At 32.4% G+C, this 57,671-nt stretch carries 40 protein-coding genes and 1 pseudogene (1 of these 41 running past the window's edge); 25 read left to right on the top strand and 16 right to left on the bottom strand.

Features of this window, described 5'->3' with window-relative positions; all coding sequences use genetic code 11:
* Positions 1–493: 493 nt before the first annotated feature.
* Positions 494–2,443, bottom strand: a complete 1,950-nt coding sequence (locus tag LS73_RS04805; protein ID WP_052089545.1) for a polyribonucleotide nucleotidyltransferase — start codon at positions 2,441–2,443, stop codon at positions 494–496.
* Positions 2,444–2,554: 111 nt separating this feature from the next.
* On the opposite strand from LS73_RS04805, the gene LS73_RS04810 reads away from it, so the two are divergent.
* Both LS73_RS04810 and bamA read left to right on the top strand, forming a co-directional pair.
* Positions 2,555–5,101, top strand: coding sequence for a heavy metal translocating P-type ATPase (locus LS73_RS04810; protein WP_034557581.1), 2,547 nt, complete (start codon positions 2,555–2,557; stop codon positions 5,099–5,101).
* Positions 5,102–5,336: 235 nt separating this feature from the next.
* Positions 5,337–7,859, top strand: coding sequence for an outer membrane protein assembly factor BamA (gene bamA / locus LS73_RS04815; protein WP_407918751.1), 2,523 nt, complete (start codon positions 5,337–5,339; stop codon positions 7,857–7,859).
* Positions 7,860–7,919: 60 nt separating this feature from the next.
* Here bamA and LS73_RS04820 read toward each other — a convergent pair whose 3' ends face one another.
* Together LS73_RS04820 and LS73_RS04825 are read right to left on the bottom strand one after the other, a co-directional pair.
* On the bottom strand, positions 7,920–8,486 hold the full coding sequence (locus LS73_RS04820) for a hypothetical protein (protein ID WP_034557584.1): 567 nt from the start codon (positions 8,484–8,486) through the stop codon (positions 7,920–7,922).
* Between the two features lie 23 nt (positions 8,487–8,509).
* Complete coding sequence (locus LS73_RS04825; RefSeq protein WP_034557586.1) at positions 8,510–9,040, bottom strand: hypothetical protein; 531 nt, start codon at positions 9,038–9,040, stop codon at positions 8,510–8,512.
* Positions 9,041–9,138: 98 nt separating this feature from the next.
* Between LS73_RS04825 and LS73_RS04830 the strand changes: the two genes are divergently transcribed.
* Both LS73_RS04830 and LS73_RS04835 read left to right on the top strand, forming a co-directional pair.
* The gene (locus LS73_RS04830; RefSeq protein WP_034557588.1) at positions 9,139–10,071 is read left to right on the top strand and encodes an aspartate carbamoyltransferase catalytic subunit; all 933 of its coding nucleotides are present in this window, start codon (positions 9,139–9,141) and stop codon (positions 10,069–10,071) included.
* A 53-nt stretch (positions 10,072–10,124) separates the two neighbouring features.
* Entirely contained in the window at positions 10,125–10,787 is a 663-nt protein-coding gene (locus tag LS73_RS04835) for an ABC transporter ATP-binding protein (protein ID WP_034557590.1), read from the top strand.
* A gap of 297 nt (positions 10,788–11,084) precedes the next feature.
* Here the strand turns inward: LS73_RS04835 and acs are convergent, their stop codons facing one another.
* Positions 11,085–13,076 (bottom strand): acetate--CoA ligase, encoded by a 1,992-nt coding sequence (gene acs / locus LS73_RS04840; RefSeq protein WP_034557592.1) that lies wholly within the window; start codon positions 13,074–13,076, stop codon positions 11,085–11,087.
* A gap of 454 nt (positions 13,077–13,530) precedes the next feature.
* Complete coding sequence (locus tag LS73_RS04845; protein WP_034557594.1) at positions 13,531–14,166, bottom strand: LysE/ArgO family amino acid transporter; 636 nt, start codon at positions 14,164–14,166, stop codon at positions 13,531–13,533.
* Positions 14,167–14,434: 268 nt separating this feature from the next.
* Between LS73_RS04845 and LS73_RS04850 the strand changes: the two genes are divergently transcribed.
* The 5 genes from LS73_RS04850 (at position 14,435) to LS73_RS04870 (ending at position 25,608) form a co-directional block, all read left to right on the top strand.
* Positions 14,435–19,966 (top strand): alpha-2-macroglobulin family protein, encoded by a 5,532-nt coding sequence (locus LS73_RS04850; protein WP_104692215.1) that lies wholly within the window; start codon positions 14,435–14,437, stop codon positions 19,964–19,966.
* A 325-nt stretch (positions 19,967–20,291) separates the two neighbouring features.
* Positions 20,292–21,548 (top strand): 4-aminobutyrate--2-oxoglutarate transaminase, encoded by a 1,257-nt coding sequence (gene gabT, locus LS73_RS04855; RefSeq protein ID WP_034557597.1) that lies wholly within the window; start codon positions 20,292–20,294, stop codon positions 21,546–21,548.
* Positions 21,545–22,987 (top strand): NAD-dependent succinate-semialdehyde dehydrogenase, encoded by a 1,443-nt coding sequence (locus LS73_RS04860; RefSeq protein WP_034557598.1) that lies wholly within the window; start codon positions 21,545–21,547, stop codon positions 22,985–22,987. Before gabT ends, LS73_RS04860 begins: the two co-directional genes overlap by 4 nt.
* A 23-nt stretch (positions 22,988–23,010) precedes the next feature.
* Positions 23,011–24,351: a purine-cytosine permease family protein gene (locus LS73_RS04865; RefSeq protein ID WP_199768434.1), complete on the top strand. Its 1,341-nt coding sequence runs from the start codon at positions 23,011–23,013 to the stop codon at positions 24,349–24,351.
* 3 nt (positions 24,352–24,354) lie between these two features.
* Positions 24,355–25,608 (top strand): aromatic amino acid transport family protein, encoded by a 1,254-nt coding sequence (locus tag LS73_RS04870; protein ID WP_034557599.1) that lies wholly within the window; start codon positions 24,355–24,357, stop codon positions 25,606–25,608.
* Between the two features lie 169 nt (positions 25,609–25,777).
* Here LS73_RS04870 and LS73_RS10425 read toward each other — a convergent pair.
* Positions 25,778–26,689: pseudogene (locus LS73_RS10425) on the bottom strand (divergent polysaccharide deacetylase family protein).
* A 352-nt stretch (positions 26,690–27,041) separates the two neighbouring features.
* Here LS73_RS10425 and LS73_RS04885 point away from each other — a divergent pair.
* The 3 genes from LS73_RS04885 (at position 27,042) to LS73_RS04895 (ending at position 30,651) form a co-directional block, all read left to right on the top strand.
* Positions 27,042–28,064: a flagellar basal body P-ring protein FlgI gene (locus LS73_RS04885; protein ID WP_407918752.1), complete on the top strand. Its 1,023-nt coding sequence runs from the start codon at positions 27,042–27,044 to the stop codon at positions 28,062–28,064.
* Between the two features lie 270 nt (positions 28,065–28,334).
* Positions 28,335–29,504 carry a glutathionylspermidine synthase family protein gene (locus tag LS73_RS04890; RefSeq protein WP_034557600.1) on the top strand — a complete coding sequence of 390 codons (1,170 nt, stop codon included), beginning with the start codon at positions 28,335–28,337 and terminating at the stop codon, positions 29,502–29,504.
* Between the two features lie 55 nt (positions 29,505–29,559).
* Positions 29,560–30,651: a class 1 fructose-bisphosphatase gene (locus LS73_RS04895; protein WP_081955534.1), complete on the top strand. Its 1,092-nt coding sequence runs from the start codon at positions 29,560–29,562 to the stop codon at positions 30,649–30,651.
* Between the two features lie 567 nt (positions 30,652–31,218).
* Here LS73_RS04895 and cysE read toward each other — a convergent pair.
* Positions 31,219–32,064 carry a serine O-acetyltransferase gene (gene cysE / locus LS73_RS04900; RefSeq protein WP_407918740.1) on the bottom strand — a complete coding sequence of 282 codons (846 nt, stop codon included), beginning with the start codon at positions 32,062–32,064 and terminating at the stop codon, positions 31,219–31,221.
* Positions 32,065–32,203: 139 nt separating this feature from the next.
* Here cysE and LS73_RS04905 point away from each other — a divergent pair, with 139 nt between their 5' ends.
* The 3 genes from LS73_RS04905 (at position 32,204) to rpe (ending at position 34,641) form a co-directional block, all read left to right on the top strand.
* On the top strand, positions 32,204–32,947 hold the full coding sequence (locus LS73_RS04905) for a disulfide isomerase (protein ID WP_233708808.1): 744 nt from the start codon (positions 32,204–32,206) through the stop codon (positions 32,945–32,947).
* Positions 32,947–33,720: a glutamine amidotransferase-related protein gene (locus LS73_RS04910; RefSeq protein WP_052089444.1), complete on the top strand. Its 774-nt coding sequence runs from the start codon at positions 32,947–32,949 to the stop codon at positions 33,718–33,720. Before LS73_RS04905 ends, LS73_RS04910 begins: the two co-directional genes overlap by 1 nt.
* A gap of 279 nt (positions 33,721–33,999) precedes the next feature.
* Positions 34,000–34,641 carry a ribulose-phosphate 3-epimerase gene (gene rpe / locus LS73_RS04915; protein WP_034557357.1) on the top strand — a complete coding sequence of 214 codons (642 nt, stop codon included), beginning with the start codon at positions 34,000–34,002 and terminating at the stop codon, positions 34,639–34,641.
* A gap of 201 nt (positions 34,642–34,842) precedes the next feature.
* On the opposite strand, the gene LS73_RS04920 is transcribed toward rpe, so the two are convergent.
* The 5 genes from LS73_RS04920 to LS73_RS04940 all read right to left on the bottom strand — a co-directional run bounded on the left by LS73_RS04920 (position 34,843) and on the right by LS73_RS04940 (position 39,472).
* Positions 34,843–35,499, bottom strand: coding sequence for an SEL1-like repeat protein (locus LS73_RS04920; protein WP_052089443.1), 657 nt, complete (start codon positions 35,497–35,499; stop codon positions 34,843–34,845).
* A 193-nt stretch (positions 35,500–35,692) separates the two neighbouring features.
* Positions 35,693–36,703 carry a Holliday junction branch migration DNA helicase RuvB gene (gene ruvB, locus LS73_RS04925; RefSeq protein ID WP_034556764.1) on the bottom strand — a complete coding sequence of 337 codons (1,011 nt, stop codon included), beginning with the start codon at positions 36,701–36,703 and terminating at the stop codon, positions 35,693–35,695.
* A 165-nt stretch (positions 36,704–36,868) separates the two neighbouring features.
* Positions 36,869–37,858 carry a UDP-3-O-(3-hydroxymyristoyl)glucosamine N-acyltransferase gene (lpxD, locus tag LS73_RS04930; RefSeq protein WP_034556763.1) on the bottom strand — a complete coding sequence of 330 codons (990 nt, stop codon included), beginning with the start codon at positions 37,856–37,858 and terminating at the stop codon, positions 36,869–36,871.
* 57 nt (positions 37,859–37,915) lie between these two features.
* On the bottom strand, positions 37,916–38,743 hold the full coding sequence (locus LS73_RS04935) for a DUF5718 family protein (RefSeq protein ID WP_034556761.1): 828 nt from the start codon (positions 38,741–38,743) through the stop codon (positions 37,916–37,918).
* Positions 38,744–38,890: 147 nt separating this feature from the next.
* The gene (locus LS73_RS04940; RefSeq protein WP_104692246.1) at positions 38,891–39,472 is read right to left on the bottom strand and encodes a hypothetical protein; all 582 of its coding nucleotides are present in this window, start codon (positions 39,470–39,472) and stop codon (positions 38,891–38,893) included.
* Between the two features lies 1 nt (position 39,473).
* Here LS73_RS04940 and LS73_RS10430 point away from each other — a divergent pair, with 1 nt between their 5' ends.
* Entirely contained in the window at positions 39,474–39,596 is a 123-nt protein-coding gene (locus tag LS73_RS10430) for a hypothetical protein (protein ID WP_267891684.1), read from the top strand.
* 150 nt (positions 39,597–39,746) lie between these two features.
* On the opposite strand, the gene LS73_RS04945 is transcribed toward LS73_RS10430, so the two are convergent.
* Positions 39,747–40,475: an OmpA family protein gene (locus tag LS73_RS04945; RefSeq protein WP_034556758.1), complete on the bottom strand. Its 729-nt coding sequence runs from the start codon at positions 40,473–40,475 to the stop codon at positions 39,747–39,749.
* Positions 40,476–40,502: 27 nt separating this feature from the next.
* Positions 40,503–44,006, bottom strand: a complete 3,504-nt coding sequence (locus LS73_RS04950) for a hypothetical protein (RefSeq protein ID WP_138069991.1) — start codon at positions 44,004–44,006, stop codon at positions 40,503–40,505.
* A 194-nt stretch (positions 44,007–44,200) separates the two neighbouring features.
* Between LS73_RS04950 and pyrD the strand changes: the two genes are divergently transcribed.
* Complete coding sequence (gene pyrD, locus LS73_RS04955) at positions 44,201–45,277, top strand: dihydroorotate dehydrogenase (quinone) (protein ID WP_034556756.1); 1,077 nt, start codon at positions 44,201–44,203, stop codon at positions 45,275–45,277.
* A 69-nt stretch (positions 45,278–45,346) separates the two neighbouring features.
* A complete protein-coding gene (locus LS73_RS04960; RefSeq protein ID WP_034556755.1) occupies positions 45,347–46,615 on the top strand; it encodes a M16 family metallopeptidase in 1,269 nt (422 codons plus the stop codon).
* A gap of 89 nt (positions 46,616–46,704) precedes the next feature.
* Here the strand turns inward: LS73_RS04960 and LS73_RS04965 are convergent, their stop codons facing one another.
* A complete protein-coding gene (locus tag LS73_RS04965) occupies positions 46,705–48,924 on the bottom strand; it encodes a hypothetical protein (protein ID WP_034556752.1) in 2,220 nt (739 codons plus the stop codon).
* Between the two features lie 226 nt (positions 48,925–49,150).
* Here LS73_RS04965 and nhaA point away from each other — a divergent pair, with 226 nt between their 5' ends.
* The 7 genes from nhaA (at position 49,151) to flgL (ending at position 57,615) form a co-directional block, all read left to right on the top strand.
* Positions 49,151–50,464 (top strand): sodium/proton antiporter NhaA, encoded by a 1,314-nt coding sequence (gene nhaA, locus LS73_RS04970; protein WP_034556751.1) that lies wholly within the window; start codon positions 49,151–49,153, stop codon positions 50,462–50,464.
* A gap of 72 nt (positions 50,465–50,536) precedes the next feature.
* The gene (yajC, locus tag LS73_RS04975) at positions 50,537–50,833 is read left to right on the top strand and encodes a preprotein translocase subunit YajC (protein WP_034556750.1); all 297 of its coding nucleotides are present in this window, start codon (positions 50,537–50,539) and stop codon (positions 50,831–50,833) included.
* An 85-nt stretch (positions 50,834–50,918) separates the two neighbouring features.
* Positions 50,919–52,562, top strand: coding sequence for a protein translocase subunit SecD (gene secD / locus LS73_RS04980; RefSeq protein ID WP_034556749.1), 1,644 nt, complete (start codon positions 50,919–50,921; stop codon positions 52,560–52,562).
* Positions 52,563–52,573: 11 nt separating this feature from the next.
* A complete protein-coding gene (gene secF / locus LS73_RS04985; protein ID WP_034556746.1) occupies positions 52,574–53,590 on the top strand; it encodes a protein translocase subunit SecF in 1,017 nt (338 codons plus the stop codon).
* 226 nt (positions 53,591–53,816) lie between these two features.
* A complete protein-coding gene (locus LS73_RS04990; protein ID WP_034556745.1) occupies positions 53,817–54,497 on the top strand; it encodes a F0F1 ATP synthase subunit A in 681 nt (226 codons plus the stop codon).
* 30 nt (positions 54,498–54,527) lie between these two features.
* Positions 54,528–54,872 carry a hypothetical protein gene (locus LS73_RS04995; RefSeq protein WP_052089441.1) on the top strand — a complete coding sequence of 115 codons (345 nt, stop codon included), beginning with the start codon at positions 54,528–54,530 and terminating at the stop codon, positions 54,870–54,872.
* A gap of 190 nt (positions 54,873–55,062) precedes the next feature.
* Positions 55,063–57,615, top strand: a complete 2,553-nt coding sequence (gene flgL / locus LS73_RS05000) for a flagellar hook-associated protein FlgL (protein ID WP_034556744.1) — start codon at positions 55,063–55,065, stop codon at positions 57,613–57,615.
* 55 nt (positions 57,616–57,670) lie between these two features.
* Here flgL and priA read toward each other — a convergent pair whose 3' ends face one another.
* On the bottom strand, position 57,671 holds a 1-nt sliver of the coding sequence (gene priA / locus LS73_RS05005) for a replication restart helicase PriA (RefSeq protein WP_034556743.1). The gene runs 1,940 nt beyond the window's last position; just 1 of its 1,941 coding nucleotides falls inside the window; its start codon lies beyond the right edge, outside the window; only part of the stop codon is in view: it crosses the right edge, with 1 base visible at position 57,671.

Consider the following 57,671-nt stretch of genomic DNA (forward strand, 5'->3'; position numbering starts at 1 on the left):
CCTAAAGCTAGATGAAGAATCTCTATTAATGAGAGCTTTGTCTAAAGACAAAGCAATCAGTAAATAAGACTAGTTTCTTTGCTCTTTAAGACATGATAAGGGGAGATTGTCATTCTAAGAATGACAACTCCTAAGAATCTCATAATAAATATTACAAAAGAGATATTTCGGCTTTTGCTACGCAAAAACCTCAATATGACAAATTTGATTCTAAAGATAGAGATGTTTCGCCTAAAGTCCTAACATAACAAAAAAATCAAAGCTAAATAATATCAAGCTATATTTGAAATAATACTACTATAACACCTAAAATATTATAGTTTCCATATTACAAGAAAAAAGGTTTAGAATGACAAAAAGGGAATACTTAGAAATCTTTCCATATAAGCATAAAGATAACCCCAAACATGACGTAATGTAATTCAGATTCTAAAGCCTTCGCATTTTTAAATTGTCAATAGTAATATTACTGTTATCTTTTGTTTCATAATATCTACATATCTTGTTTATGAATATCCTTGCGTTCCTTTTTCTTTAGAATCTCATTAATATATTCCTTTGCTTCATTTAGTGATCTTTGAGATTGTCCATATAGTATAACTATGCCTTTTTCTTTATTAAAATCAATGTTTATCTTAAACTTAGCAATAATATCTCTAATAGTTCTACCACCTTGACCAATTATATCTGGTATACGTATTGGATTGATTGTAAAATCTAGTCTTTGGGGCAGTAAATCATAATTTGGAATTATGTTAACTGCACTCATAGATTCTAGTATTTCATATAATCCATCTTGCGCTTGTTGTAATGCCATAGATAAAATTTCTTGTGTAATACAAATATTTTTAATATCAAGTTGAATCGCGCTAAAACCTTTTTTGTTCCCAGCTACTTTTAGATCCATATCTCCATAATGATCTTCTAATCCCACAATGTCGCTAAGAATAACATAGTTAATATCATCATGCACAATTCCCATAGCAATCCCTGCTACCATATTATTCATCGCTACATTTGCTCCTAGCATAGCTAAAGTTGCACCGCAAACACTAGCCATAGAGCTAGAACCATTTGATTGTAAAATTTCTGAAACAATACGAATAGTTGATGTGTTGTTTTTTATATTTGATTCTATTGCTTTTAGTGCTAAGTTTCCATGACCTATTTCTCGTCTGCTACTAGCACCAATATGTGATGCTTCTCCAACACAAAAAGGAGGAAAATTATAATGAAATAAAATCCTTGCTTTCTTCTGTGTTATGAATATATCAGTAGCCTTTGCTTCATTTTGATGCCCTAGCGTGCAAGTAACTAGGGCTTGCGTTTGCCCTCTAGTAAAGCAAGCACTACCATGGGCTAAAGGAAGCGGATTAGATTCTATTGAGATGGGTCGAATTTGCGTTGGAGCCCTGCCATCGATTCTAATGTTTTCTTTTATAATCATATTGCGCATAATGTCTTTTTTTATGGCATCTATGCAAGATTCTATTTTGTTGTATGATTCCTCGTCATCAGGCAGGTCGTAATACCTTACAATGTCGCTAGCAAGTTTACTAAGTGCTGTTTTTCTTTCGCTTTTGGAATCTGCAATTAAATGCTGTTTTATTTGAGTACCAAAATCATTTGAAATCTTTTGTTTCAAATTAGAATTGCACTCATAAGTCAAAATATGTTTTGTATTACAAAATGGCTCTAGCAACTGGGCATAAAGTTTAGATATTTTTGCAATGTATTTTCTTGCTAATAGTGTGGATTCTAGTAATAATTCCTTAGAAATCTCATTGCTATACTCTTGTAGGTTGTCATTATCTATTGTTTCTAGGTTTTCTTGTTTTTCATAGGTTTTTAATGCTTGCATTTCTATCATAGTGATTTTAGCTATATCATCATTGTCATAAACACCACTTACAAATAAATCAAGACTAGAATTTTGCAAGCTTGTAAAATCATTGCATATAGATATGAGATCTTCATGCTTAACTATGCGTACACCGTTTGGGACATATTCATAACAAATAGGTATGCTAGAGCAAAAAAGGCTAATGCTAGCAAGGTTTAGTGCGTCCTTATATACGTCGCTTTTGCCATCATAGCTTAATACCAAAAGATTAATTTGCACAGGATATAAAAAATATTTGGGGAATAATGGGCGCAAACTCCTATCAATTAATCGGGATACTAGAATTTCAGATTCACTAGGTTTACCTTCTTTCTTAATATAGCCTTGAGGAATCTTTCCTATTGCATACATCTTTTCGATATATTGCACATTAAGGGGCACGAAATTTTCGTTAATTGGGTTATTATAATCTACGCATATTGTGCAAAGAATGACAGTTCCCCCAATCTTTTGCATAATGCCAATATCACTTGATTGTGCATATTTATCAAATGTATATGTTTCTTTTTGTCCTCCATTTTGTATCTCTAATGTCCTCATTATTATCCTTAAATTCTTCACAAAATAAAGGGCGCATTATACAATCTTTGATTAGGCTTTATTGTATTTTTAGATATTTTATATTAGAATAAATCATTTTGGTATATCAAAATGCAGACTAATTCTACTACATCATGTTGTTATCATTGCAAGCAAGAATATCCGATAAATTCACTAAAATTATCAATAATTGATAATGAAGAATATCTATTTTGTTGTAGTGGTTGCGAGCTAGCCTTTAGCCTTTTGAAAGAAAATAATTTAGAATCTTTTTATCAAAAGCTAGGAAATAACTCATTGCAAACAAAATTCATGCAAGGTAAACATCAAAATATAGACTACAATGCTTCAAATTTTCAAGCACATTATGTAAAGCAAAGGGGCAAATATAGCGAAGTAAATTTGATTATTGATGGCATTGTATGCGCAGCATGTGTGTGGCTAAATGAGAAGATTTTACAAAGAACAAATGGTATACATGAAGTATCAATCAACTATACTAACTATAAAGCAAAAATACTTTTTAATCCAAATGAGATTAGTCTTCAAGACATTATAAATATAATCCAGAGAATTGGCTATAAGCCTATTGTATATGATTCGACAAAAAAGGAAAGTTTGCTATCCATAGATTCTACTATGTATATCAAGATAATTATTGCGATATTTTGCACAATGAACATTATGTGGGTGAATGTAGGGCAATATAGTGGATATTTTTTAGGGATCGATTCTATATCAGTTAGCATTATGAATCTTGCTAGCTTTATCCTTGCTACTCCAACGTTATTTTATTGTGCGAGTGGTTTCTATGGGAGGGCATATAAGGGGCTAAAAAATGGTGTTATAGGCATGGATATGCTAGTTGTTACAGGCACAAGCCTTGTGTATTTCTACTCTATATTTGCATGGTTAACGCAAAGCGGACATACATATTTTGAATCTGTTTGTATGATTATATTGTTTGTATTGGGTGCTAAGTTTTTAGAATTACTTAGCCGCAAAAAAGTTTCTGATGATCTTGATAAGCTAAGCAATATATTGCCAATAGAAGCAAGGCTAGATAATGGTGAGATTATCCCTGTGCATAGCGTTAAAAAACATGATAGATTGCTAGTTTTGCCCGGTGAAATGCTTTGTTGTGATGGAATCTTAATAAGCGATAATGCAATATGTGATTATAGAAATATCACAGGGGAAAGCCAAGAGGTTTATAAGAAACAAGATCAATCGTTAATGGCTGGTTGCATAGCACTTCATAAGCCGCTAATCTATGAGGCGCAAAAGGAATTTTCAGATTCTAGTATAAGTAAGCTAGCAAGGCTTTTAGAAGAAAGTGAGTTTAGCACGCCAAAGATTGCTACGACTGCCTTTAAGATTGCTGGATATTTTAGTAGAGTTGTTTTAAGTATTGCCTTGCTTGGATTTTTATATTATTTATTTGTTGATGAAAGTGGATTTGAGCAAGCATTGCTAATTGCTATATCTGTTATAGTCATTGCATGCCCTTGTGCATTAGCTTTGGCTACTCCTATTGCTAGCATGGTAGGTCTAAATGTAGGCTTCAAAAATCATTGTATATTCACAAAGGCAAGATTTTTAGAATCTCTAGGGCAATCAGATATGGTTGTTTTTGATAAAACTGGAACGCTTACAGAAGGCAAGATGGAAGTTGTGCTTGTGGATAAATTTAATTCATTAGATTCCATGGCAACTGATTCTAGTTTTTTAGATGATTTAGAGCTAAGTTTGATTCCTGGCAGGGGCTTGCATGCTATTTTTGGAGATATGGAGATACTTGCTGGAAGTGAGCAATTGTTATTAGAATCCAAGGTTATAGATAACCAACATATAAACAATGATAAATCTTATGGCATAGATATTAATGCAATAAATATTATACATGATGTAAATATTCCAAGATATGACCAAAATATAGTTAGAAATGTTATGAAGCAAAATCCACATCCAATAGCAAATGCTGTATTGGAGTTCTTAGATTTAAGCTTAGAAAGTAAAAAGTTAAATATAAATAATCAAAAAGACATGAAATTAAGAGAGAATTCTACAAGATTTTACATTGCCTATAAATCCAGGGAATCTAAACTATATAAGTTGGCATATATATTCTATTTGCAAGATTCAATAAAAGGTGATGCAGATAAACTAATCCAAATATTAAACTCGCTGAATAAAAAAAGCATTATTCTAAGTGGGGATAGGCATAGTTCAGTCTCATATATTGCGTCAAAGCTAAATATAGAATCATTTTATGCAAATCAGACACCTCATGAAAAAGCACAAATTATAAAAGACCTAATAGAGCAAGGCAAAAAGGTTGTAATGGTTGGTGATGGTTTAAATGATTCTTTGGCATTGAAATATGCTCAAGTTGGCATTGTTATGGGAAGTGGTAGTGAGATTGCTATTGCTAATAGTGATGTTATTATACTTGATTCCAAACTTAGCACGCTTACAAAGGCTTTTGTAATATCGCAAAAAACATTGCTACGCATTAAACAGAATCTAATTATAAGCCTTATATATAACGTTATTGCTATTCCTTTTGCTTTATGTGGTTATGTTATTCCTCTTTTTGCGGCTATTTTTATGAGTGTTAGCTCTATTACTGTTGTATTGAATTCATTGCGACAATAATTCAATTTGTGAAATATTGCTTTTATTTGATTATAATAACTTCGACTTTAAATATTAATCTCCCCTTCAAAAACTCTGGAGTGCTATGAACCTTCGTATAAATTCAAGGATCTTTTTCTTTTTTCCTATTATTATCTTTTTATTAAACGTCTTTTTTCTTTACTTTGCAAATTCCGCTACTAAAAAATCCGATGAGCCAACAATCACCTCAATAAAGATAGATAATCTAACCTATATGTCAGAATCTCTAGCCAAAGATTTGCTAGGTATAAAAGAGGGTAGCAAACTAGATAGAGCAAAAATTGATAAAGCCATATTGGACTTATACAAGCAAGGGTATTTTAGTGATATTTATGCAAGCATAGATGATGCAGGAGTACTTACATTTGTAGTAGAGGAGAAGCCGACTATTGCTAGCGTTGAGATTAAGGGATATGGCACACAAAGTGAGAAGGATACAATATATGGACAAATAGGTATAAAAAAGGGAGATACATATGATGAGCTAAAGCTGGGTAAAGCTATTGATGTTATAAAGCAAATACTTGAATACAAAGGCTATTATGGAAGTGTGATAGAGCCAGAAGTAAAAGAGCTAGCTAATGGCAAAGCCTTAGCTGTTATCTTAAATGTAAATAGGGGAAACTCAATAATCATAGAGAAGAGCTATTATGAGGGCGCAACCAAGTTAAAAAAACGCAAAATAGAATCTCTAAGTGCAAATAAGCAAAAAGATTTTATGGGTTGGATGTGGGGACTGAATAGTGGCAAGCTAATGTTAAATGAGCTTGAATTAGACCCTTTTAGAATCCAAGATTCATATATGAGAAATGGATTTTTAGATGCTGATATATCAAATCCCCTGCTTTCAGTCAATATGTCTAATCATAAGGCTCAACTCTACTACAATGTAAAAGAAGGTGAGCAATATATATTGAAAGATATAGAATTTGTGATTGATGATGAACATAGGGAGTTAATAAGCGATAAAGAGTTGATGAAGAATCTTACCGCAAAGATTGGTGAAACAATCAATATACAAAATCTACGCGATGATGCACAAATAATAAAACTAAAAATAGCTGATTTGGGTTATGCTTATGTGTCTGTGAATCCAGATTTAAAGAAAGATCCTGAAAATAGGGAAGTAGTTATTGTGTATTATGTGAGTTTCGGCAAAAAGGTATATATTAATGATGTAATCATATCGGGTAATACTCGCACAGGAGATAGGATTATTAGACGCGAGATATTAATTGCTCCTGGCGATGTGTATTCTTTGGGCAATATTCAAAGTAGTGAGATAGCTTTAAAGCGTATCGGATATTTCGAGAATGTAAGAATTGATGAGAAACGAATTGGCGATGATTCTATGGATTTAATCGTTAATGTTACAGAGGGTCGTACAGGTGAGCTTACATTTGGTGTTGGTTATGGTAGCTTCTATGGTTTAATGATAAATGGAAGCGTAAATGAACGGAATCTTTTTGGGAGCGGATTTGGTGCTAGCTTGTATGCTAATGTGAGTTTTGGAGGTGATTTTTCTTTCTATCGTCAAAACAATAGTTTTTTTACTGCTACTCAACAAGCTTTTAATATTAGTCTTACAAATCCTAGAATATTAGATTCTAAATGGAGCTTGTCCCTAAATGTGTATTATAGTCGATATCTTAATTATGTGTATACGCAACAAACAGTTGGCGGAGGGTTTACTGTTGGTAGATTGCTAACTCCTACCTTGAGCCTTAATATTGGTTATGATATTAATAAAACAGATACATTTGGATTCTTCAATCTCTACACAGGCGAAGCGCAACCACAGTATCAAAAATATTATGACACAGGCAATATTGACTTTACAGTGGCTAATCCAAACTTTCAATCAAATGCTGCTGGAGCAAATGCTACTGGAGTCTGTGATGCTACCTCAAATCCCGCTGCTTGTGCTAATGATACCATGAATGGACTAATAAAGCTACGTACACAAGGGTTATGGGATAGGAGCTATTCAGGCTGGAGCAATGCTCCAATTAAAAGCTCAATTACGCCCGGTTTATCTTTTGACAATACAGATGATTACTATTTTCCTAAGAATGGTAACTCTACTAGCGTCTCTCTAAATATTGCTGGAATTGGCGGAGATGTTTATTATACTAAATTGTATGCTAGGACAGGATTTTATTTTGATTTGAGTAAGCTTACTAAACTTGATTTTATCGCACGTTATAAGGCTCAAATTGGATATTTATTGAGATATAACAGCAATCATTTTCTACCCCTAAATGATACTTTTTATATGGGTGGTATAGGAACTATTCGAGGATATTCTAGCTACTCTATAACACCGCTTGATGCAGATAACTTAAGAGTTGGTGGTGATGGAATATTTACCAATTCATTTGAATTAAGTTATGGTTTAATACCTAGTGCTAAGATGAGAGTATCATTGTATGTAGATTATGGAATCCTTACATATCGTGGGGCAAATGGTTCGGCAAATTTTAAACAATATGGAACTTTTTCTGGACAAACTAGTTTTATACAAAGAGGTGCTGCTGGAATTTCTATTGAATGGGTGTCTCCAATGGGGCCAATTGTTTTGGTATTCCCTATGCTATGGTATGGACCAACAGATCCAGAAGGAATAGGTAGCAGTAGGATATTTTCCTACGGCACAGCTAATAATATACGTGCTAACGGAGGATTCTTAACAAATTATCCAAGCTATTTTGAATTTACTATGGGAACAAGATTTTAGTTAGTCGTTTGAAGTCTTAGAATTTTACATATTTAGATTATAGATTTTATTTTTTATTCTTTATAGTATAAAGTAACCCCAAACCTTTTCTAACAGTAACATAGATATCACTACACTTACTCCGCTTAAAACTCCGTTTAAAATACCACCTAAAACAAATCCTAGAGTCCTATCTTTATCAAATGCATAGAGTCTACGAATTAGGCTTGGCTTGTAGTAGTCATATATGCTTATAAATACAACGCTAAGACATGATTTAGATATGAAATCTTGCCAATCTGCAAATATTACTAAGCAAATGCAAAATAGCCCCGCTATAAATTGATCTAGGATTCCGCTAGGAGTTTGAAAATTATCACCTCCTATTTCTTTCCCTACTCTTTGCGTTTCTTGCTCTTGAATATTTATATCTTTCGTAATTTTTAACTTCTTTTCACTCATCTTTTTTAGTGTTTTATAGACAAATGTAGCAAATAGAAGTGATAGCAGAAATGCACTTTCCCTATTATATAGTATGATAGGATAGGTGATTAGTAAGCCTATAGCACTAGCTATAATCTTTCTTAGCCATAGTTGTGGTATTATTACTAGGATAAAAAGGTTTTCAAATGTCATATTTTTTTTCATATAGATCTCTTATTAAATTAAAATCAAAGCTCTGAATTCATTACCTTGTAGGAGAAATCATAGCTAGCTGTTCCGAAATTGGTTATTGATAATTCGACTAAAATACGTCTTTGTAAGAGAAGAGGTGCTTTTTTAAAAGCTATTAAGTAACCCTCACTATAATCATTCTCTAACACTAAAATGTCATCTAGCTCCTCTTTGGATATTTTACGTATCCACATTGGTTTTTTGTTGAACAAGCTTATTTTGAGTGAATCGGGCACTATAACCTCGTCTGATTCATTAAATATTTCTAGGAAAAAATATTCTCTATTATTGTAGGATATGGAATCTAGTTCATTTAGGTAAGTAAGTCTTGTAGCAATTTCTAGACTATTATCATTTGACATAAATAATGCTATACGACTGCTTTGTGATAATGTTTGTGCTGATACTTTTATATGTTTCATTTTATAAAAGTATGATGAACAACCAGATAGCAATATTGTAGCGATTATCAGAGTGTAAAAAATGTTAAAAAGCTTAGATAGAATGCTATTATAGATGCCTTGCATAGCCTAACTTTTAATAGGAATAACAAATTGAATTTTAGCAAATTTGATACAATATAGTGCTTGTTAATACTGCTCCATATATTGTAACAAGGATAAATATGCGCATTAGACATTTGATAAGAACAACAGATTTGCAATTAAATGAAATCGAAGGGATTTTTAGGCATACAGATTCTTTTAGTATAGACACTCAACCAAAAAAAATACTAGAAAATAAACGTTTTATTACAATATTTTTTGAGAACTCTACACGCACACTAAGCAGTTTTGAAATTGCTATTAAAAACTTAGGAGGAGAGGTAATAAGGTTAGATGTATCAAAAAGCTCTACTTCAAAGGGGGAGAGCATAGCAGATACAGCAGCTACACTAAATGCTATGCAACCGCATGGCATAATTACTAGACATAATAGTGCTGGAGCTTCCAACTTTTTGGCAAGATTTACTTCATGTCCTATTATCAATGGGGGAGATGGTGCACATGCACATCCTACACAAGCTCTATTAGATCTTTACACCATTAGAAGATGTTTTTGGCATAAGCAAAATAGCAATAATGATTTGAGCTATATAGATGATACATTGAAGATTCTGAAAAACAAGCGAATTGCAATTGTAGGCGATATAAAGAACTCTCGCGTAGCAAATAGTAATATTGAGCTATTATCGCGTTTTGGAGTTGATATAACGCTTGTAGCTCCACCTCATTTTCTTTATAAAACTAGATTTAAAACTTCCTACAATCTACATGATATAATCGATAATATTGATATTCTCATGTCCTTGAGAACCCAGACTGAAAGACATAACAACCAAATCTATGGTAGCTTAAAGGATTATGCAAACCGATTTTGCATTACAAAGGAGCTTTTAGGAGATAGAGACATTATAGTCTTGCATCCAGGACCTGTGCATCGGAATATTGATATAGATGATTATGTACTTAGTGATAGTAGATGTAAAGTTTTGCAACAAGTAGGCAATGGGGTAAAGATACGTATGGCAATTATGAGCTTTCTTATACACAATTAACATTTATTTTGATTTTTAGTCTTGAACAAGAGCGTTACATTCAAAGGAAATATATGGAATCTATAGCTTCTAACCATCTTCTTTTTGCTAATAATCTCTCTCACAAATTTGATACATTACTATATAGTGAGGTTATTTTTTGTCTTGCAGCGCATGAAAGCCTAGCTATACTAGGATCTAGTGGTAGCGGGAAAAGCACAATCCTTAATCATTTGTCTACTTTATTGCCGCCTAATCATGGCCATATTGATATGGTTGGATACAAAAATATTTATACATTAAAAGATAAAGAGTTGTTATTTTTGCGACAGAAGATGATTGGTATAATCTTTCAATCTCATTATCTCTTTAGGGGTTTTAATGTATATGAGAATTTGCGTATAGCAGAGATCATATCTGGATTGCACTGCGATATGGAAATGTTGGAATGCTTTGGCATAAATCATACTCTTAAGCAACAAATCGGAGAACTAAGCGGAGGGCAGCAACAAAGACTAAGCATTGCTAGAATCCTAACGAAAAAGCCACAAATCTTATTGGCAGATGAGCCAACAGGAAACCTAGATAGGGGCACTTCAGCAAATGTAATGCATTATCTCTTTGACTATATAAAGTCGCAAAATGCTTGTTTAGTGCTAGCTACACATGACAATAGCTTAGCTGAACAGTGCACGAAAGTTATGCTGTTAGAGAGCAAAAGGCTAAGGGTTTTATAGCTCTTAGTAGTTGTAATATTCATTGTATTGAATGTCAATCTTGATGCAGATTGTTATTTATTCGTCAATACTGTAATCTAGGCTAATTAATATATTTTCTAACATTCTGTATAATTAGCTTTTATTGATAAAAGCTAATTGAATCTATATTAAATTTTGGTGATTTTATGTATTTTTTATACTAGTAAATTAACACAAATAATACATGATTGATAAATCTAACCACAAGTCTTATATATTCATATGGTTATAATATATGTTGATGTGTTTGTGGATTTAAGTTAATTAATAATTTTACTAGCTTGCATTTTGTGATATTTTTATAATTTGATCTACTATGCCAGGATCCTCTAGTGAACTTGTATCCTGCTTTACTTGTTCATCTCTTGCGATGGTTTTTAATATTCTGCGCATAATCTTGCCACTTCTAGTCTTAGGTAGTCCTGGCACAAATAAAGCCGCTCCGAGCTTAGCGATATTGCCTATATCTTTACTAAGGATTGCATTGATTTCTTTTATGATTTCAAGTTCCTCTGCTGTGTTATCTAAGACTCCATCGTGTAATACGATATATGCAAATAAACTCTCTCCTGTAATTACGTCTGGCTTGCTTACGCATGCACTTTCGGCTACACTTGGGTGTTTAGCTATTGCAGATTCTATCTCGGCTGTTCCAATTCTATGCCCACTAACATTAACAACATCATCTGTTCTTCCTGTGATTGTTATATATCCTCTTTCATCAACGATTGCCCCATCTCCAGAGAAGTATACAGGTTTACCATTTTTCTTAACTTGAGAGAAATAGCTTTCTTTGTATCGATTGGGATCTCCCCATACTCCACGTATCATAGATGGCCAAGGCTTTGTTATACAAAGCAATCCTTGCTCACCAACTTCAACAGGTGTGCCATCTTCGTGTAAAACTTCAGCAATGATTCCTGGCACAGGCAATGTTGCGCAACCGGGCTTTATAGGAGTTGCACCAGGTAAGGGCGTAATCATATTTCCACCTGTTTCAGTCTGCCACCAAGTATCTACTATTGGGCATCTACTACCACCAATTTCCTCATAAAACCACTTCCATGCAGTAGGATTAATAGGCTCTCCTACTGTGCCTAAAACTTTTAGTGAGCTTAAATCATAATTCTTTGGTTCTTGATCGGCATGAGAGTGTAGCATACGAATAGCAGTAGGCGAAGTATAGAATTTGTCTATTTTATATTCTTCTATTATTTTCCACCAGCGACCATAGTTTGGATATGCGAGTGTACCTTCGTAAATTACAGTTGTAGCACCACAGGCTAGAGGACCATAGATTAAATACGTATGTCCAGTAATCCAACCAACATCTGCTGTGCACCAATAGTTATCTGAATCCTTAATATCAAACACCCATTCCATAGTAAGCTGTGCATGTAGAATATAGCCTGCTGTGCTATGCTCTACACCTTTTGGTTTACCTGTGCTACCACTTGTATAAAGCAAGAATAAGGTGTCTTCAGAATCCATTGGTTCTGGTTCGAAAATGGAACTTTCATGAGTTACCATTTCATTATAAGAATAATCCCTGCCTCTTACATATTCTATATCTTCATCATTTCTTGTAACTACTAGCACTCTTTTCACACTTGGACAAGCATTATTTTCTAAAGCTTTATCAACGGCTGGCTTTAGCATATATGGCTTTCCTTTTCTAAATGCGCCATCAGCAGTAACAACTAACTTAGCCTCTGCATCTTGGATTCTATCTCTAAGGGCTTCAGGGCTAAATCCACCAAAAACAATGCTATGAATAGCACCTATTCTAGCGCATGCAAGCATGATGAATGCTACTTCTGGAATCATTGGCATGTATAGCACTACCCTATCACCCTTTCTAATATCAAAGTGATTCTTTAATAGGTTTGCAGTTCTGTTTACTTCGGCGTGTAATTTGCGATAAGTAATAACTTTGTAATCACCCATTTCTCCTTCAAAAATTATGGCAACCTTATTTTTCTTATCTTTTAAATGTCTATCTATGCATTGATAAGATACATTTAGCTTTCCACCCTCAAACCATTTATAAAAAGGCGCATTGTCTTCATTAAGAACGCGATCAAATGGCTTAAACCAATGAATCTTTTCCTTTGCTAAATCACTCCAAAATTTTTCATAATTATCATTCGCTTTATAACATAAATCTTCATATTCACACATGTTTTTAACACGGGCAAGTTTTGCAAAGTCTCTATTGGGTTTGAATATTCTTTGTGAAAATTCTTTATCGTTATCTACATTCTTCATCATCTTCTCCTTTAAAACAAAACGCACTTTAAATTAAATTGCTAGTAATATAATATAGATCAAAAAAATGTTGCTAAGTTATTAGTCTATAGAATATAAAAAATAAAAGTTTTGTTACTTTTTTACATGTATAATATTTATGTTATATTCACAACGCAGCTTTTATTCACAAAATAAATTATTTAATGTTTGGCTTTTATAATTTATTTACTAAAATCATATCAGATTTAGGATTTACGTGTGTAAAATAGTTTTTAACTATTATGGCGATATGGAAGCTTTAATTAAAATCTCAAATTTAGCTTATTGTTAAACTAGAAGATAGATTAAGCTTTTAATTGTATAAAGTTGAGCAATATTTATTGGTGTTTGCTAATATTAAGTATAAAAGGTTAAATATATAATAAGTTTTGCTATAATAATTTATAAAAATATGAAATATTACAAATATTTTCTAATTAATAGAGCATATTGTATCTATGCTAAAAATTAGCAACCCATATGCAATATTAAACATAATGATAGCTACCATGATGTTTATTGCTAACCATATCTTTAGATTTCTGAAATATTTTCTTGCTTTATTGGCTAGGAATCCCAATGAAAAAAACCAAATCCCGCTAGCACTCACAGCACCAAAAGCAAAGCAAAGCTTTTCATTTAAGTTTAAGGATAGCCCAAATGCTCCAATAATAATTAAGGAGTCAATATATACATGTGGATTTATTAGAGTTACTATTAGCGTTTGTATTATAGTTTTTTGTAATGACATTCTAGGATTATTGTCATTTGTGATTGTTTGAGATTTCCATCTATATACGGATATTAGCGCGCTAACTCCATACCATGCAACAAAACATGTTCCGCATAGCCCTAGCAATATTGTAATTGTTTTGTTGTCTGCTAGGAAGACCCCTACGCCAAAGATTCCAAAGCACATTAACAACACATCACACGCAAAACACACAAAGCATACCCAAAAAATATGGTTATTTAATATGCCTTGTTTTAGGATAAAGAGGTTTTGTGCACCAATGGCTACTATTAGAGAAAATGAAAGTAGCAGTCCTTTGATAAAGTATTCAATCATCTTTAATCCTAATTTTTAGCATTCTATCCTAATTTTTGTAATTAAAGCCATAGATTATGGCTTATTTGATTTATTTCATCGTTTGGATAGAATCTAATGTTGTTCTAAAGCTAGGTTTGTATTATTTTGCTATGTAATTTCTTTCTTTGACTATGCTTTTGCATTTAGGAATCAGGATTTTTATAATTTTAGTCGTGAAGCTTACTTGAAAAATGTTGATTTGAGTGCAGTTTTGTTACAATTTATTATTTAATAATGGGAGATTTAAATGAAGATTTGTCATCATGGTTTTTCTATATTACTGATGTTATTTGTTTTGCTTGCTGGTTGCGATAAGCTAAATATGCAAATTGATTCTAAAACAATGGGTGAGATCGATCCAGATTCTGAAGTTTTTATACAGTTTAAGCAAAATATTGTTTCTAACCCAAATCTTAAGACTGTGCTTCCTATATCAGCTACAATCAATGGAGAATCAAGTGATATTAAAGTTTCGTTTATTCAAGAAAATAAGTTAATTTTACTCTTTCCTAAACCACTTAATTCCAATACCTCATACAATATATATCTTCCAACCAAAATGATAAATGATAAATTTGGCACGAATATCGTTAATGAGAATTTAAAGCTAAAGTTTAGTACTAAGCCAAATAGTATAAGTATCTTAAATCTAAATTTTAATAGTGTAGGCAATAATTCCCATAAAATAGAGGCAAATATAGCCGCTCTCTATCCTTTAGATTCAAAGCTTTTATCTAGTGCTATTTTAATAAAGGATTCTAATGGCAGGAATCTATCTTTTAATGTAAGAGCTAGTCATAATAATTCTTTTAATTTGGAATCTGAATCTGTCTCTGCATTTAAAGATAGGGATAGCGAGTTTACTCTTTATTTTAATTCTTCTTTGCTTGGACTTAAGGAGGATATAGCAATGCCTATTACTCTTTATAAGGATAGCGACATAAGAGTTATTGACATTAAGCCAAAGATTGGCAAAGATAGCTCTATTGTGATTAGGCTATCATCTGATTTAGCTAAGAATGTGAATCTAAAAGATTTTATACAAGTTTTTCCAAGAGTAGATTTCAATTTAGCACAAGCGAATAATATTATATATATTAAAGGGGCTTTTAAATCTAATACTAAGTATAGCATATCTGTGTTACAGGGTTTAAAGGCTATCAATAACGAAGTATTGAAAGACACTTTCACAAAAGATGTAACTATCAAGGATATAATGCCTAGTATTGTATTCTCTAGTGCTGGTGTATTTTTGCCACAAAGTGCCAATAAGAAAATAGCATTTAAAAGCGTGAATGTAAAAAAAGTGAATTTAACAATTCATAGAATCTATCCAAACAATATTACGCAATTTTTTCAATCTAATGGCAGATTTGTATATGGCAAAAATGATAGCCCAAGCAATATGTATATATATAACAACATAGATAGACTTGGAGATGAGGTTTTAAAACAAGAGTTTAGCATTGATAGCGTAAAGAATAGTTGGGTGCAAAATGAAATAGATCTAAGTAGTATCAAAGATACAAGCGGAATATTTATCGTAGAGCTTAGTTTTAATAAAGATGGTGTGGATTATGTTTTTAATACAGATGATTCTAATGACGATGATAGCTATAGTAGTTTGGATATACAGAGGTTTTTTAGGCATCAAGGCAGAGTAGCAAAGCATTTAGTTTTCTCTAAAATAGCACTAATAGCCCAAAGAGGAATCTCAAATCATGGCGATAATATCCTAGTTAGCGCGCTTAGTATAGATAACAACAAACCTTTAGAAAATGTTATGATAGAGGCTATTAGCAGAAAAAATCAGTCTTTAGCTAAAGCTATTACAGATAAAGATGGCAATGCCTTACTAAATATTAAAGATAAAAAGAACGAAACACTATATCTGTTAGCCCAGCTGGACGAAGATGTATCTTTATTGAATTTAAATAATCAAATATTATCTAGTGATGGATTTGATGTTGGTGGTGAAATGTCTAGCTCTGGTATACAAACCTTTATCTATACAGATAGAGGTTTGTATAGACCCGGAGATTCCTTGCATATTAATGCAATTGTGCGAAGCAATGGCGCACCAATCAATCACCCAATTAAGCTTAGTATAACAGATGCAAGAGGCAAAACTATATTAAATGATCATCTATTATATCCAAGCAGTATTAGCCAATCTAAAACTAAAGTGATATTAATCTCAAATAATAATTCTAATGTTTTGGATTCTAAAATAGATGATTCTAGTAAACCAAATAATGATGGATTATATTACTACCAGCTCAAGATTCCAAAAAATGCTCCAACAGGCGTTTGGCAGACTAGGCTTCAAGTAGGCGATAGTATATTTTTTAAGGATATATCAATTGAGACTTTGGTGCAAGATAGAATCAAATTAATCATAAATGCAAAAGATGAAATTGACTTTAATTCATCAAAAAATCTTAACTTTAATTTACAAGGTGATTACTTGTTTGGCGCGCCAGCTAGCAATTTGAGATATGAGGCAAGCTTATCTTTGAAACCTAAGAATTTTAGTAGCAAGAAATATAAGAACTATATATTCTCTAGTTATTCAAATCTTTATTATATAGAAGGCGATAATAAGAAAGGCAAGTTAGATTCTAAAGGGTCTGCTCAAGTAATGTTTGATTTATCAAAGGCTTTGATCGTTAATAAGAATATGCAAGCTATGATTGTGGCAAAAGTATTTGAGAGTGGTGGTAGATATTCTACTTCTAGTCATATAGTTTCACTAAATAAATATGATAGCTTTGTTGGCATAGGAAATTTACAAAAAAACGTTATTGAGCTTAATAAGGAGGTTCATATTCCAGTAATTGCTATTGCTAGCGATGATTCTGGTCTTATTTCAGGCAGAAAGCTGCAATATAAAATATATAGCAATAATTATTCATGGTGGTTTGACTATGATAATGATGATTATTTATTACAAAATGTCAAGATAGATAAAAATATGCAAATCGTTGCAGAGGGTGAGTTAATAAGCCAAGATAAGCCTGTAATGCTTAAACATACATTTGAAGATAGTGGAGAATTTCTAATTGAAGTTGTTGATATAACTAATGGTGCGACAAGTCAGATTATTCTATATGTGAGTGATTGGGGGAGACCATTTAAAAATAAAAGTATAACTTCACTCAAAATTCAAACCGATAAAAGCGAATATAAAATAGGTGATGTAGCTAAAGTTAGTTTTGAGAGTGTAGCTGGAGCTAAGGCTTTGATAACACTAAATAAAGGCGGAAATATAATAAAAAGATTCTGGATAGATACTAAATCCTCACAAACTATCATAGATATTCCACTTAATAAAGACTTAGTGCCAAATGCCTATGTAACTGTATCGTTATTGCAAGATTATAATACTAATAATGATAGACCCTTAAGGCTCTATGGCATTGCTTCCATTAATGTTAAAGATGATAATAATATCTTGAAACTTTTTATTGATGCGCCAAAGGAAGTAAATCCAAACTCTAAGGTGGTTATTAATCTTAGCAATGATAAGAAGCAAAGGGTCACATACACTTTAGCTGTGGTTGATGAGGGGCTATTGAGCTTAAATAACTTTGCAACACCTAATCCATATAGATATTTTTTTGCTAAATTACCTCTTGTATTGCAGGTATTTGATACTTATGATCTAATTATTGCTAAGACTTTTGGCAAGGTTAATAAGGTGCTAAGTGCTGGGGGTGGAAATTATTTAGAAAATGCGATGTATTCTAAAGCTAGGAGTAATAGGAAGAATGACATTAATGATGATCATGCAGACAGATTTAAGCCTGTTTCATTCTTTTTACCTCCTGCTAGCACTGATTCTAGGGGCAATGCTACGATAGAATTAACTATTCCTAGCTACATGGGGAAAGTGCGCATTATGGTAGTAGCTGTCAATGAGCATGTAGTAAGTTCTGCTGAAAACTCTATTGAGGTGAAAGCCCCTTTAGTCATGATTCCTACTATCCCAAGAAGCCTTAAGATTGGTGATAAATTTAGCTTGCCAATCGAAGTTTTTAGGCTTGATTCAAAGGTAAAAAATGCTACCTTGTCGTTAAAAACAAAGAATAAAATTATAAGCTTTGATAAGAGTGAGTCTAGCATTGACTTTAACAATGCAACTTCCAAAGTTATTACGTTTAAGGGCATTGTTGGCGATGCTATAGGCACAGATAACATCGAAATTTCTCTATCCTACAAGAAATTTCAATTTGTGGATTCTACTGAAATTGATGTTAAGCCTGTTAATCCCTACATTACATTAGTTGAAAAACATACCTTAAAGCCTAGATCAAGCTTAAATCTCGATACATATTCAAATTTTGTGCAAGGTTCAAATACTGGCTTTATAACAATTTCTAGCGCACCATTATTTAACATTGATCATAGGCTGCGTTGGCTTATTCGTTATCCATATGGTTGTATTGAGCAAACCACATCAAGTGTTTTACCTCAATTATTCATAGATAAGATAAGCACATCAAATTTCATTAATAAGAAAAAGCTAATTGTAAATATAAATGCAGCGATAGCTAATATACAAAATTTCCAAGTAGCTAATGGTGGATTCTCATATTGGCAACAAGAAGCAAAGGCAGATAGATATGGCAGCAATTACGCAGGACACTTCTTATTATTAGCTAAGCAACAGGGTTATTATGTTCCTGAAAGTATGCTTAAAAGATGGCTTGAATACCAAGTAACTCAGGTTAAATCTAATAACAAGGACAACTTTAATAAGATTTATTCATTATATTTATTGGCTCTTGCAAAGAAGCCTCAAATAGGCATTATGAATACAATTTATGAGAATCATCTCTCAAATCTCTCAATTACAGAGAAGTGGATTCTTGCGGCAGGTTATCAAATGGCCGGTATGCCAGCAATAGCTCAAAGGATTACTCAAAATTTATCTTTAATTGATGATGATTCTGAATACTATAAATATAGCTATGGTTCATCATTCCGCAATCAAGCAATAATTGCAAATGCTTATTATCAGATTTATCAAACAGCACCAAAGAGCATTGATTCTGTACTTGCTAAATTGGAATCTAATTCTTGGTTTTCTACCCAAGAGCTAGGCTATTGGCTTATGACTTTAGGACAGATGAAAGAGGATACAAAAGATTCTATAATTTCTGGGACAATTAACATTAACAACTCTAATAAGACATTCAATGATAATACATCGCATATTGTGTTTGATTTTGATAGTGGTAAGGCAAATATTTTATCTAATTCAAATCATGACTTGTATATAAACTATATTTGGGACGGTATTCCAATTGACAATAATCTAGCCCAAATTTCCAATAATATTGCCTTAAAGCAAGAATTTTTAGATGAAAGTGGTACTAGCATAGATCCAACAAATATTCAATCTGGTTATAGTTTTTATATTAAGTTTACCCTATCGTCACTAGATAGTGATGTTAGTATAAAGAATATGGCATTAACTCAGATATTGCCTAGTGGTTGGGAGATTGAAAATACTAGATTTGGTAATCAAGACATGCCGCTATTTATTTCTAAATCTATGCCATTTAACATTACTTACACAGATATTCGTGACGATAGAATTATGTGGTTTTTTGATTATGATTCTATGTCTAAAAAATCTAAAGAATTCTTTGTAAAGATAATAGCCGTTACGCCAGGAGAATATACTTTGCCTCCAGCTACAGCTGAAGCTATGTATAGCGATGCATATCAGGCTACGACCCCTAGTATGAAAGTAAAGGTTCATGCTAGATAATGAATTTCTATTTTCAATAGGCATGGAGGGAGAAGTGATATTTATCATTGTAAATATATGAAACTATAATAAATTTATACTGTATAGTTTTGTATCAAAAATTTTTTACAAAAAGTAATATAGATAAATATTAATGCAACTATCTTGTAACATTTTGCAAATTAGTTAAATATTGCCTATATCTTCACACTCAATTTGTAGATAAAAGTATCATTTTCTATTTTAAGATATAAAATATCGCCTTTTTTCTTTTGGTTTCTTTTTTATTTGTGTTATATTTAATTCTTAAACGCCTATTTGGTGTATTTTAATTAAAGGATTTTAATTGAGAGATTTGAATAAACGTAAAGAAGAAGCTACTCCTAGGGGAATTGGAGTTTTATGTGATTGGTTCGTTACAAAAGCTCAAAACGCTACATTATGGGATAATCAAGGTAGAGAGTTTATCGATTTTGCTTCAGGTATTGCTGTTCTTAATGTAGGGCATTGCAATCCAAGAATAATAAAAGCAGTAGAAAAGCAGCTTTGCGCATTCACACATACAGCCTATCAAGTAACACCATATGAAAGCTATATTGAACTAGCTGAAAAGATAAATGAATTAGCCCCACTTGCAGGTAAGAAAAAATCATGTTTTTTTACCACTGGCGGAGAGGCTACTGAAAATGCTATAAAGCTAGCAAAAGCTCATACTAAACGATATGGAGTTATTGCTTTTGGAGGAGGCTTTCATGGTAGGACAGCCACAGCTGTTGGTATGACAGGTAAGGTAGTTCCATATAAGGCAGAAATAGGTGTTGGCATGGTAGGAATTTATCATGCACTTTATCCAAATAAGCTGCATGGTGTGAGTGTAGAAGATTCCCTAAAAAGTCTTGAGCATATTTGCAGGAGTTCTATTTCTCCTTATGATGTCGCGGCTATTATCTTTGAACCAGTGCAAGGTGAAGGGGGATTTAATCCAGCACCAAAGGAATTTGTAGAAGGCTTGCGAAAATTTGCTGATACCTATGGAATCGTCCTAGTAGCCGATGAGGTTCAAACAGGATTTGGCAGAACAGGTAAGATTTTTGCTATGGAATATTTTGATGTTTCAGCAGACATTATATGTATGGCTAAGAGTCTTGGTGGCGGATTCCCAATATCTGGGATTGTTGGCAAGCAAGATATTATGGATTCAATTAACCCGGGCGGTATGGGTGGCACATATGCAGGTAATCCTCTTGCTGTTGCAGCTTCCCTTGAGGTATTGGAGGTTATTAAAGAAGAGAAGCTTTTAGATAGAGCAAATATGCTTGGTAGCAAACTCCAAGACTTCCTAAATGGTTTAAATTGTAAAGAGATAGCAGAAGTAAGAGGTTTAGGCTCTATGGTAGCTGTAGAATTCTTCAAAGATAACCAGCCAAGTCCAGATATAGCTAAAAAGGTTCAAAGTATTGCAATGAGCAATGGATTATTATTGCTTACTTGTGGTAGCCATGGCAATGTAATTCGATTCCTATATCCGTTAACAATTCCTACTTCACAATTTGATAAAGCTCTAGAAATTTTGAAATCAGCAATAGAAGGAGGTGTGCGATGAGTTTGTTATCTAAACACTTTTTGCTCCTAGAGCATGAGTTTGTCTCAAGACAAAAAAAAGATGATTTTATTGCTGTAAATAATCCTGCTACAGGGGAGGATATAGCATTTGTGCATGATATTACTCAAACACAATTAGAGGATATTATTCAAAAGTCTCAAGTAGGCTTTAATCAATGGTCATCTCTTCTATCCCTAGAGCGTGCAAATATTTTACTAAAGTGGTATGAGCTTATGCTAGAGCATAAGCAAACTTTGGCAGAAATCCTTACTATAGAAATGGGTAAGCCGCTATCTGAGTCTCTAGGTGAGATTAATTATGCAGCTAGTTTTATTCGTTGGTTTGCTGAAGAATGTAGAAGAATTGATGGCGATATTTTACAATCGATTCAGCATAATCAAAAGCTTCTTGTGCTTAAACAACCAATTGGTGTATGTGGTGCTATTACTCCTTGGAATTTTCCATCAGCAATGATTACTCGCAAGGCCGCTCCAGCACTTGCATGCGGCTGCTCTATGATTGTAAAACCTGCTACACAAACGCCTCTTAGCGCATATGCTTTGCTAAATTTAGCTTATAAGGCTGGAGTTCCAAAAGATGTGCTATGTGTTGTTACAGGAAATGCGACTATGATTAGCAAAACCCTATGTGAAAGCGATATAGTTAAAAAAATCACATTTACTGGTTCGACTGAAGTAGGCAGGAAGCTTATGGCTCAAAGTGCAAATACAATCAAAAAGCTTTCTTTAGAGTTAGGCGGCAATGCGCCATTTATTGTATTTGATGATGCAAATATAAATGATGCAGTTAAAGGTATCTTAGCTTCCAAATTTCGCAACAGTGGGCAGACATGTGTGTGCGCTAATCGAATCTATATCCAAAGTGGAATTTATGACAGGGTTTCAGAGGCTTTAAAGATTGAAGTTGAGCGATTGCATGTTGGTGATGGTATGCAAGAAGGCATAACTCAAGGTCCCCTAATTGATATAAAGGCAGTAGCAAAAGTCAAAGAGCATATTGCAGATGCTACTTCTAAGGGTGCTAGGATTCTAAGCGGTGGTAAACCTCACTCAAAGGGCTTAAGCTTCTTTGAGCCAACCATACTAGTAGATGTTACTAAAGATATGGCTGTGGCAAAGGAAGAGACATTTGGTCCTCTAGCACCACTCTTTAAGTTTGATACAGAAGAAGAGGCTATTACTATGGCAAATGATACAGAGTTTGGTTTAGCGGCATATTTTTATACAGATAGTTCAGCTAGGCAATGGCGTGTCAGTGAAGCTTTGGAATATGGAATTATAGGCGTTAATACTGGAATTATTTCTACTGAAGTTGCACCATTTGGTGGTGTTAAACAAAGTGGACTTGGTAGAGAAGGCTCTAAATACGGTATGGAAGATTATTTAGAAATTAAATATGTAAATATGAATATCATATAAATTGAATTATATAAGGATATGCTATGGCAGTTATGAACTCTAATCGGTCTGATTTGGCTCATATTCATACAGAAGATGAATCGACACATATTATTCATGATTCCCAAAAATCAACACGCTTTTCACTTATGATGGCATGGTGGGGAGTTTGTAGCGCGTTGTTTTATATTGTAGTTGGCGTAGCTATGGCGCAAGCTTATGGAACTAAAAATGCAATTATTGGATTACTTATTACAGTTGTTGGATACTCCATTATCAACGGAATCATATCTCGATATGCGATAAAAACAGGGCTATCTGTTGCTCTTTTTTCACGTGTATTATTTGGACATACCGGAGCTGCACTTGCCACTCTTATTTTCTTCGCAACGGCTACCTATTACGCCATATTTGAGGGTTCTGTTATTGCTATTGCCTTAAATCATGAATTTTCAAGTATTCCTTATTGGCTTGGTGCGTTGATTGTAGTTCTATATAGTGTGCCTCTAATTTTTGGTTCTGTGCAGCATTGGCTTGATAAGTTTAATGGTGTTTTATTGCCGCTTTACCTCATAGGATTGATTGGTTCTGTTATATATGCAACTATTAAGTATGGATATAATGGTTCATGGTTAGAGATGGGACCACAAGAGATTCCAGAGTATGGATGGTGGAAAGTCGCTGTTTATTATATGGGTGTGTATGTATTGATGATGTTTACATTTGATTTTGCTCGTTTTGGAAAGAAAGAGGATATGAGTTTTCATTCAAGCATTACTTTTGGTATACCATTTTATATAACAGCTTTCTTCTTACCTGCATTAGTTGGTATATATTTAGTATCTATTGTGCCAACAGAGAGCCTATCTGAAGCTGCTGTTGCATTTGTGTTTATTGATTTAATGGGCTTTTTTGGCTTAGTGTTTGTATGGATTACTCAAACTCGTATTAATACAGCGAATTTTTTCTTAGCAACGACAAATATGCAAGCTTTCTTTGAGGAAACATTAAAGCTTAATTTTTCCAAATATGTTTGGGCTATAGTTGTTGGTGTCATAGTTTTTTTAATTATGCTAACCGATGTTTTTTCTTATCTTTTGTTAGCTTTGGCTTATCAGGGTATTTTTGTTGTGTCTTGGGTTGCGATTGCCTTAGCTCATATTTTAAATCCCAAAAGAGAGCAATATTTTGGTGTAGTTCCAGAAGTTGATTCAAACAAGATTCCAGCTATGGATTTTAGTGGGCTTTCTGCATGGTTTATATCAAGTGGTATAGGTGTTTGGGCATTTAATTCTTCTTGGGGTGTAAATTGGTATGCAACATTAACCTTTGTGTCTGCATTTTTACTTTACATTATTTTAGTAACTTTGAAATTTAGGAGGTAACTTTTGAAAATTAAAGAAATTAAACAAGAATTTGTCGCCGAACTTAAGGGACATCCAACAACAAAAAAACTTACGTTTGTTGAGGGTGTAGCAATGCTGGTTGGAACAAATATTGGTATCGGGATTCTTAGCATTGCGCATACTGCAAAACATGCTGGTTTTTTACCTCTTTTCTTTTGGCTTATAGTTGGTGGGATTTTGTCCACAATTACAATGCTATATATTGCAGAAGCGACACTTAGGACCAAACAGCATTTACAGCTAACAGGGTTGTCAGTCAAGTATATTGGTCCTATAGCTAAGATATTAATGTTTATATCAGTTGCTGTAACTGCTATTGGTGCGCTTACTGCCTATGAAAAAGCTAGTGGACGAATTATCAATGAGATATTTCATATTCCAGAGATGTGGGGTAGTATTATTTTCTTTATACCTGCATCAGCTGTGCTATGGCTTGGATTAAAGGCAATTGGTAGAGGCGAGAAGCAAGTTATTGGAATTATGTTTGCTATTCTTGTCGTTCTTATCATTTCTACATTTTTTAAATCTAAAGTTGATTTTAGTCATGCCTTAGAGATGCATTGGAATTGGATAGCTATTATTCCTATATTCAATACTGTAGTTTTTGTATATTCATCGCAATATATAGTTCCAGAGATGGCAAGAGGATTTTCGCATAAACCCCAAATGCTTCCTAAAGCTGTGATACTTGGAAATTTTATTACATTTTTAATGTTGTCTTTAGTGCCTCTATCTGCAATCGTGTTAGATGGATTGGAAAATATTTCTGGTGTTGTAACTATATCTTGGGGTAAGGCGATTGGAGAATGGGCATTTATGATTGCTAATCTCTTCGCTCTTTTTGCTATTCTTACTTCGTATTGGGGGTTAGGTGGTATGTTTATAACAAATATAGCAGATCAAATAAACAAAGATGCTGATAATAATCTCAATGTGAGATTCTTTATTTTACTTGCAGTGGTTATACCTCCACTTCTACTTGTATTGTTTAATCTAGTAGACACTATTGATGACGCCCTATATTGGCCTGGTGTTGTTGGTGGTATTATCCTTAGCTTTTTTCCAATTCTTATTCTTGCAAACTCAAGAAAGCACGGCGATCTTCCTGCTGCATGGAAAGTTCCAGACTTCCTTACTAGTTGGGCTGTGAAGGGGACCATTGTTTTTGTATATTTGGCTGCTACACTGCTTAGCATTGCAGCTAAATATGGTGTATTAGAAAAGATTATTGGTTAATCTATTTGTAATACTTGTGAATATTAGATATTTCAATGGCAATATCATAATATATTGCTTTGTGATTCTGATTTAGAGTTATTTTTCTTGTATGGATATTTTTTGAGTCTGTTTTTGCAAAAATTCTTCTATCTCATTAATATATACTAACTCATATTCACTTCTTAGTTTATTTGAATATTGTTTTAATACATTCAGTGTATTTTGCTTGATGTTCTATAACAATAGCAAAGCCACTTTTATTTGCTAGATTTAATGCTTTTTCTAATTGTTCTAAAATGCTTTCACTATTAGATTGATTATCTAAGAATATATCACGTTGTATATAGACTTGATTTCTAATTTGATATAGATTTTTTATTACATCACTAGATGATGTTTTGGAATCAACAAATATTATTCCATGCTTATCTAGCACATTTAGCAGTTTTTCCATGTCTTATTTGCTAGATGTGTAGCGATTTCCTGTGTGATTGTTGATATATCGTAGATTCGGGAAATCCTGCTTGATTTCCTTAATATAGCTTTCAATAACTTCTATTGAATCTCCTGTATTTATTACTCTTACTCCCTTTTGCTTAAATTCATTTGCTTCCAGAGGCAAATGAATCATATAGAATTCAAGCTCTTTTGCCATTTTGGAATTGTGTCGACTAAATACGTGTTGTGGAAATAATGAAAGATTAAGCTTTAAATCTAATACCTTAAATGCTTCTATATCCTTAGGCATGGCTAAATCATCAATAATAATTGCTAGCTTTGGTTTTTTGCTAGTATTTTTGTTTAAATGCTTATTTATGATATTATCTTTTGTTTTTTGATGTTTGGAATCTGGATTTAAATCTACATTTAAGTTCCAATTAAATTCTTCTAAATCTTCCTTTAAATCTTCTTTAAAATCTAAGTTATATAGTTTATTAGAATCTAGGTCATCAATACTAGCTTCTTCATTATTTGGTCTATCATCTACTTTGAACTTAACTATACTTTTTGTGTTCTGTTTGGGATTTTCAAATATTTCATTGCTTTCTTGCAAATTTTTGGAATCTATATCAAACTTATGTTTGTTATCTAAATCCATCAAAGCCTGTTTATTATTTTCATCTTGATGATATGTTGAGCTTTCTATATTAAATGATAAGATTTTATTTTTTGCTTTACTTTCGCTGTATATCCAATATGCAAAACCTGCCAATATAATTAATAATACTACGCCTATATATTAGAATTGCCTTGTTGCATTGTTTTCCTTAATATTGGCGATTATTTGGCTTATGTATTGGCATTTTAATTATGCGTAGGTTTTTAAAACTATTATGAATCTATGTTAGCAATAGGACAACGCTACATAATGTTACTATTATTTGGCACTTATTTTGCTTTTTTTGTTTATGTATTAAGGATTAAATACAAAAGGTTTTGTTATGAATATTATAGGACGAATTGTTGTTATGTTTTCCCTTTTAGCTTGTTTTGGTTTAGCTTTAGCAGAAAAAATAGGCGACTTAAGCAATATAGCAGGGGTTAGAGATAATCAGTTAATGGGCTATGGAATAGTGATTGGGCTAAATGGTACGGGCGATAAAGGCGGTTCCCAATTTACTGCCCAGTCCATGGCAAATATGCTAGAGACAATGAATGTTAAATTGAGCGCGAATGATATAAAATCAAAGAACGTAGCAGCAGTTATGGTAACTGCGTCTTTGCCGCCATTTGCTAGGCAGGGTGATAAGATTGATATAAAAATATCTAGTATAGGCGATGCTAAGTCTTTGCAAGGTGGGACATTGATTATGACGCCATTGAATGCTGTTGATGGACAAATTTATGCAGTAGCCCAAGGAGCTATTAGTATAGGGAAGGGGGAGAGTCTTGTTAGTGGCACAATTAATGGAGGAGCTACCATTGAGAAAGAAGTAAGCTTTAATTTATATAATCAAAATAGCACGACACTAAGCCTTAAGAAGTCTGATTTTCAAAATGCAATAAAAGTGCAAAATAAAATCAATGAGGTATTTGGAGATAAAACCGCACAAGCGTTTGATTCTAGAACTATAAGAATTATTAAGCCATCTAATCTTAGCATGGTTGAGTTTTTGGCATTGGTTCAAGAAGTTGATATTCCTTATACATCTAGGGAACGTATTGTAATAGATGAAAAATCTGGCACTATTGTTTCTGGATTAGAAATTAGTGTGCAACCAATTGTTCTTACTCATGGAGATCTAACACTAAAAATCACAAAAGAATTTGATACCAGTAACGGTAGCACGCAAATAGATTCTATGACTCTTGATCCAAAGACTAATACATTAAGTAGCAATGGCAAGAATCCAACTGTTGCTAGTGTTGTTCGAGCATTGCAAAGACTTGGAGCTAGTCCTGAAAGTGTTATATCCATACTTGAGACAATGAAAAGAAGCGGTGCTATTGCAGCAGATATTGAGGTGCTATAATTTTATTCATTATATTGTGCATTAATAATGGATTATATGTAATGTAAAACATTTAATTATCATTTAATCATTATAAGTTTTAAATTTTAGAGCTTTTTCTAAGGTTTTATTAATAAGTTCTTACTAAGATAGAAATTTGTAAAACTTATTAATTATACATGTATATTCAATTGTCCACATAAATCTAGATTTGTTGTTGCTATCTATTAATTTTATGTAGATTGCAACATTTTATACTACCATTTCAACACTTAACTCAAAAGGATAAATATGAAGATTACGAAACTCAAGCCACTCACAAAGCAGGACTTTGAGCAAATTGAATTATCATGGCATACTGATCCAGATAATACAGATTATATTAGCGATGAGCTTATACATGTTACTCAAGATGAAGCAGATGCTTATTATGATGCATGTAATGAATTGTATGACATGTATGTCGAAGCTGCACAATATGTTATTGATAATAATCTTTTCTATGAGCTAGATATTCCAAATAACCTAATAGACACCATTGTGCAAAGCTTTAACGAAGATGTGCATTGGCATATTTATGGACGATTTGATTTGGCAGGTGGGCTTGATGGTGCTCCTATTAAATTGCTTGAGTTCAATGCTGATACTCCAACTATGCTTTATGAGACATCTGCTATTCAATATGCCCTATTGAAGTCTAATGGTTATGATGAAGAGTCACAGTTTAATAATGTATATGACGCGATTTCTCAAAATTTCCAAAGGCTTGTTACCCTTAGTGATGATGTAAGCAATTTTCACGAGATTTATGAAGGTTGGAAAATTCTTTTCTCTAGCATTCGTGGTAATGATGAAGAGGAAAAGACTGTTAGATTTTTACAAGATATGGCAAATAGTGCTGGAATGATAACAGATTTTTGTTATGTTGATGAGGTTAGTTTAAGCTCTAGTGATGGTGTGTTTTTTAATAATGCCAATTTTGAATTTTGGTTTAAATTCATTCCATGGGAAGATATTGCTATTGATGAACCAGAATTAGCTTTGATTATAAATGACATTATGGCAAATCACAAGGCTATATTTTTGAATCCAGCTTATACACTTTTGTTTCAAAGTAAAAGAATGCTAAAGATTTTGTGGGATTTATATCCCAATCATCCGCTTTTATTGGAAACTAGCTATGATAAATTAAATACTAAGCAAGTTAAAAAACATGCTTTTGGTAGGGAGGGTGCTAATATTAGCATTTTGGATTCTAGAGGAGTGGCTATTAATTCTAAAGATGGTCAATATGGGAATCATAAGCCTATTTATCAGGAGTTTTACCCACTTAACTCTGCGAATGGCTCATTTTATCAAGCAAATGTATTTTTTTCTTATGAGTCTTGCGCACTAGGTTTTAGAAAGGGTAGTGAAATTATGGATAATTATTCAAAATTTGTTAGCCATGTTATTAGCTAAGGATAAATTTGAATTAGTTATGTTGTTAGTTTATGATGTGGCTTAAGGATAAATAATGCAAAATAATTTATATAGTAGCTTGAACTTGAACTCAAGTTTAGATTCTAAATTAGACGAGATTGATAATTTCAAATACTTGTTGTGTAATTCGAGTCAAGTGTCTAGCGATTTGGCAATTTTAACAGTTATTGCTAGTTTGCAAAAAGGGGCTTTGAGAGTTGCAAGACTTTTGCAAGATAGAGAAGTAGAATATAGCTCAAATTCTAATTCTAGTGGAGATAATCAACTAAAAGTTGATATTGCAGCAGATAATATTTTTGGCGAAATTCTATCTAACTTGTCGATTAAGGGTTTTGCTAGTGAAGAGAGAGACGACGTTGTGTTTTGTAGCGAGAACAGGGAATATTTAGATTCAGAGTTATTTAGCTTTGTCCATGACAATAATTCTATTAATTTAACCAAGAATGATTTTGAGCTTAAGAGTATAACAGAATCTAGAGTTATGGATTGTAGCATGCAAGACCTTTTAGTAGCTTTTGATCCTTTAGATGGTTCCTCTCTTATGGATAGCAATCTTAGTGTGGGTAGCATATTCGGAATCTATATTAACACATTTGCCCCACAAAATCTAATCGCCTCGCTATATTTCTTATATGGACCAAGACTTGAGATGGTTGTTGCAGCAGATTTTAAAAGTTCTCATTATATGTATGATTCTAATAGATGTATATGGCGTTTTATACAAGATTTTAGACTTAAACAAAGAGGCAAGATAAATGCTAGTGGTGGGACGCAAAAATATTGGCGTAGCAATCATAAAAAACTTATTGAAAGCTTCTTTAATGATGGTTATAGACTACGTTATAGTGGTGGTATGGTGCCTGATTTACATCAGATTCTATGTAAAAATGGAGGTATATTTAGCTATCCTGCTACATTTGAATCTCCTAATGGAAAACTTAGAAAGCTCTTTGAGGTATATCCATTTGCGCTTATTTTTGAATATGCAGGAGGTGTAGCTATTGATGGAATGAATAGACTCCTTGATGGTGAATTGCATAATGTTCATGAAAGCGTCCCATGCTTCTTTGGCAGCAATGATGAGATAGAACGTGTTAGGGAATTTTATAGTGGCATAACATTGTAGATTAAAAATTCATATTTATGCATATGTTAATCTTGGTTATATGAAAATTAAAGTGTGCAGTTTAAATAAATTCTATATAAGAAGTATAAAGACTAAGTAATGACTTTATATATTAAATATTCTTATCTTTTTTATACGAAATTTAATTATTGGCATTAAGAGAAGCCTTATTTTAAGATTTTGAAAAAATATATTTTAATTTATTGTATTGGTATTGAATAGATTAATCTATATCTATAACTAAGCCAAATAATAAGTTTTATATTACTTTCCTATTCAAATAGGAAAAAGACTACCATGGTGCTTTTATACAAAGCCTTAGATCACATTTTAAAATTGCATATAAACACAAATAGCCTCAAGTAATAACCCAATGGTTTATTAAATTTGAAAAATCCATATATAAATGATGATATATATATATATATATATATATTAAATTAGTTGCAATATAGTTAAGTTAGAAAATAATCAAGTTTGTTACGTTCTTGTATTAAATACAACGTATTTGTGTCTGCATAATAAATTCTTATTTGTTGTAGTGATATAACAATAAGCTTATTGGTTTTATTGTAGCTTTTCTTCTTCCTTATTTATAGCCTGGATAAATTCCTTGTAGTGCTTATTTAACTCTTCTTCTTGTGCCTTGAACTTCTCTTTTTCTTTGCATATATCTTTTAATTCAATATCATCTTTACCATGCTTGGCTTGCTCGATTGCTTGCTCAAGAATCTTCATTTTACAAAGTATATAGGCAAACATTTTTTGATCTATATCTGGGAGTTTAGTTGTTATTTTCTCATTTCCCTTTCTTTCATGCTTACCATCGCTACTAATTACTCTAGCTGGAATACCAACTGCTGTAGAATTGCTTGGGACATTTTTTATTACAACAGAATTAGAACCTATTTTCACATTTTCGCCTAACACTATGTCACCTAGCACCTTTGAGCCAGCCCCTATTATTGTATTATGCAAAACTGTTGGATGACGTTTGGTTCTTTCTAGGCTAACTCCACCAAGGCTAACACCTTGATAAATTGTTACATCATTGCCAATTTGTGCTGTTTCCCCAATAACTACCCCAATCCCATGATCTATAAATACGCGTCTACCTATATATGCAGCTGGATGTAAGTCAATATTGGTCAGAAATTGAGTCCAGCCCATAATAATTCTTCCTAATAGGTGAAAACCATTTTTATAAAGTCTATGAGCTATTCTATGATGCACAATAGCAATTAGCCCCGGATAGTTAAAAAAGAGTTCTAAAGGGTTATTATATGCTGGATCTTTAGTTTTTGGAGTGGCAAAGTCTTCTTTGATTTGTAACCATAATCCTATTTTCTCCTTATGGATTATGTTATTTTGTGAATCTATCTTATCAGATATGAGGTTTTTGTTTGGTTTCACTTCATCTCTACTTTAATTTTGATTCTTATGAAACTTGAATTATATCTAACTTTTGTGTGTATTTTTTGATAATCGAACAATATTGTTTTTTGCGTGATACAATCCATTTGTTTTATTTAATTTTTAGGAGTTTATAATAATGAGAAGAGCTACAAGATATATGGCTTTATGCCTACTGTCATGTAACATTTTTTTTGGTGTGGTGCAAGCAAGCAAGTTAACTGATATGATAAATAAACAAACAGGTCAGGAGGTATCTGTAATAAAAGAGCAACAATTAAAGCAAGATTCTAATCTAAAGCTAGTCACCATAAAAGAACTAAAAACAGGATTTAGGGTGCTTGGATTTACAAACAAGCATGAGAGCTTTTTTCTTGCCATTACAAGTGCTTTTTTTACTTCTAATGATGATGATAGAAATTTAATCATATCTGAATTTAATTTAGTTAACCATTATAATATGACATTCAAAACTCAAGAAGCGGTTAAAAAGGCTATTAATAGTCTTCCTAATGACGCTATCATAAACCTGGCAAGTACAAATAAGAATGCTAAGAAAGTTTTTTATATAGTATCAGATCCGATGTGCCCACATTGTCAAGATGAATTAAAGAGAATTAATGATAGGCTAAATGAAGGTGATGTTAAAATGATTCCTGTTGGTTGGATGGGTAAAGATTCTGCCTATAAAGTTGCTGAAATTTATTCACTTGTAAAGGAAGCAAAAACAGATTCTGAAAAAATAAAGATATTGCAAAAAATATACAATCCACAATACAAAGCAAAGCCAAGAGATACTAAGATGGTAGAGGAAGTGGTTCGTAGTCTTATGGGTGAGGGTAAGGTTGAAGGAACTCCATATATAATAGAAGAGGATAAATAGTGATTCTAGGTGTCCTAGATTATAATATCTGCAATATAGCGAATGCTTTAAGAGCCTTAGAATATATAGCAACTCCAAAATATAAAATCAAGAGGGTTACTACCATAGAAGATATTGGACAATGCGATAAGCTTATTATACCAGGAGTTGGTGCTTTTAAAAGTGCGATGGATAATTTTGTAGCAAATGGACTAGACCACGCAATTATTGAGTTTGCATCAAGTGGCAAATATTTGCTAGGCATTTGTCTTGGTATGCAGTTATTGTTTGATAGAAGCTATGAGTTTGGGATACATAATGGATTAGGCTTGATTGAAGGCGATATTGTGCATTTTGGTAATAGTGCTTCCAATAATGTAGCTAGCAGTTTGGGGGATATATCAAATATTTCTTTATATAATAGTGCAAATGTTTTTGTATCTACTAATGTTAAAATTGATTCTTCTGATATGAAGAGCAATGAATATTTATGCCAAGATAGCTCTGTTGGTTTGGGTAAATATCTTGGTGAAAAGATTCCGCATATTGGCTGGAATCAAAATTTTATAACAAAACAGCATAGACTATTATATGGTCTAGATGATGGGTTTTATTTGTATTTTGTGCATAGTTATTGTGCATCATGTGAAATCAAGTATATTATTGCTAGGTGTGAATACATTTGTTCATTCCCCAGCGTAGTTTGCAAAGATAATATTTTAGGTGTTCAGCCTCATCCTGAAAGAAGTCACAAAGATGGATTAAAAATCTTAAGTAATTTCTTACTATTATAGAACTCTATACCAAATTAGATTTGAAACTTTGGACAAAATGACTAATAATTAACAAATATTTTGTATATTATTATATAGAATATATAAGGAAACAATATGTTAGGATTGAATCCAAAGTTTGAGAAGCTTTTAAATTCTTTGAAGCAAACTCACGATATAGAAGGTTTAGCTAAGCTTTCCATTCGTAATATGGATGATGATAAGGATTTGCAAAACAATAAGGCTTTTATTAATAACTCTACTTTGGGAGATGTTTCATCTATCGCTAAAAATAATATCATGCTTGTTGCACCTAGTTTGCTTTCAGCTAACTTTTTACGTCTGGAAGAAGAAATAAGAAGTGTTGTTGAATCTGGTTCTGATCTGCTTCATATAGATGTTATGGACGGACATTTTGTGCCGAATATGACTCTTGGTCCTTGTGTATTAGAGAGGATTCCTAGGTTGTTTAATATTCCCCTTGATATACATCTTATGGTTGAAGATGCAGATTTTTTTGTTGATCTATATGCTCCGCTAATGCCACACTTTATAAGTGTTCATATTGAATCTGAAATACATTTGCATCGTGTCATTCAAAAAATACGTTCATATAATATAAGCCCTGCTGTTGTGTTAAATCCACATACTAGCCCACAAGCATTAAAGTATATTATCAATGATATTGATATGGTGCTTGTAATGAGCGTTAATCCTGGTTTTGGTGGTCAGGACTTTATAGAATCTAGTGTTGAAAAGATATTAGATTTAAAAGAGCTAATTTTGATGAAGAATGCAAAATGTTTAATAGAGGTTGATGGAGGAATAAATGATAAGAATGTTCCAATACTTAAGAATGCAGGAGTAGATATTGTTGTGTCTGGTAGCTATATATTTGGGCATCACGATAGAAAAGAGGCTATTGCTTCGCTTAAGGTTTAACATGATATTTTTATTTCAAAGCGAAATGTATTAATTATAATATCAATGTAACATAAGTAAGTATATAACATTAGTAGTTATCAAGCTTTATATTTTAATGTCTTAGCTCCACATTTTTAGTTTGTTATATTTTGCTTCTTTGTCGAGTTGAATATAAGATTATTCAAATTACAGTTCTAACTTTAGCATATTGGAATTTGTTTAGTTAAAAAAGCAAAAAGCTTTAATACCAAGTTCACATGCTTTCTTATGCGAATCTCGAAGCTCTTGATTATTATTTGCGTTATTTGCCAAAAATGCACAAGCCCAAGCATATCCATTATCACATGAATAGCTTGCAAGATTCTTTGATGTTTTTCTATTTCTTTCAAATGTAGCATATCCCTCAAAATAAATCATAGCCAATGTCATACAATCAAATATATATTGATTGCTGCATTTATCTGATGCTATATCATATGCCTTTTTGAATAGGTCTTTAGAGTTGGCAATTGGAATATCTGAATAACTCGAAAATATTGCAAGCTTTAAGCAGCTTCTGCTATCTTGCATTTCACATGATTTTTCAAGTAATGTTATGGCTTCTTGTCTATTTTCTTTGGAATCATATCCATAGAATCTGTCATGATATATTTCTCCTAAAACCGAGCAGTCAAATCCACCAGAATCATCGCAAATCTTTTTGGCATAATCTTTCCATTTATCTACATACCATATTCCTTCTTTTAGATTATCTAATTCATTATACTTTTTGATTCTGTCTGCGTCTTTTATGGAGATTTGCTGCTCTATTGTTTTATTCGCGCAAGCCATAAGCATAAGACTAATATAAAAAATCACAAAAATTTTAGTAATCATTTCATTGTCCCAAAATCCAAAAAATTATATTTGTATTGATATATTTTTCTAAATATTAATAATATATTATTAATTTTGATAGTTCGCATTAGATCTCCATTTATAAAGTTTATTTATTTTGGTTTTGATAATGTTAATTTACTGTTATTTTTGTGTTTTGCAATTTTTTTAAGCTATTATTGCTTCTATACACTTAAGAAAATAGGCTTTGTGTGTTAGTAACAGGAAATAAACTATATGTTTTATATGTAGCAATGCGCCCTCTAGCCGTTCTCTCTACATATCCATTCACGAGTAAATAAGGCTCAATGACTTCTTCAATGGTTCCTTCATCTTCGCTCATTGCGGCGGATAATGTATTTAATCCCATAGGCTTGCCATTGGCATATGCTAGTAATTGTAAATATTTCAAATCCATTTCATCAAATCCTAGCTCATTCACTCCAAGCTCATTTAGGGCGTGTTTTGTGATTTTTTCATCAATTATATTTGAATTACCCACTTCAGCAAAGTCCCTCACTCTTCTTAAAAGTCTTAATGCAATACGAGGTGTGCCTCTAGATCTGCTAGCAATCTCATTTGCACTTGTTTGTGTAATGTCATATTTTATTGTTTTACATGCTTGAGTTATGATTTTAGATAATTCATCTTTAGAGTAAAATTCAAGTTTAGCACTTATGCCAAACCTATCTCTTAGTGGATTTGATAGCATGCCAGCTCTTGTTGTAGCTCCAATTAGTGTAAATGGTTCAATAGTGATTTTTATGGTTTGTGCTCCAGCTCCTTGCCCAGCTATAATATCAAGCCGAAAGTCTTCCATAGCAGGATACAAAATTTCCTCTATAGCCGGACTTAGTCTATGTATTTCATCTATGAAGAGTATATCGCCTTTGTTTAGATTTGTTAATATAGCTGCCAAATCTCCTGCTTTTTCTATTGTTGGAGCGGCACTAACCTTAATATTAGCATTCATTTCATGAGCTATTATATAGCTTAGCGTTGTTTTGCCAAGTCCTGGCGGTCCAAAGAATAGAACATGATCTAAGCATTCGTTACGTTTTTTGCTAGCTTTTATGAAGATTTGTAAATTCCGTTTTATTTTATCCTGTCCTATGTAGTTTTTCCAGCTTATGGGTCTAATAGTTGTTTCACCATTTTCATCTTGATTGCTCTTTGTTTGAGCAATGATTGAATGCCTTTCCATATTTAACCTTATTCCATTATGTTATTATTGAGCCATGTGTTGTAGCATTTGATTTTAATAGAATCTATGCAGAATTGCATGCGAAATATAATTTTGGTTGTCGCTTTAATCCCAAATATGCAAGCAAGTAGCAATTAGTCAAATTAATTGGGATATATTTTTTCATTAACTTTTGTCTTTATCCAGATTTTTTAATAGCCTTCTTAGTTTTACATAAAATTTCATCCATTCATCAAGCTCCATAATTGGGTGTCCACCCCATTTACTTTTTGGTGGAAGATTCTTAGATACTGCTCCACGTCCTGCTACTTGTGTGAAATCTCCAATATGCACATGTCCACCTGTGCCAACTTGTCCACCTAGCACGACATTTCTTCCCATTGTAGTAGAGCCAGCTAAGCCTACTTGAGCGACTAATAAGGAATTTTCTCCCACAATAGAATTATGTGCTACAACACAGCTATGTCCTATCTTGCTTCCTTGTTTAATCCTAGTTTCACCAAATACGGCTCGATCTATTACATTGTTTGCACCTATTTCAACTCTATCTTCTATTATTGTTTTTCCATTATGCTCAATTTTTATATGTCGACCATCGCTTGTTTGTGCATATCCAAAACCATCGCTTCCTATTATGCTTCCTGCATGTATTAAGACGTGATTGCCTATTTGACTTTCGCGATATATCACTACGTTTGGGTAGATTTTACAATACTCACCAATAATTACGTTATCGGCTATAACAACATTTGGCATAATTATTGTATGTGCTCCTATATGAACATTGCGTCCAAGTGATACATTCGCGCCAATTTTCGCACTTTCATGAATTTGCGATTGTGTATAGTTATGGGCAATAAAATCTCCCTTTGCAAAGAGTTGCGATAATAGGGCAAATCCTAAATGTGGATTATCCACTACTATTGGTTGTATGTGACTTGGAATCTTGTCCTTAATAGATTCTTTAATTAGCACTGCTCCAGCTTTTGATTTTTGTAGGTCTTTGGCATATTGGTCTTGATTAATATAGCTTACATGATTGGGCGTGGCAAACTCTAATGGAGCTAATCCTATTAGCTCAAAATCCCTTTGCAATGGTGTTTTTACTTGTAATGATGTACCGAAAGCTTTATGCATCGCTTCTGATAATAGCATACTCTCTCCTTGCTAATAAAGTATATATTATAAGCGAAAACTTTAAATGCTTATAGGCTATCCATTTACGACCATTTGTCTTATTATTGAGCAATCTTTTAATCCTGTTACGCCTTGTTCAATAAAAGATTGCATTTGTTTATTGTTATATTTGTTATGATCATATGCAATTACACAAACCTCATCTCCTTCTTTTAAGAATCTAGTTTCAGCTAGGCTTGTGTAGCTAGTTGCTCCGATGGAAATTAGAATCTTGCTCGGTTGATTTGAACGTTTAATAATTTCTCTAAGATCTTCTAATACGGTATGATCTGTTTGAGTGTTAAGTTTATCTACAGTCCAATCTATGAGCTTTTTATAAAAGTAACTATAATTCACAATCTTTATATTATCACCGTATTGATGTGTTTTACCTTCAAATATAAGGAAAGAAGTTAAAGAATAGTTATCACAGATTCCACCGTTTTCAAATTTATCAACAGGAATCTTGTAACCGTATCCCTTTGAGCCATCAGAAAAATTTTTCTTTTGACTAATTTTTATCGCACTTGTATCATTGCGAACAGATGTATCATTAAATGCCATAAAAAATTTTGGTAAAAGAGAAATTATTTTACCTTCTAAGTCATATGTAACATCGCATTCAAGAGCTATTTCTGGTTCTGCTTGAACATTAAGCATATTATCATTGGGTAAAATAATTTTTTGATTATCCACACAGTAGCGACCTAAAAAACTATCATCTTCTGGAATATAAAATGGAAATATTCCCTTTGGAGCACCTTCTTCGCTTTTTATGTCTTTAAAGTCATTTGCTTCGCCTGCTTGCTCTAAGTGGTTGGCAAAATTGCCTATTACTCCGAATCCTAAAAATTCTCTTTGCATAAATATCTCCTTATTTCTTAAACAATGCTAGAAGCATGATAATTTAAGAGAATAAATTGTAGTCTATATTGACAAGAAAATATCAATTTTATACACTCAACTTTGCGTTTTTATTTTTATAGTTACTTATTGTAACTTTTATTTAATTTATTTTATTCTATTGTTTCTAAAGATTGTTTTACTATGTAGATTGTAAATTTCTGGTTTGGAATCTATTTTTTGTGATCTAAGCCTATCTAGTTGCTTATGATGATTAATAATCATATTTCTAATCCTCTCAAATTGACTGTGCAATTTTTTATTTGTTGCATGGTTAATGAATGTGCCATAAGCAGGTTCTTTGATTTTTGGATTAGTAATTTCTATAATGTCGTGCAATCTTGCATGCCGCTTTGCTACGAATCCTTGCATTGATTTACAATCCTCAAGCCTCATTTTTTTCTTAAGCATACAGTTACTCCAAATCATCTCATATATTTTTTTTGCGTGATATTTATTAAATTCTATACATGCAGCTTGAGAGTTAAAACCAAAAGCAATTTGATTTGCATGGATTTTAGATCGCATAATAATTGTTAAGTGATGCCTAAGGTTTGATGGCAGGAAGATTCTAAGCTGGTTTAGAATATAGGAATCCACAATAGAATTAGCAAACTCTGGTGAAGTAAATTGTCTATTAATTAGTTGTTTGCTAAAATCAGAAGTAAAAATTTCTTTAAAGGTTTTCATGATGAGAATATTAGCACAATTTTTTGTTTTAACCCTTAGCATATTCTTGTTTTGTGGTTGCGGATATAAGAAGGATCCGTTTTGGGATAAACCAGAAAAGCCAGATGAATACATACTTCCTTAAATTTATATATAAAATTCTATTTGTGATTTGTAATTATTGGTATTTATGATGTTTACTTGATTGTGGTGTTGCATCAATTATGTTGTTACTTGTTTATTTGAAGCTTAGCTAAGATAAAAGATATACTTTAATTTATATTTTGTAATATACCTATTTAGATTCTGTATTTACTTTTTTAGTGTCATCATTTGGAACTTTTGAGATTTGTAAAATCTTTAATATTTGTTCATTTGCCTTAAAGCTTGCTTGGAATTCAACCCTGCGAGATAACTCATCGCTTGTTAATGGCTTTGCAAAACTCACTCCATTTGCTCGTAGCAACTTAATCAGCCATTCTTGCTTATCGCTAATTCCAGATAAAGAGAAGCAATATTTTAGCACTTGAAATGCTCTTTCTTGGCTTAATTCGGCATTGCCTAGATAACGTCTTTCTAGGGATTGTGCGCCTTCCCAGTCCTTTGATGTATGTCCTTCTATGCGAATTTCCTCTATAAAGTCACGATATTTATCGCCATATAGAATCTTTATGTATCGTGGAAAAAAGTCATTTAGTATTTTTTGGAATCTCTGTTTTACTCTTTTTTGCCCCACATCAAATAGAATGTCTTGCTTTTGAAATCTTATTGTCGTGTCTTCTTCAATAAATGCATCCCATTTATCTAAATCCTTTCCAAATTCTTGCATCAAATCCTTATATAGCTCATTTTGTAGATTGGAATAGTTTTGTGCTAGGTCTCTTATCTTGTCGTTTTGAATCTCTAATTGCTTTTTTTCATTCTCTAGTGTTACCATGAATGCAATTGTGATCATGACAAATATCATCATAACCCCAGACATCATATCTGAAATGCTAATCCAATGACTGCTTTTATCTTCCATTTATACTCTTATTGTGAATATTTAATCTTATTGTGCACCCATAATATCTCTTACGCGTTTCAAAAACCATTCATAGTTATTTGCAAAACTTTTTGTCATTTTTTCTAATTTTGAATCTAATGTTTCCAAATTGTTGCCTAGATTTTCTTGGAGATTGGCACTTTGCTTTACTAATATTTCTATATTGTCCTTGAAATGATATACCACATCATCTAAAGCTGCCTTTTGATTATTAAATAGATTTACATTTGAGTTAGCTAAAGTACTAATATTTTCTTTGATAGCTGTCATCGCATTATTCATCTCAAGTGTAGCATCTTTTTGATTCTTAATATTGCTTTGCATGCTAGCTTGCATTAGCTTTATATATTGTATGCACAGATTTCTAAAGTATGTGTTTAATCCGTCTACATTATTTTTTGACATTGATTCAAAAGTCTGAATACTTTGCGTAAAATCTACAATGCTTTTATCAAGGGATTCTATTGCTCCTTGATGTTTTTGCATAATAGAATTAATTTGGTTTTGCAGTTTTTCATTTATCGATTCAATATGATTTGTTATTCCTTCTTGATATTTTTGCATAATATTGCTATTTTCATTTAATGTGACTTCATATAAGTTTTGATTTTCCTTATAGAAGTTGCCCATTTCCTCATATAAATCTCTAGTTTGTTTAGTTAAGCTGCTAGTTATTTCTTCACAACTCTTTTGTACATTTTGACTTGTCATCTGAAAGCTAGTTTTCATTAAGTCAAGATTCCCATTTAGATTATCATAGAACTTAGCTCCATTTTGCTCTAGATTTTGCATGATTGTTTTTTGTTCTTGTATTGCTTTTTCTAGCCTTTCCTCATGTATCTTATTGCTTTGGTTATTAATATTATCTATCATTTGGGTTAGTTCTTGGAATCGATGTTGAATATCTAGTGTATTTTTGTTTAAGTTATTGTTTAGAGATTGTGCATTTTTTCCAATTGATTCCATGATTGAATTGGTATTTTCTGAAAATTTTGTATAACTTGTATGTAAATGTGAATCGATTTTATTTTGTGATTCTATGAGGGCATTTGAAATATTCACAGCTTGAGAGTTTAGGCTGCGAACTATTAGAGTATTATCTTTTTCTAGCATTTCAGATAGGTTAATATAGTTGTGTTCTAGCATCTTATTGAATTTACCTAGCATTTGTTGTAGATTTGTATCTAGAGATGTGCTTTGTGTTTGCAAAAACTCATGCAATATATCACCTTTTTGCGTTAGGTTATCGCGAAGTGTTTGGGCTTGTATGTTTAGATTTTCTTGCAGTGTATTGTTTTGGCTTTGCATACTTTGGGTTAGATTTTGAGCTTGAGTTATAAGGAAAGAATCTAGCTCTTTTGTATGATTCTCAAACGCTTGTTGCAACTTTTCGTATTGTCCTTGCAATAAATTTTTTAGATTATCTTGCGTAGTTTGAAAGTAACTTTGAGAATCTCTCATTACATTAGTAATAGATTCTGAGAGTAGATTATGTTGAGTTTCAAGATTAGTCCTTATTGTTTCTAGCATTGATTTAGTATTGTCTTTCATCATACTTATCTCATTTTGGAGATTTTCATTGGTGAGTTTTAGGTTTGATTTTATATCTTCTTTATATGCTAATTGCAAATTTTCAAGATTATCTATCGTTCTTTGTGTGGTTTGCGAATTCGTAGATTCTATTTTCTCTAGTGCTACGCTATGGATCTTTTCTAGGTTACTTATATTTAGTTCTTGAGATTTTATTAAGAATTCTTTTGTTTGGTTGGTATTTTCTTGCATTGTTTTTATAGCACTTTCTTGCATTAATGATAAATTTTGAATATGTGATTTAGCTAGCTTATTTTGAGATTCTATATTGTGTTCTAAACCTTTTGTGCTTTCAGCAATATATGTTTCTATGTTTTCTTGTTGTTTTTGCAAGGCTAGGGAAGACATTTCTAGAATCTTTTCTTGAAGATTGTTATAGTCTTTGCTAATTATAGATTGAAAATTTTCACATAAATTCTCTATATTGTTGTTTATCATATTGTGATTACTGGTTATAGATTCTTGAATTTGGCTATGTATCATGCTAATTTTGCCTTGTAAATCGTCTAAACATTCTTTTGTGAAATCCTTGAAATTCTGTGTATTGTTTTGCAAAGACTTATCAAATGTTTCCATAGTTTGGGAGAGATTCTTATCTAGTATATGGAATTTTTCATCATATAGTTCGTTTGATTTTTGCTGTATGTTTTGCATTGATTCTAAGCTCTTTTGAGTGCTATTATATAGCTTTTCTAACATGGAATCAGCACCCTGTTTAAACTCTCTGTTAAGTGATACTAATGATTTGCCACTTTCTTCTAAATTTTGCTTAACCTGCCTTGTTATCTCATCTGTGCAAGCTGTGGTTTGCTGGAAAGATTTTTCAATCTTCTCATTTGTGGACTCAAAAATATTTTCAATTTTAATATAAGAATCTTGCAAATAGTTCAATATATCTTGATTTTGCAATACTAGCTTAGAGTTGCTTTGATTTAGTCTATCTAAGTTGTCCTCGAAGAATGCTAAGATTTTATTTTGATATTGCGTTAAATATTCATGCAGTTCATCTTTAGATTTGGATAAAGAAGATATAAAACTTTTTGAATATTCTAGTGCCTCTAGACTAGAATCTTTTAGACTTGCTACTGATTTTAACTTTTCTTCTAGGCTAGATTCTAGGATTAGTAGATTTTCTAGAGCTTGTTTTAGTTGTTGTTGCAAGTCTCTATTTTGGTTACTGTATTCTTTCATTTCTTCTAGGTGAAGTTTATTTGTTAGAATAGATTCTGTGCTTTGCTCCATTGCTGTCTTAGCACCTTCCAAAGTTTGCTGTATGTTGATTAAGAATTGTGTATTTTTATCAATATATTCTTTGTAGTTCTCCTGCCATTGTAAGATATTTTTTGTGGCATAATTTAGTTCCTTGAAATTCTCTCCAAACTGTTCTTTTAAGTTATTATTGAAGTCGCTAATAACAATCTCTAATGCTTTAATAAGCTCTTTACTAGCACCTAGGGCTAAAGTTTCTAATGCCTTGTGCAGCGAGCTATCAACGTCTTTCATCATTGCTTTTATATCTGATTTGAAGCTATCTTGTTTATTAATGTTATCTTGCAAGGTTTCTAGAATTGGGTTTAATTTATTTAGCTCTTTCAGATGTATTAGCTCATCAAATTTTAGTGTTTGATTGGCTATAAATTCTAATGATGCTTCTTCTTCTTTGCTAGTTTGCTTGCCTTTTTGATATATGCTTAATGCTATTGATAGCCCCATGCCTATTATTGATGTATAAAATGCTGTCTTTAAGCCATTTAGTAGGGTAGGAACAGATTCTAACAAGTTTCTTGTATCAAATCCTAGCAATCCAATGAAAATTCCTACAAATGTCCCGAGTATCCCAATACTCATAATAAGCGATTTGAAGTCTTTGTGGTTGCCCTTTCTAAAACTTTGTAAATCCCAAGTACATAGGGCTAGCATAAGAATCGTAAAAATTATATTGACAATCATTTTATTATTTCTCACTTAAGCAAAGAAAATTTCAGCTCACATTGTAACATGTTTTAGTGAGATTATTTATTATGTATGATTTTTGGCTATTGGTTTAATATACTTGAAAAAGTGTGCAGAAATGCTATGTTATAATAACAGAATTTTTTATATCAAGGATTTTTATGAGTTTTTATCGGCAGCTAAAACCATTACTCTTTAAAATTGATCCAGAGAAAGCGCATAATCTTGTTACAAAATTGATGTCTATTACACCAAAATTGCACTTATTGGAATCTTATTTGGTTGCCTCTTATTGCAAGGTTTATGACAATCTTTCTCAAGATATTCATGGTTTGCATTTTTATAATCCTGTAGGACTTGCTAGTGGTTTTGATAAGAATGCCGAATTTATACGAAGTTTAGCGGGCATTGGATTTGGATTCTTAGAGCTTGGCAGTATCACTCAAATGCCTCAAAATGGCAACCCTAAGCCTAGAATCTTTCGTCACATAGAAGAAGAAAGCATGCAAAATGCGATGGGATTTAACAATATCGGAGCGCGCGGTATGCTAGCAAATCTTAAGAAACATTATCCATTTAGCATTCCCTTAGGAATTAATATAGGCAAGAATAAGGATCTTGTATTATCAGATTCTCTAAAGAATTATGAGCTAAGCCTTGATACACTGAAAGATCATGGTGATTATTTTACATTCAATCTATCTTCACCTAATACTCCTAATTTACGTGATTTACAAAACGAGTCTTTTGTGGGTGAACTTATTTCTATGGCAAGAGAGGTTACAAATAAACCTCTGTTTCTTAAGATTTCTCCAGATATGGAAGTAGATGTTATGCTTGCTGTATGCCAAAAAGCAATAGATTGTGGAATTAATGGAATAGTTGCTACTAATACCACAATCGACTATAATGTAATTGCTAATCCAATTAAGAAGAATGATGTAGCAATAGGTGGGATAAGCGGCAAAGCATTATGTGAGAAGTCTCGCACAGTGCTTAAGATTTTAGGACAAAATTTCTTTGGTAAAACTACTCTTATATCGCTTGGTGGTATCAGTGATGCAAATGAGTTATATACTAGATTGGGTTTAGGTGCGTCTCTTGTTCAACTCATGACTTCTTTTATATTTCATGGACCATCACTTATTGCAAATATTAATAAGGAGCTAAGTCATAAATTAGAAGTAGATGGATTTAAGAGCATATCAGAGATGATTGGTAAGGATATTTCGCAATAATTAGAGGATTCTTTATTTATGTTTGGTTTTATATCTAATATATACAGAATATTGTTTTTAGGAGTTTTTATGAGTAGTTTTGCATTTTGTGATGTGTTGCCAAAGCATGAGGCTATTACACTTGAGAATGGTTTGCAAGTGGTTGTAATTCCGTTAGATAATAAGAGTGGTGTAATTGAGACTAATGTTTTTTACAAGGTTGGTTCTCGCAATGAAGTAATGGGAAAGAGTGGTATGGCACATATGCTAGAACACTTGAATTTTAAGAGCACAAAGAATCTTAAGGCTGGTGAATTTGATGAGATTGTGAAGAAAATGGGCGGCAGTGATAATGCGTCTACAAGTTTTGATTATACACGTTATTACATACGATCTAGCAAGCATAATCTTTCTAAATCTTTAGAGCTTTTTTCTGAACTAATGCAAAATCTTATGTTTGTAGATTCTGAATTTCAATCTGAACGTGATGTAGTAGTGCAAGAGCGATTGTGGAGAACTGATAATTCACCAAGCGGGTATTTGTTCTTTAGATTTTTTAATACTGCTTATGTATATCACCCATATCATTGGACGCCAATTGGATTTATGAATGATATACAATCGTGGAAGCTAGAAGATATCAAAGCATTTCATAGTCTATACTACCAACCCCAAAATGCTATTATTGTCGTAGCTGGCGATATAGAATCTTCTGTAGTATTTAATGAAGCAAAAAAATATTTTAGCGAGATTAAAAATACAGCCATAATTCCAGATGTTAATATTGTAGAGCCAAAGCAAGATGGAGCAAGGGAAGCATATATTAAGAAGGATACAGGTGGCATTGAATGGCTTATGATGGGATTTAAAATCCCAAAATTCAATCATGAAGATCAAGTTGCACTAGAGGCTATTGCCGATATACTAGGCGGTGGAAAAAGCTCTGTTTTAACAGCACTTTTAACTGATAAGTTAAAGTTAGCTTCATCTGTGAGTGTTTATAACATGGATTTAGTTGATGATGGTATGTTCATTATTATTGTAACTGGAAATGTTGGTGTTAAGGCTGTTGATTTGAAAGCTGAAATTCTAAAGGAGATTGAAAAGCTTAAAAAAAGTCTTATTGCAGATGAAAAGCTAAATAAAGTAAAAATCAATACAAGAGCTTCGTTTATATATAGCATGGAGAGTGCTAGCTCTGTTGCGGGGCTTTTTGGTTCATATCTTGTGCGAGGAGATATTGAGCCATTATTGAGTTATGAGAAGAATTTAAATGAACTAGATTCTAAAAAATTGCAAGAAGTGGTAAATAAATATTTTACAATCGATAATTCTACAACCCTTATCATGACAAACTAATTGCTATTTATCGCATTTTTGTAATTTTTAACTGCATAAAATAAGAGCCTTATTCTAAGTATTTCTAACATAGTTTTGTTTTATTCAAATTATTTTAGAATCTCTATTCCAATAGGCTTTTTAGTATATCCATATTTATATATCCATTGTGTAATTGCTTGATTGTAAAGTTTTTCTTGATTATCTTCTAACAATAACAAGTCAATTCCATTTGCAATAGCCTCATCTTTACTTAGAGTAATCTTGCTTAATCCCTCCTTCTCTGCATTTTGAAATATTGCTATAAGGTTTCTGTGAGCATTCTTATTGGCATATTGCAAAAAATGTAAATGATAACCCCTAATAGTCTGTATGCTCAAGCATACAATAAGCGATATTACAACAAAACTAGACAACCATCTAATTATTGCATTGCTATGATTATTAAATCTTAGCAACATAAATAGTAGGGCACAAAATAATAAAATCACTTCGAAAAATATATATTTTACATTTATTGCGCTAAACCCAATAACTCCAAGTAACCCAGTGCATAATAGGGCAATAGTGAAATATTCTTGCTTATCTATATTGCTTAGTATCATCTTTACAAAAAGAAAGCCAAGATAGAAGATGGATATAATGATGATATATTTGCAAAGTATAGGTTGCGATGAAAAACCATGCAGTATAGAATCTAGTATTCTTGTTTGATGTAAGCCTTCTATTTGAACTGCACCTCTACCAGATAAAATAGTAAGTATAAAGGATATTGGAACTAGGAATAGTATTAGCATAATTCGAATAAATATTGATATTTCTATGCTTTCTTCTTGTTTGATACAATAGTAGACTAGTATAAATACAGATAAGCCAAATATTGCAAGAGATGAAGTTTCTGTTACAAAGCATGCCGAGTATGCATAGAAGAATAAAATGCAATAACCAATAGGGTTTTTCAGAATCAAAGAATATTCTATATTATGTAAAAAATAGTATGCGATAGGCAAGAAAAATAGCAATGAAAATCCAGCTGTCCCAATATATGCTGCTACTGTGTTGTAATTAGCAACATGGGAACAGCAGTAAATACAACCAAGTGAGCAAATAACAAATATCATCTTAAAATGTTGCTTTTTATTTAGAATCCAAACAAGAATTGACAGGGTTGTAAATAGCAGGAAATAAAACACAAGGCTAAAAAACGCGCTAAAGAACTCTTGAGTTTCCAATGGTGAGAAACCAAAGGATATAAATACGCGTCCTAAGGGTAACATACAAAGTGATACTAGAATATCTACAAAATGTCTTCCTCTAGACCAGAATTCACCAAATATCTGATAGGGCTGATAAAATACTCCATCTGAATTGGCATACACCCAATCATCTCCATCTATTGAGATAAGCATACTCTGTGATATTATTATCAATGCAATAAATATGCAATAAATGGTGAATACAAAATTGGATAAAACAACCGATAATAGCTCTTTTTGTCTATTAGGGCATATCCCATTGGTGTTTGGAATCTTTAGCTTTAAGGGTATAATAGCCAAGAATTTTTGTTTAATTGATTCTATGCCAAATGTTAGCATTGCTACTATTATTCCAATTAAGAATAGGGCTGTCAATGTATGGATTATGAACTTAGGTTTTAGGGTTAGCTTATATGCTATATTGGTAATTTCAATAGAATTAGTTTCTAATTTTTTAAAACTTGCAAAATCACCAAAACGCGAATGTTTATAGCCGTGTATAGCATAGATGAAATTGGGCATATTGCTATAATCTGGTATAACTTGGAATATATCATTAGGGCGGAATATTTTTTCATCACTATTAAATCTAAATCCATAGATATATATTTTTATATCTTCATTGTTATATATTGCTTTAACTTCAGAATCTTTTGAAATATTTTGTATGGAATATGACCACTCAAGTATTTTTTGATATAGATTGTTTGGTTCATTTTTATTATTAGGTGTAGTTTTATAGTTATCTTTATTTTTTATTCCATTATCAATAGTATTGTCCTTTTTGTTGGTATCTTTTTTGCAATGTGAATTTAAGTATTGATTGTAATAATTTATAGTTTCTATTGGTATTGTAGAGCTGTCGAATGATTTGTTAAGTGTAAAGTCTTTATCTTTGATATAAAATGTAAAATAAAGCAAGTCTGAATCTATGAAGCTTTGTAAATTTGATGAATTTATAGGATACTTTATTTGTAGGCTTTGACAAAGATTCTTATGCGCTGCAATAGTATTTTCTTTACTTAGGCTTATATGGCTAATGTAGCCATATCTAGTTTTATTGCCCAAATACATTAGAGCAATGATTGCTACAATGCTGATACCCGTTACTAATATATATATATATATATATATATATATCTTGATTTATGCAACATATTTACCCTTTTTTTGTGTTTAATTGTGCTTTTATTATTTGGGAGCTGTAGTTAATATTGTGATTATACAAGCTTAATTTATTGATTTAAGTTTTTTTTATATAATTAATTCTTGATTTTGCGCTTATTTTATAAGGAGTAGCATGCAGCATGATATAAACAAGAAGGGGAATACTACACAGATGTTTATAGACTTCGTTAGAAGCGAGTCTTTTGGTGGGATTTTTCTTGCTTTTTCTACCATATTAGCCCTAATTGTTGCTAATTCAAGTTTTGGAGATCTTTATCAACACTTTTTTCATACGCAGTTTGGATTTCAATTTGACGATCATTTTATAGGATTTTCTATTCATGATTGGATAAATGACGTATTAATGGCATTCTTTTTTTTATTGGTAGGGTTAGAGATAAAACGTGAGATGATTTTTGGTGAGCTTAACTCATTTTCTAAGGCTGCATTCCCTGCCATAGCAGCAGTTGGTGGCATGATAGTGCCAGGCCTTATTTATTATTATTTGAATATGGGAACGCCTTCAGCTCATGGATTTGGTATCCCAATGGCTACAGATATTGCATTTGCTTTAGGGGTAATTATGGTGCTTGGTAGTCGTGTTCCCATAGCATTAAAGGTATTTTTGGTTACTCTAGCTGTTGTAGATGATTTAGGTGCTATTGTTGTTATTGCTTTGTTTTATGGCGGTGATATAAACTTATTTTGGCTTATGATGTCTGGCTTTATTATTTTATTGCTAATTATTTTTAATAATTTGGGCATAAAGAGCCTTGTTGTTTATCTGATCTTTGGTGTATTCTTGTGGTTTTGCGTGCATGCAAGCGGAGTTCATGCAACCATTGCTGCAGTTGCACTTGCGTTTTGTATTCCTCTAAAAGCAAAGTATAAATTTTCTAAATTTGAAGATTCTATAAATCGCTTTTCTAGCAGCTATGTCAAAGGTAAGGACGATAATGTTTTGCTTAATTCAGAACAATTAGAAATGATTCATGATATTCAACGTGTTGCTATTAATGCACAGAATCCACTACTAAGACTTGAGCATTTTTTGCAACCATGGAGCGCATATTTCATTATGCCTTTGTTTGCATTTGCCAATGCTGGAGTTAATATATCTGGTAATTTTGATTTCAATATTGATCATATATTCTGGGGAATATTTTTAGGCTTAGTGGTAGGTAAGCCCGTTGGAGTATTATTGGCTACATTTGCTTGTGAAAAGTTTGGTATTGCTAGTCGTCCTAATTCCATTGGTTGGGGACATATACTTGGTGCTGGCATGTTAGCTGGTATTGGGTTTACTATGTCGTTGTTCGTGTCTGCTTTGGCATTTGACTTAGAATCTTCCAAGGAGTTATCTAAAATTAGCATTTTACTTGCATCTTTGTTTTCATGTGTCATTGGTGTAATTTTCTTGCTTTTTTATGGAAAAATAAAAAAATAATACCTCATATAATGGTAAAATTATAATGTTATTGTTTCATGTAAGTTTAGTTTGAGATTGTAAGGAGTTTGTATGGATCAACTGGAACCTTTTGTTTCATTTGTGCCTCTTCTTGTATTGATTTTGGTATTTTATTTTTTGGTTTTTCGCCCACAGCAACAACAAAAGAAGAGGCATGTAGAGATGGTTACTAATCTTAAACGAGGAGATAAGATAGTTACAAATGGTGGGTTTGTGTGTGAAGTTATCAAGCAAGAAGATAATTTCATTAATGTTAAGCTAGGAGATAATCAGGTTCGTTTATCTAAGGATTATGTAGCATACAAAATTGATGAAATTTCTAGTAATGGAGATTCTAAATCAAGCTAATCAATCCTAATGTCTAGCTGTTGTTTTATTAGTTTGAAATGCTAGATTTAATAATTAGTTATTTATATTAATAATAGAGATTGTAATGACAAAACATATCAATACCAACAAGCCATTTAATTATCGTCTTGCAACATTAATCATTGCAAGTCTATTTGCGATTATATTTAGCATTCCTTCTTTTTTTCAGAATAAGGAAGCTTATCCATTCTTTGCTGATAAACCAAAAATTAATCTTGGACTTGATTTGCAGGGTGGACTAAGCCTATTGCTTGATGTTGATGTTAAGGCGGCTGTTGATAGTAGATATACAACCATATTAACTGATATTAGATTTCAAACACAAAGAGAAAAAATTCTAATCACAAGACTTAAAATCGATGCAGACAGAGTTAGCTTTTTGCTTCTAGACCCTAATAAGGCAAATAAATTAGAAGATGTGCTTAAGGAAATACAAGGTATAGATATAGAACGTGATTCCAACCAGTATATCATTACATTGACTAAAGAGGAAATAAAGCTAATAGAGAGAAGCGCGCTAGAGCAAGCTATTGGAACAATTAGGAATAGATTAGATAGGTTTGGATTAGCAGAGCCTAGCGTATCTAGACAAGGCATCAATCAAATTAATGTAGAGATGCCGGGTGTAAAGACATTAGAGGAGCAACAAAGATTAATAGACTTAGTTTCCAAAAGTGCTAAGTTAGAGTTTATGGCTGTTGATGAATCTCTTGCTAGAAGAATGTCAAATGGTGAAAATATTACAGTTGAAGATGCAGCTAAGTATGATGCTATTTTACTTCCTTTTTCAGATGATATAGCAGGATCTGTAAAATTGCCATTAAAATCTTTGCCAATCCTTGATGGTAGTGAGCTATCAGACGCAAGGACCGCAGCAGATGATAATGGCAATCCTGCAGTTAGCTTCAAGCTAAATTCCAAGGGAGCACAGATATTTGGCGATTTCACATCTCAGAATATACACAATAGACTTGCTATTGTCCTTGATAAAAAGATTTTTTCAGCTCCTACTATTCAATCTAAGATTGGAGGAGGTAATGGTATTATAAGCGGCAATTTTACTATGCAAAGCGCAAACGATTTAGCTATCACGCTTAGATCTGGTGCCCTCTTAGCTCCTGTGCATGTTGTTGAGCAAAGAAGTGTTGGACCAAGTCTTGGTGCAGATTCTATACGAGCAGCTTTTATTGCTTTGGTTACAGGATTTATATTAGTTGTAGGCTTTATGATTGCATATTACTCTATTGCTGGCTTATTTGCTTCAATAGCATTGGTTATTAATCTTTTGCTAATTGTTAGTGTTATGGCATTATTTGGAGCTACTCTTACTTTACCTGGTATGGCTGGTATAGTATTGACTGTAGGTATGGCTGTTGATGCCAATATCATTATTAACGAACGTATAAGAGAGGCTTTTAGAGATGGTCAAAGTGTTGTTAAGTCTTTGAAAGTGGGATATGAGAATGCTTCTAGAGCTATATTTGATGCCAATATTACCTCTTTAATTGCTTCTTTGTTACTGTATATGTATGGCACTGGTTCTATTAAGGGCTTTGCTATTACAACCAGTATAGGAATTATTGCATCAATTGTTACAGCAATTATTGGAACACATGGAGTATATTTATTGCTTGAGAATAAAATCGATAGAAGTAAATTATATTTTTGGTTTGGTGTGCGAAATTCAGACATCGCATTAACACGATAAAAGTAGATTGAATGGAACTTTTTAAACACAACAAGATATTTGATTTTGTATATTGGAGCAGATATGGCTTGATATTATCTGCTATTCTTAGCGTATTTTCCTTATATCTGTTTTTTGGAGTGGGTTTTAGTTTGGGCATAGATTTTGCTGGAGGTAGTGTCGTGCAAATTCAGTTGCAATCTTCTAACTCTGGAGATCAGATAGAATCCAGCTCTAATGATATTAGTATTACAAATATTCAAACTATAAGGAATCTTCTTAGTCAGGATTCTAGTTTTAATGGTTCTCAAGTTAGCAATTTTGGCAATGATAGGGAGATTCTTATTAAGATTCCATTTAACCCTAATTTGCAGTCTAGTATGTTAGCTAATAGGATTAATGAGATATTAAGCCCTATTGGTGATTTTGAGATTCGTAAGTTAGATAGCATTGGTCCAAAAGTTGGAGATGAGTTGGCTAGGAGCGCGGTTATTTCTCTTTTGCTAGCTGTTATTGCTATTATGCTTTATGTTAGCTTTAGGTATGAGTGGCGTTTTGCCCTTGCTTCTATTATAACCCTTGTGCATGACGTAATGATTACTGCTAGTAGTGTGATTTTATTTGACATTGATTTGAATTTAGAGGTAGTAGCTGCATTACTTACTTTGCTTGGGTATTCTATAAATGATACAATCATCGTATTTGATAGAATCAGAGAAAAGATGTTAGAAGGCAAGAAGATGTCTATTCAAGAAGTTATTAATGAGGCTATATCCCGAACCCTATCTAGGACGACTCTCACCTCTCTTACAATGTTCTTTGTTGTTCTAACTTTATATTTATTTGGTGGTGAAATCATTATTGGATTTTCACTTCCTTTGCTTGTTGGAGTTGTTTTTGGAACATATAGTTCTATGTTTGTAGCTCCAAAGCTAGCTATTATGCTTGGATTCTCTATTGAAAAATATTATGCTAGAGAAGCACAAAAAGCAAAGAAGGCAGAAGAGAAAAAGAGAATGAGGCAGATGTATGAGGGTGGTAGATTATAGTTATGTTTGCTTTTATGTCATTCCTAGTTATATCTATAGAATTAAATAAGTAATTATTATATTGTTAATATTTAAGTTCTTCTAATCAACTAGAACGAAGCTAATATTTATTGGTTTTATGCTTAGCTAGTTATGTATTTGTTCCTTACCATAGAGTAATAATATTTTTTAAGAAAACTTAAGTATTTGTATGATACAATCAAAAACTTTTATGAAGGATAGAGACATGGATGATAAGTTATTTACCTTTGCTGGACTAATTAGCACAGATCATAGCTTCATTACTATATTTTACACTTTGCTTAGTGCTGTTATAACAATTGGGATAAGCATGTTTGCAGTTAGAAAGTTACAAGCTGTTCCTAAAGGAATACAAAATTTTTATGAGTGGATCATTAGCGGTATGCTATATGTTGGTAAGGACACATTAGGGGATAAGCTAGCAAGGAAATATTTTCCTTTAGCTGGAAGTATAGGTGTTTTTGTGTTTTATTGCAATGTAATAGGAATTGTTCCTGGTTTTGAATCTCCTACCTCAAGCATTAGTTTTACTTTGGTGCTTGCTTTGATTGTATTTTTTTACTACCATTTTGAAGGTATTAGGGCTAATGGAGTTATTAAATATTTTGGACATTTCGCAGGTCCAGTTAAGTTACTTTCCCCGTTATTATTTCCGATAGAGATAATCTCTCATCTTTCTAGAATCATTTCTTTATCCTTTCGTTTATTTGGCAATATCAAGGGTGATGATATGTTCTTATTAGTTATGCTAACATTAGTTCCTTGGATAGTCCCATTGTTGCCGTTTGCTATTCTTATGTTTATGGCTGTATTGCAGGCTTTCGTGTTTATGATTCTTACATATGTTTATCTGGCTAGTGCAGTGCTAATAGAGGACGATCATTAATATTCTTTCCTTGATGGTAGATTATAAGTAATGAGCAATAAAATAGGCATTAATAGAGTCATAGCTATTTTAGACTTTTTTTATGGTTTCTTTTTTGGATGTTCAATATTTGCTGCATCTTTAGCTTTTATAATTACTCCAGACTTTTTTTCCTCTATTTTGTTGGCTGTTAGTTTTTTTACTGTATTCATTTTCTTGATGATAATGATTAGATATTTTCGAATACGAATTGAATTAGCTCAAATGTCCCTTGATGCTCAAATAAAAATACATGAATCTCAGGAAAAAATTTTACATTTACTTTATTCAGATTCTCAATATAATCTAGTTGATTCTACATTGGATAATAATCATACTAATGCAGGTTCAAACTAATTCTTTTTAGCTTATTTTGTATAATTTTGTCATTAGATTTATAAAAATTTTCTCTAAGTTTTACTTCTATAGTTATCTTTATTAATGCTTTAATAGGGGTTATTGTTGTTAATATATTTCTTAAGCATATTGATTAGTATCTGGTATATATTTTGCTTGTAATAGACAATATTGTATCTAAGGCTCAATCATGCGTGTAACATTTGGAACAAAATATAGTCAAATGCTAAATAACCAAAGCTCTCTTACTTCGAAGCTAAATGAGACTAATACCAAAATCGCAAATGGTAAGGAGATTCAATATGGTTGGCAAAATGCAAGCATTTCTAATCAGAACTTAAAGCTAGAATATGACGAAACAACGCTTACTCAAGGTATAGAAGTATCAAGGACTGCCGAGATAAATACTCTCAATACAGATAGAGCATTACAGGAGATGTCTACTGCAATGGTGCATTTTAAGACAAAGATGTTGCATGGTGCAAATGATTTGCATACACCTACATCAAGAGAAGCTTTAGCTCGTGATTTAGAGGCAATAAAGGCTCATATTATAAATATTGCAAATACTTCTGTTGGTGGTAAGTTTATTTTTTCAGGTAGTAAGGTAAGCACACAGCCGTTTGATATGGATGGAAATTATTATGGCAATGATGAGTCTTTAAGTGCTCTTGTTAGCTCTAAAAATCTTGTTCCTTTCAATGTTACAGGTGAGGAACTTTTTTATGGTTTTGATAATGACAAGCACCGCATTATTACTACTAATGAGCGCATGCTAAATCAAACAAGGCTTCATCCATCAATTATGGATAATTCTGAAAGGCATAGTGAACCAATTGAGGTTTATTTGAATGAGAATGACACATTACGAGATATGATAGGTGATAATGATAATAATCCATCTAATAATGGTAAGGAATATTTCTATTTGCAAGGTGTGAATAGTCGAGGTCAGAGCTTTAAGGATAAATTTTCGCTTGATGTTGGATATTCACACCCAAATAATTCTACAAGAATTAGAGATCTACTAGATAGAATTGGTAAGGCTTATGGCAATACAAATAAAACTCAAGTAGTTGATGTGAGACTTAATAAATGGGGACAAATTGAGATAAAGGATCTAAAACCGGGAAGCTCTAGCATTGATTTTCATATGATTTCAAGCAATTTGGATGTGGAGAATACCACTGATTTAGAATCCCTTGGTGCTCGTGTAAAAGTATATAGCTCACAGAATCTTATTTCAGAGTTTAGTGCTAGCAATCTTAAGGGTGTGAATGATTTATATGATAATCGGGTAACACATATCCCAACAACATTTTTGCATAAAAATAATACGATGGCAGAGATAGATTCTAAGCTTTCAGATATATTGTCTACTTCTACCCGTTATATTAGAATTAGTGGCACTGCTCCAAATAAAACAGATGGCAGCGTTGACGATAGGGAATTGGGTGAGCCAGCTGTATTTGATATACAGGGCATGGAGATTAGAGATTTGTTCCAATCGATTAAAGATTATTTTGGTGGAAATATTGAGGTTGAGTTAGATTATGGTCATATTACTATATATGATAATAATGTCAAATCTAAGAGCAAGGATTCAGCAAATAATCCATTTGATGGTGATAGAGGGTTCTCAATTAGACTTGAAACGTTAGGAGAGGATAAGAATCCAGTTAATGGTTTTACTGCTGCTCTTGGAGTAAATTATACAAAAACAGGTTTTCATCAGTTAGGTTCTAAGCTTAGGGGTAATATAGCCCAAGTAATATCTGGGACTTCATATCTTGCAAATGATGCTACAAAGTTAATTGAGGTTACAGATGGATCTCTTAATGGTAAAACTTATGGATTTAAGTTTCAAGATCATAATGGAATTGAATTTCATGCTAGTCTTACTTTTACCAAACAAGGTAGCTTCCTTGAGTTGCCATCACAAAAATTAGAATCTAGCACTATAAAGATTCCTCTATTTAACCCTGATGATGAGCCACCACAAGTAACAGTTAGCCATGGTGATATAGTTACATATAGGCAGATTATGGATGCTATGGCAATTGCACTAAATTATAGCAATGAAGATGAAGAATCTCTTCGCTTAGCAGAGATTAAAGGCAAGCCAACACAAGCAGCAAAGGACGCTTATGAAGCACTTGTAAATAGGGCAAATACTAAAGTGAGTATTTATATAGACAAAGAAGGCAAGATGGTGATTCAAGATAATATTCGCTCTGTTACTAGAATGTCTATGATGTTTTATGATAAAGACCAAGATAGCTTTAGTCCAGAATCAATACGCAATTCGGTTTCAAATATAAGATTTAATGCTAATGGAGCATTAGTTGTAGATGATCCAAAGATAAATTTCTTTAAAGGATTAGATGATGCAATCCATTCTGTGCGAAATGGTGTATATCGTGCAGGAGCATTACATGGACAACGTTATGATGATACTATGCAAAGTATCGGTTTGCAGAATAACATAGAACTAATTGATCATTTAAGCGATCATATAGAGAAAATTATTGCTAAAAATGGAGCTCACACAAGGACATTCCAAAATGCAATCACAAGGAATGAGATTATTAAAACACAAGTAAGCGGAATCAAGGGAGAGGTAATAGGTGCTGATTTGGCAGAAACTTATAATAAATTTACCAATCTTAGCAATAATTATCAAGCTGTTCTATCTTCTACGAATAGAATTAATGGTCTTTCGCTTGTGAATTATCTTAACTAGATTCTACTAATATTTATTTGTTATTCTATCTTTGGCTTAACGCCACGTTTTCTAAT

This window comes from Helicobacter muridarum (genome assembly GCF_000765805.2).
Taxonomy (GTDB): domain Bacteria; phylum Campylobacterota; class Campylobacteria; order Campylobacterales; family Helicobacteraceae; genus Helicobacter_A; species Helicobacter_A muridarum.

Bases quoted from the DNA above. Each gene is read 5' to 3' on its own strand.
- acs (WP_034557592.1), bottom strand. From the start codon at position 13,076: ATGAAGAATGTAGATAACGATAAAGAATTTTCACAAAGAATATTCAAA.
- LS73_RS04830 (WP_034557588.1), top strand. From the start codon at position 9,139: ATGCGCATTAGACATTTGATAAGAACAACAGATTTGCAATTAAATGAA.
- LS73_RS04950 (WP_138069991.1), bottom strand. From the start codon at position 44,006: ATGCTAGCCCTATGTACTTGGGATTTACAAAGTTTTAGAAAGGGCAAC.
- LS73_RS04995 (WP_052089441.1), top strand. From the start codon at position 54,528: ATGAGCAATAAAATAGGCATTAATAGAGTCATAGCTATTTTAGACTTT.
- pyrD (WP_034556756.1), top strand. From the start codon at position 44,201: ATGAGTTTTTATCGGCAGCTAAAACCATTACTCTTTAAAATTGATCCA.
- ruvB (WP_034556764.1), bottom strand. From the start codon at position 36,703: ATGGAAAGGCATTCAATCATTGCTCAAACAAAGAGCAATCAAGATGAA.
- rpe (WP_034557357.1), top strand. From the start codon at position 34,000: ATGCTTGTTGCACCTAGTTTGCTTTCAGCTAACTTTTTACGTCTGGAA.
- secD (WP_034556749.1), top strand. From the start codon at position 50,919: ATGACAAAACATATCAATACCAACAAGCCATTTAATTATCGTCTTGCA.
- bamA (WP_407918751.1), top strand. From the start codon at position 5,337: ATGTCAGAATCTCTAGCCAAAGATTTGCTAGGTATAAAAGAGGGTAGC.
- LS73_RS04960 (WP_034556755.1), top strand. From the start codon at position 45,347: ATGAGTAGTTTTGCATTTTGTGATGTGTTGCCAAAGCATGAGGCTATT.
- nhaA (WP_034556751.1), top strand. From the start codon at position 49,151: ATGCAGCATGATATAAACAAGAAGGGGAATACTACACAGATGTTTATA.
- LS73_RS04965 (WP_034556752.1), bottom strand. From the start codon at position 48,924: ATGTATTTGGGCAATAAAACTAGATATGGCTACATTAGCCATATAAGC.
- LS73_RS10430 (WP_267891684.1), top strand. From the start codon at position 39,474: ATGAGAATATTAGCACAATTTTTTGTTTTAACCCTTAGCATATTCTTG.
- LS73_RS04935 (WP_034556761.1), bottom strand. From the start codon at position 38,743: ATGCAAAGAGAATTTTTAGGATTCGGAGTAATAGGCAATTTTGCCAAC.
- LS73_RS04850 (WP_104692215.1), top strand. From the start codon at position 14,435: ATGAAGATTTGTCATCATGGTTTTTCTATATTACTGATGTTATTTGTT.
- LS73_RS04835 (WP_034557590.1), top strand. From the start codon at position 10,125: ATGGAATCTATAGCTTCTAACCATCTTCTTTTTGCTAATAATCTCTCT.
- LS73_RS04820 (WP_034557584.1), bottom strand. From the start codon at position 8,486: ATGAAAAAAAATATGACATTTGAAAACCTTTTTATCCTAGTAATAATA.
- LS73_RS04990 (WP_034556745.1), top strand. From the start codon at position 53,817: ATGGATGATAAGTTATTTACCTTTGCTGGACTAATTAGCACAGATCAT.
- LS73_RS04825 (WP_034557586.1), bottom strand. From the start codon at position 9,040: ATGCAAGGCATCTATAATAGCATTCTATCTAAGCTTTTTAACATTTTT.
- secF (WP_034556746.1), top strand. From the start codon at position 52,574: ATGGAACTTTTTAAACACAACAAGATATTTGATTTTGTATATTGGAGC.
- LS73_RS04865 (WP_199768434.1), top strand. From the start codon at position 23,011: ATGGCAGTTATGAACTCTAATCGGTCTGATTTGGCTCATATTCATACA.
- LS73_RS04895 (WP_081955534.1), top strand. From the start codon at position 29,560: ATGCAAAATAATTTATATAGTAGCTTGAACTTGAACTCAAGTTTAGAT.
- LS73_RS04905 (WP_233708808.1), top strand. From the start codon at position 32,204: ATGAGAAGAGCTACAAGATATATGGCTTTATGCCTACTGTCATGTAAC.
- LS73_RS04805 (WP_052089545.1), bottom strand. From the start codon at position 2,443: ATGAGGACATTAGAGATACAAAATGGAGGACAAAAAGAAACATATACA.
- yajC (WP_034556750.1), top strand. From the start codon at position 50,537: ATGGATCAACTGGAACCTTTTGTTTCATTTGTGCCTCTTCTTGTATTG.
- LS73_RS04940 (WP_104692246.1), bottom strand. From the start codon at position 39,472: ATGAAAACCTTTAAAGAAATTTTTACTTCTGATTTTAGCAAACAACTA.
- LS73_RS04845 (WP_034557594.1), bottom strand. From the start codon at position 14,166: ATGATTGAATACTTTATCAAAGGACTGCTACTTTCATTTTCTCTAATA.
- LS73_RS04920 (WP_052089443.1), bottom strand. From the start codon at position 35,499: ATGATTACTAAAATTTTTGTGATTTTTTATATTAGTCTTATGCTTATG.
- LS73_RS04860 (WP_034557598.1), top strand. From the start codon at position 21,545: ATGAGTTTGTTATCTAAACACTTTTTGCTCCTAGAGCATGAGTTTGTC.
- LS73_RS04890 (WP_034557600.1), top strand. From the start codon at position 28,335: ATGAAGATTACGAAACTCAAGCCACTCACAAAGCAGGACTTTGAGCAA.
- LS73_RS04945 (WP_034556758.1), bottom strand. From the start codon at position 40,475: ATGGAAGATAAAAGCAGTCATTGGATTAGCATTTCAGATATGATGTCT.
- LS73_RS04810 (WP_034557581.1), top strand. From the start codon at position 2,555: ATGCAGACTAATTCTACTACATCATGTTGTTATCATTGCAAGCAAGAA.
- flgL (WP_034556744.1), top strand. From the start codon at position 55,063: ATGCGTGTAACATTTGGAACAAAATATAGTCAAATGCTAAATAACCAA.
- lpxD (WP_034556763.1), bottom strand. From the start codon at position 37,858: ATGCTATTATCAGAAGCGATGCATAAAGCTTTCGGTACATCATTACAA.